This is a genomic window from Streptomyces flaveolus (assembly GCF_000716535.1).
In the GTDB taxonomy this organism is placed as follows: domain Bacteria; phylum Actinomycetota; class Actinomycetes; order Streptomycetales; family Streptomycetaceae; genus Streptomyces; species Streptomyces flaveolus_A.
Genome location: NZ_JNWV01000035.1, coordinates 57,489 through 115,159, shown reverse-complemented (window position 1 = coordinate 115,159; position 57,671 = coordinate 57,489). Strand labels below are relative to the sequence as shown.

Here is a 57,671-nt window from a genome sequence, read left to right as displayed (position 1 = left end):
CGTGCCCAACACCGCCGCCCGCGCCCTCGCGGCCAACCGCACCGACGCCATCGCGCTGGTCGTCCCCGAACCGGAGACCCGGTTCTTCGCGGAGCCGTACTTCTCCGACATGCTGCGCGGGGTCGGCGCCGAACTCTCCGACACCGAGATGCAGTTGCTGCTGATCTTCGCCGGCAGCGACCGCGAGCGGCAGCGCCTGGCCCAGTACCTGGCGGCCCACCGCGTGGACGGCGTCCTCCTGGTCTCCGTCCACGCCGACGACCCGCTGCCGGACCTGCTCGCCCAGCTGGAGATCCCGGCCGTGATCAGCGGCCCGCGCTCGGCGGCCGAGTCGCTGCCCTCGGTGGACTCCGACAACTACGGCGGCGCCCGCTCGGCCGTGGAGCACCTGCTGGGCCGGGGCCGCAGCCGGATCGCGCACATCACCGGCCGCCTGGACGTCTACGGCGCCCAGCGCCGCGTCGACGGCTACCGCGACGCCCTGCGCGAGGCGGGCCACCCGGTGGACGAACTCCTCATCGAGCAGGGTGACTTCACCGATGAGGGCGGGCGCCGGGCGATGACGACCCTGCTGTCCCGCCACCCCGACCTGGACGCCGTCTTCGCCGGCTCGGACGTGATGGCGGCCGGCGCCCGGCAGGTGCTGCGCGAGGCGGGCCGCCGCATCCCCGACGACGTCGCGCTGGTCGGGTACGACGACTCCGCCATCGCCCGGCACATGGACCCGCCGCTCACCAGCGTCCGCCAGCCCATCGAGGAGATGGGCCGCGCGATGATCGACCTCCTCCTCACGGAGATCGCGGACCGCCGCCCGGCGGCGTCCCGTGGCCTCGACCGGCATCAGGCGGTCCTGCCGACGGAACTGGTGGTCCGGGCGTCGTCGTGACGTCCCGCACCGGCCGGATCCGCACCCCCGGCCGGTGCGGGACGCCGGCGCGCGGGGGCCCGGACAACGAAACAGCCGGTGACCCGTCCTACGACGGAGTCACCGGCTGATTACTCAGGGTGAGTGACGGGACTCGAACCCGCGACATCCTGGACCACAACCAGGTGCTCTACCAGCTGAGCTACACCCACCACGACCGGCTGTTCGAGGAGTGCTCTCCCCGACCGGCCGAGAAGAAGTCTACAGGGTCCGAAGGGGTGCTCGCGCACAGGTTTTCGCGCGGCGCCCGTGGCGGCTAGCGGGCGGGCAGGACGTGCTTGGCGGCGATCGCCTTCGCGGTCTCGGAGTCCGGCCCGGGCTGCGGCACGAAGATGGCCTCGCGGTAGTAGCGCAGCTCGGCGATCGACTCGCGGATGTCGGCGAGGGCCCGGTGGTTGCCGTTCTTCTCCGGACTGTTGAAGTACGCCCGCGGGTACCAGCGGCGGGCCAGCTCCTTGATCGAGGAGACGTCGACGATCCGGTAGTGGAGGTAGTCCTCCAGGGTCGGCATGTCACGGAGGAGGAAGCCGCGGTCGGTGCCGACCGAGTTGCCGCACAGCGGGGCCTTGCCGGGCTCCTTCACGTGCTCCCGGACATAGGAGAGGACCTGCTCCTCGGCGTCCTCGAGGGTCGTGCCGCTCTCCAGCTCGGCGAGCAGCCCGGACGCGGTGTGCATCTGACGCACCACCTCCGGCATCGTCTCCAGCGCCCGGTCCGGCGGGCGGATGACGATGTCCACCCCCTCGCCGAGTACGTTCAGCTCGGAGTCGGTGACGAGGGCGGCCACCTCGATGAGAGCGTCGTCGGACAGCGAGAGGCCGGTCATCTCGCAGTCGATCCACACCATGCGATCGTTCATGCGACCACCCTAAAGCGGACCTGAGCTTTTGGATGCCCCCGTGCTGGTGCCGGGCTCGCCGGGCGCTGCCGTCCCGGACGTGAGCAGACGTGGGAAAGGGGGCGGGAGGAAACCGCCCCCTTTCCGTCGCGCTCAGTTACCGCTGCGCGGACCCGGCAGCAGGCCCACCGCGCCCGCCGCGGCTCGGCGGCTCTGCAGGGGCACCCCGCTGTCCCGGTGCTCGTGGAGCATCGGGGCCGGGTTCACCGGGCCGGGGCCGGGCAGGCCCGTGGGCGCGCCCTGCTGGCCGGCCTGCGGTACGGCCGCTTCCGCCTCACCCGGCTTGTCGCCCTGCGGCCGGCGGGCCCGGTAGGCGGCCCGGTAGGCGGCGGGGGAGGAGCCGAGCTGGCGGCGGAAGTGGCCGCGCAGGGCCACCGGCGAGCGGAACCCGCAGCGGCCCGCCACCTCGTCCACGGAGTAGTCCGACGTCTCCAGCAGGCGCTGGGCCTGGAGCACGCGCTGTGTGATCAGCCACTGCAGCGGCGCGCTGCCCGTCAGCGAGCGGAACCGGCGGTCGAACGTGCGGCGGCTCATGTAGGCGCGTGCCGCCAGTGTCTCCACGTCGAACTGCTCGTGGAGGTGTTCCAGCGCCCAGGCGACGACCTCGGCGAGCGGGTCGGCGCCGATCTCCTCGGGTAAAGACCGGTCGAGATAGCGCTCCTGGCCGCCCGACCGGCGCGGCGGGACCACCAGGCGCCGGGCGAGCGCGCCGGCCGCCTCGTTGCCGTGGTCCGTCCGCACGATGTGGAGACAGAGATCGATTCCGGCCGCCGTACCCGCGCTCGTCAGCACATCGCCGTCGTCGACGAACAGTTCGCGTGGATCGACGTGCACCGACGGATAGCGCTTGGCCAGTGTCGGTGCGTACATCCAGTGCGTGGTCGCCGGGCGGCCGTCCAGCAGTCCGGCCGCCGCGAGCACGAACGCGCCCGTGCACAGCCCGACGATGCGGGCGCCCTCCTCGTGTGCCCGGCGCAGCGCGTCCAGTGCTTCCTCCGGCGGCGGCGAGGTGATCGAACGCCAGGCCGGTACGACGACCGTCCCGGCGCGTGAGATCGCCTCCAGCCCATGCGGCGCGGTGAGTTCCAGGCCCCCTGTGGTCCGCAGCGGGCCTTCCTCGCCGGCACACACCAGAAGGCGGTAGCGCGGCACGCCGGCGTCCTGGCGGTCGATCCCGAACACCGACAGCGGAATGGAACTCTCGAAGATGGGGCCGCCGCTGAACAGCAGCACCGCGACGATCTCCTTGCGGCGTCGCCCGGACAGTTTCCGGGCTGCGGCGTCCGGCGAGGCAGTGGAGTCGTGGCTCATACTGCTAAGCCCCCCTCGGTGGTCGCGGCTCCTCGGTTGTGTCGCTCCTGCACGTTTCCCCTCGGTCCTGCACGAGTCCCCCGCCGTAAGACAGTCAAGATCGAATCTACTGGCTCCCGCGGTCGTGCGGTGACCAGTTCCACACGCGGCACATTGTCGACATGACAACTTGGCGTGAAGCATTCGATCACGAAGCGTTGCACTCGCGAGGCGTGCAGGGAAGTGCGCCTTGTCGCAGTGGCCAAACCGCGTAGGGTGCGCAGCGGCCCGTAGACCCTTTCCGTGCAGGTGGAACGGGGGTTGGGGGGTGGTGGGGACCCCTCCTGGTCGATATCCAGAAGTTGGCTGAAAAGCAGCGCTCGCAGGTGCGGAAACAGGTCAGTCGACCGGTGTCTGCTCCCGGGTGTGACGTCCGCCTCTTTGCGCGGCGCAACGCTCGGCACAGCGCTCGGAACGGCGCAGCAGCACCCGGCAGGCCGCCGTGACGGCGGCGAGGCCCGACGCGGTGCCCGCGGCGCCGGCCAGCGAGGTGCCGTACCAGAGGAGGACCACGGGCACGAGCACGCAGCTGAAGGCGGCCCAGCGGATCACATCGCCCGCGCTGTCCGGTGCGGGGCGAGGGTCGCGGCGGGGTCGGGCTCCGGGCATCTGGTACTCCCTGTGGCGGTGGCTCACCCCGGTTCAACGTCCGTCCGACCGGTCGGTCACCGAACGCGCATCTGTGAATCCTGTGCAAACCGCCTGTACGGGGCAGCAACCATTGCGTTACGGGCGCGGCTCGTGCATGCTCCGGTGAACCCCTACGGACGTCGGGGACCGCTCACGCAGCGTGCGCGGTATCTGGGCTCAGGAGGCGTGCCGCCGTACCCTTGGGGGTATGGGCTTGTGAAGATGTTTCCCGGACACAGCTCCGCAGCACGCTTCCGCCGCACACTGTCGTCCCATCCATAAAGGATCACAACGCCGAGACAGCCATGGCCGGTCACGAATTCTTCGAACCCGCGGACCGCAAGCGGCCGGTCGCCGACCCCACGGCGGCCGATCCCCTGGCGGCGGCAGAGTCACGCCCTTCCTGCGACCCCGCCTTCCGGCACGGAGTCGTCGTCGGCTTCGACGGCTCCACCTCCAGTGAGCGCGCCCTCGCCTACGCGATCGGCATGGCCCACCGTTCCCGTTCCGGCCTGATCATCGTGCATGTCGCCAACCGGCTGCCCACGACGGTGTGGGCCGGCTGCGAGCCGCCCGTCTTCGTGGACGTGCCGGACCACCGCACGGAGGTCCTGGGGCTGGAGCTGGCCTGCGCGGACTACCTGGCCGAGGTCCCCTGGATCCTGGTCGAGCGGGGCGGCGACATCTGCCACGAACTCGAAGAGGTCGGCCGTGAGTACGAGGCCGACGCGATCGTGGTCGGCTCCACGCACGGCATCGTCGGCCGGATCTTCGGCTCGGTCGCGGGGCGGCTCGCCAAGCGGGCGCAGCGGCCCGTGATCGTCATCCCGTAACCGCCTCGGGCGACCTCACGCCTCGTCACTTCCCTTTGTGCACGCGTGGATTACTCATGCGTAGAAGGTGTTTGTGCCCTTGTGAAGGGCATATACCGGTCACCGCACAACTGCACATGCATGAAGGGAGCCCGCCGTGGACAACGACGTCTCTGCGGGAAGCGTGAGCACCACCGTGGTCGGCCGACTGGCCCTGGCGATCACCTTGTTGGCATTCGGGCTGGGCACGACCGGTGTCATCGACGGCGTGGGTGCCGCCGACGCCGTGACCGTGGCCCACTACGTGGGCGGAGTCGCCCTGTTCCTGGTCGGTCTGCTGGCCCTGCGTGACGGCGCCTCCGGCGTGGGGTACGTCGCCCTCGGCGCCCTGTGGTTCACCTGGGCCGTGTCGGACCACGGCTCGGCCAACGCGGCCGGACTCCTCCTGCTGCTGTTCGCCCTGGTCGCCCTCACGCTGACCGTCGCCGGCGGGGACACCCTCGGCCAGCTCCTGCACGGGCTGCTGTTCCTGGCGATGGTGGTGCTGGCCGTGGCGGCCTTCGCCGACAGTTCCGCTCTCGCGAAGGCCGGGGGGTGGGTGGCCGTCGCCTCGGGGGCGGTGGCCTGGTACGCGGCGACGGCGGCGCTCGCCCACTGGCCGACGGCCCTTCCGGGGCGTGCTGCGGGCCGGGGGGTGACGGCCGCCGGCTGAAGTCGAGCAGCACGGAAAGGACCCCCACGTGAAAGGTGGCACACGTGGGGGTCCGTTCTGTCTTGCGTCCGCTACTCCACCGTCACCGACTTGGCGAGGTTGCGGGGCTTGTCTATGTCCCGGCCGAGGGCCTTCGCCGTGTGGTACGCGAGGAGTTGCAGGGGGATGCCCATCAGGATCGGGTCCAGTTCGTCCTCGTTCTTCGGGACGATGATCGTCTGGTCCGCCTTCTCCTGGTCCTGGTGGGCCACCGCGAGGATCTTGCCCTCGCGGGCCTTGATCTCCTCCAGGGCCGCGCGGTTCTTCTCCAGCAGGTCGTCGTCGGGGACGATCGCGACCGTGGGGAGGGCCGGCTCGATGAGGGCCAGGGGGCCGTGCTTCAGCTCGGAGGCGGGGTAGGCCTCGGCGTGGATGTAGGAGACCTCCTTGAGCTTCAGGGAGGCCTCGCGGGCCACCGGGTAGCCCCGGACGCGGCCGATGAAGAGCATCGAGCGGGCGTCGGCGTAGCTCTCCGCCAGCTTCTTGATCTCCTCCTCCTGGTCCAGGATCTCGGTGATCTGCTGCGGCAGCTTGCGCAGGCCCTCGATGATCCGCTTGCCGTCGCGGACCGAGAGGTCGCGGGTGCGGCCGAGGTGCAGGGCGAGCAGGGCGAAGGCGACCGTGGTGTTGGTGAAGCACTTGGTCGAGACGACGCAGACCTCGGGGCCGGCGTGCACGTAGATGCCGCCGTCGGCCTCGCGGGCGATCGCCGAGCCGACGACGTTGACCACGCCGAGGACCCGCGCGCCCTTGCGCTTCAGCTCCTGCACGGCGGCCAGCACGTCGTACGTCTCACCGGACTGGGAGACCGCGATGTACAGGGTGTCGGGGTCGACGACCGCGTTGCGGTAGCGGAACTCGGAGGCGGGCTCGGCGTCGGCGGGGATGCGGGCCAGCTCCTCGATCATCTGGGCGCCGATCATGCCCGCGTGGTACGAGGTGCCGCAGCCGAGGATCTTCACGCGGCGGATCTGCCGGGCCTCGCGGGCGTCCAGGTTGAGGCCGCCGAGGTGCACGGTGGAGAACCGGTCGTCGATGCGGCCGCGCAGTACGCGGTCCACGGCGTCGGCCTGCTCGTGGATCTCCTTGTGCATGTAGGTGTCGTGACCGCCCATGTCGTACGACGCCGCCTCCCACTCCACGGTGGTCGGCTCGGCCGAGGTACGGGTGCCCTCGGTGGTGTACGTGCGGAAGTCGTCGGCCTTGAGGGTGGCCATCTCGCCGTCGTCCAGCGTCACTATCTGCCGGGTGTGGGCGACCAGGGCGGCGATGTCCGATGCGACGAACATCTCCTTCTCGCCGATGCCGAGGACGACCGGGGAGCCGTTGCGGGCCACCACGATGCGGTCGGAGAAGTCGGCGTGCATGACCGCGATGCCGTACGTGCCCTCGACCACCCGCAGGGCCTCGCGGACCTTGTCCTCCAGCTTCCCGGCCTGCGAGCGGGCGATGAGGTGGGTGAGGACCTCGGTGTCGGTCTCGGAGAGGAACTCGACGCCGTCGGCCTCCAGCTTGCGGCGCAGGTCGGAGGCGTTGTCGATGATGCCGTTGTGGACGACGGCGACCTTGCTGTCGGCCGACATGTGCGGGTGGGCGTTCACGTCGGACGGGGCGCCGTGGGTGGCCCAGCGGGTGTGGGCGATACCGGTGGTGCCCTTGAAGCGCGCCGGGACCTTGGCCTCCAGGTCGCGCACCCGGCCCTTGGCCTTGACCATCTTCAGGCCGGGCGTCTTCGGGGAGGTGACGACGATGCCCGCGGAGTCGTAGCCGCGGTACTCCAGGCGCTGGAGGCCCTCCAGGAGGAGGGGGGCGACGTCACGCTTCCCGATGTATCCGACAATTCCGCACATATATAGAGGTATCCCTTGGCTGTCGCTGGGCCGGGCTGTCGCCGGCCGGGTTCCGGCTGGTTTCAGCCGTAGACCATGCGGCGCAGCTGCCTGAGCGTCAGCTCCGGCGGCGCCACCGCCCGGTACTTCAGGTCCGCCCCGATCCGTTCGAAGATCTCCGTGTTCACCAGGCCCTGGGCCTGGAGTTCACGGTGGCGGCGGCGGACGAACTCCTGGATCGTCTCGTCGAAGTAGGCGAGCACGTCCTGGACCACACGCAGCGCCTCGCCCCGGCTGAGGGGCGTGGACCGCGTCAGGTGATCAACAAGTTCGTCGTGCACCCGGTAGATCCTGGAGTACCGGCGCCTGTTTCGCAAGAATCGTGCCCGATTCCGGGCAAGCGGCTGTTGAAACTCTTATGGGGCTCTGTTCGTGAGCTGTCCATCCCGCGTCCTGCGACTCGTTGCCCGAACAGACGAGTTTCAGACGCCATGGACATTCCTCGTATGGGAGTACCCGAGAAGCTGGCCGCGCGCATGAGCATGGCCGAGCAGCATGAGTACCTGCGCGCCAGATTCTCGCGGCGCACCATGATCAGGGGCGGCGCGGTCACGCTGGGCGCCGTCGCGGGTGGCGCGTTCGTGCCGGGCGCCACCGCCCAGGCGGCCGTGCCGACCCAGGGGACCGCCCCCGCCACCGAGCACGTCGACGGGGCCCTCGTCGCCCCCTTCGGCCGCCACCTCGCCTACGGCAACGACCCGCGCACCGAGATCACCGTCTCCTGGCAGGTCCCGGTCGCCGTCAAGAAGCCGTTCATCCGCATCGGCGCCCACCCCTGGGACCTCTCGCGCAAGATCGAGGCCGAGGTCCGCACCCTCTACACCCCGGCCGGTGTCGGCGCGAGCGGCGACCACACCCAGTACTACCTGCACGCCAAGCTGACCCACCTGCGCCCCGGCAAGACCTACTACTACGGCGTCGGCCACGAGGGCTTCGACCCGGCCGAGCCGCACCTGCTGGGCACGGTGGGCACGTTCACCACCGCCCCCGCCCACAAGGCTCCGTTCACCTTCACCGCCTTCGGCGACGAGGGCGTCGGCTACCACGGCCTGGCCAACAACGCCCTGATCCTCGGCCAGAACCCGGCCTTCCACCTGCACGCCGGCGACATCGCCTACGGCGACCCGGCCGGCGCGGGCAAGACCAGCGACACCGGCTTCGACTCGCGCACCTGGGACCAGTTCCTGTACCAGACCGAGTCGGTCGCCAAGCAGGTCCCGTGGATGCCCGCGTACGGCAACCACGACATGGAGGCCTGGTACTCGCCCAACGGCTACGGCGGCGAGGAAGCCCGCTGGACCCTCCCGGACAACGGCCCCGACAAGAAGAACCTGCCGGGCGTCTACTCCTTCGTCTACGGCAACACGGCGGTCATCTCGCTCGACGCCAACGACGTCTCCTTCGAGATCCCGGCGAACCTCGGCATATCCGGCGGAACCCAGACCAAATGGCTGGAAGGCCAGCTGAAGAAGTTCCGCGCGTCGAAGGACGTCGACTTCATCGTCGTCTTCTTCCACCACTGCGCCTACTGCACCTCCACCGCGCACGCCTCGGAGGGCGGCGTGCGCCAGGAGTGGGTGCCGCTGTTCGAGAAGTACACGGTGGACCTGGTCATCAACGGCCACAACCACCAGTACGAGCGCACCGACGTCATCAAGGCGGGCAAGGTCACCAGGAAGCTGCCGATCGGCGGCACGGCCTACCCCGAGACCGACGGTGTGGTCTACGTCACCGCGGGCGCGGCCGGCCGCAGCCTGTACGCGTTCTCCGCCCCGGACTCCTACGAGGGGCACGAGCACGAGACCGACTCCGTGGCCTCGTTCGTCAACACCAAGGACGGCAAGGTCGACGAGACCGTCGCCTGGTCCCGGGTGCGTTACCTCAACTACTCCTTCCTGCGCGTGGACGTCGCGCCCGCGCCGAAGGGCCGGCAGACCACTCTGACGGTGTCGGGCATCGCCGAGACCGGCGACCGCATCGACCACTTCACGGTGTCCCGCAAGGCCCAGTAGGCCTCGGCCGAGCACGCGGTCCTCGAGCGCCTTCTCACAGGCGCTTGAGGACCGCCCCCTTGGCCAGGGCGAACTCCTCGTCCGTCAGCACCCCGTCACGGTGCAGCTCACCCAGCTCGCGCAGCCGGCGCAGCAGCACGTCGTGGTCGTCCCCGGCGGGCTCCGTGCCCGGCCGGGGCGCGTCCTGCCGTACGTCCGGCTCCGCCGCCGAAGGATGCGGCAGACGCGCCTGCACGGCCGCCGCGACCAGTGCCATCAGCGGATCCTTCTTGAAGCCCCACAGCTCGACCGCGTTCGGGTCGTACTTGGGCGGTGCGGTGACCGGGGCGCCACGCACGAGGAACCGCAGGTGCCCGTTCTCCAGGCCGGCCGCCGGCTGCCACTCGACGCCGGTGATGTCCGCGAGGGGGATCGTGCGCGGCCCGGCGGAGGCCTTGGCCTCCTCGGCCTTCCAGTTCCACTCCAGCCGCACCCGCTCCCCGTCGAAGCCCGCCGTGCCGTCCCCGGCCGAGGCGGACACCGGCAGGGACGGGCCCGGCAGCAGATACCCGTCGACCGGGTCCGGCGACACCCCGTCCAGCAGCAGGGCGTTGCGCACCTCGTCGGCGACGTACTCGGCGACGCCGTACCGGTCGGGCTCCACCATGAGCTGGTAGGGGTCGTGCGGCTCGGCGAGCCGGCCCCCGGTGGCGTGCAGCAGCGGGTCGGCGCCGTCGCGCAGCCGCAGCCTGAGCCGCCCCGACTTGCGGCCCTGTTCGAAGGAGACACCCGCCAAAGCGCCGAGCGGTACGATGAGTTCGCCCAGCTCGCGGCGGAGCAGGCCCACGTTCTTGTCCCGGCCCGGGGTGAGGCGCAGGGCGTCCCCGTCGAAGGCCCAAGTACCGTCCTTCTGGATGATTTCCGCCATGCGGGGATTGTTCCACCCGATCTGCGGGACAGTGGTCTCGACCATCTCTGACGGTCACCCCCTTCCGAAGGGAGCGCTTGTGAGACGGAACCACGGCACGACTCCCCGCCTGTCCCACGTCCTCGGTTCCCTGCTGCTGCTGCTCGCGGCGGCCGGCGTCGGCACCCTCGGCGCGGACCGCACGGCGCAGGCCGCCACCCCGACCCCCCTGAACCGCGTGGTCCCGGCCCCGGCCTCGGTCACCCCGGGCGGAACGCCGTACCGCATCACCCGGGACACCCGGGTCCGCGTCGACGGATCCGCCGAGGTCCGCCGCATCGGCGACTACCTGGCCGGCCTGCTGCGCCCGGCCACAGGCTATCCGCTGCCGGTCACCGACCACGGCACCGGCGGCATCCGACTCAGGCTGGGACAGGGCGACTTCGGCGCCGAGGGCTACCGGCTGCACAGCGGCGCGGGCGGTGTCACCCTCACCGCGCGCACCCCCGCCGGGCTCTTCCACGGCGTGCAGACCCTGCGCCAGCTCCTCCCGGCGGCCGTCGAGAGGAAGACCGTCCAGCCCGGCCCCTGGCTGATCGCCGGCGGCACCGTGCAGGACCGCCCCCGCTACGCCTACCGGGGCGCCATGCTCGACGTCTCCCGGCACTTCTTCACGGTCGCCCAGGTGAAGCGGTACATCGACCAGTTGGCGCTCTACAAGGTCAACGAGCTGCATCTGCACCTCAGCGACGACCAGGGCTGGCGCATCGCGATCGACTCCTGGCCGCGCCTGGCCTCCTACGGCGGCTCCACCCAGGTCGGCGGCGGCCCGGGCGGCCACTACACCAAGGCCGACTACCGGGAGATCGTGCGGTACGCGGCCTCCCGCTACCTGGAGGTCGTGCCCGAGATCGACATGCCCGGCCACACCAACGCGGCCCTCGCCTCCTACGCCCGGCTCAACTGCGACGGCGTGGCACCACCGCTGTACACCGGCACCGAGGTCGGCTTCAGCTCGCTGTGCGTGCCCAAGGAGGTCACCTACGACTTCGTGGACGACGTCGTCCGGGAGCTGGCCGCCCTCACCCCCGGCCGCTATCTGCACATCGGCGGCGACGAGGCGCACTCCACCAGCCACGCGGACTACGTGACGTTCATGGACCGGGCGCAGCCGGTCGTCGCCCGCTACGGCAAGACGGTCATCGGCTGGCACCAGCTCACCGGCGCGCACCCGGCGAAGGGCGCCCTCGCCCAGTACTGGGGCCTGGACGACACCAGCGCGGCGGAGAAGGCACAGGTCGCCCAGGCCGCCCGGAACGGCACGGGCCTGATCCTGTCCCCGGCCGACCGGACCTACCTCGACATGAAGTACACGCGGGACACCGGCCCCGGTCAGGACTGGGCGGGCCTGGTGGAGGTGAAGCGGTCGTACGACTGGGATCCGGGCGCCTATCTCGCCGGGGTGCCGGCCTCGGCGGTCCGGGGCGTCGAGGCACCCCTGTGGACGGAGAACGTGACGAACACCGCCGAGATCGAGTACATGGCGTTCCCCCGGCTCGCCGGCGCGGCCGAGCTGGGCTGGTCACCGGCGGCCACCCACGACTGGAACGCCTACCGGGTCCGGCTGGCGGCACAGGGCCCCCGCTGGGACGCCCTCGGCATCCACTACTACCGCTCACCGCAGGTGCCCTGGCCGGCACGCTGACCCGAAGGCCGACGGGCACCCCGGAGGACCGTACTCCGGGGTGCCCGTCAGGTCTGTGCGGTCGTCAGAAACCGGCGATCGGGTTCCTCAGGGTGCCGACCAGCTGGAGCGCGCCGGACGGGTCGGCGAGGTCCACCATCTGCTTGTTGTCGCGCAGCTGGAGACGGTTCAGGCAGGACAGCGCGAACTCGGGGGCGAACATGTCGTACTGGCGGAATTTGCCGGCCAGCTCCGGGTTCGCCTCCTGGTACTCGCGGGTGACCTCGGCGACCGTGCGCCAGAAGTCGTCCTCCTCCAGGACGCCCTCGGCGGCGAGGTGGGCGGCGAGGAAGCGGAAGAAGCAGTCGAAGACGTCCGTGAAGACGGACAGCAGCTTCTTGTCCTCGGGGACCTCCACGCGGATGCGCCGGACCTCCGGCGGCAGGGCCGCGTCCGGGTCCATGACGGCTATCTCCTCGGCGATGTCCTTGTAGACCGCCCGCTGCACGGCCCCGTCCCGCAGCACCAGGATCGTGTTCTCGCCGTGCGGCATGAACACCAGGTCGTAGGCGTAGAAGCTGTGCAGCAGCGGGGTGTAGTAGGCCCGCAGGTACTGCCGCAGCCACTCCACCGGGGCCAGGCCCGACCGCTCGATCAGCGCGCCCGCGAAGGAGGCGCCCTCGTGGTCCACGTGCAGCAGCGAGGCCATGGTGGCGAGGGTCTCGCCGTCCCGCAGCGAGGGCACCGGGCTCTCCCGCCACAGCGCGGCCAGCATCTTGCGGTACGGCGAGTGACGGTCGGTGGCCCGCTCGTACTCCAGGTGCCGGTAGCCGACGGCGGCCCGCTCCCGGATGATGGACAGACCCGTCGCCTTCAGCACCGGGTCGCTGTCGATCAGCGCGGCCAGCCAGTCGTTGATGGCCGGGGTCGCCTCCATGTAGGCGGCGGACAGGCCGCGCATGAAGCCCATGTTGAGGACCGACAGGGCGGTCTTCACATAGTGCTTGTGCGGGTCGCTGGAGTTGAAGAAGGTGCGGATCGACTGCTGGGCCAGATACTCGTCGTCGCCCTCGCCCAGGCAGACCAGGTGCCGGCGGGCCACCTCGGCGGCGAACGTGACGCTGAGCTTGTTCCACCACTGCCAGGGGTGGACCGGGATGAACAGGTAGTCGGCGGGGTCCAGGCCCCGGTCGGTGAGGACGGCGCGGAACCGCTCCACCGTCTTCTCGCCCAGCTCCTCCCGCAGGAAGGATTCGTACTCGATCCCGGCGCCGGCCGTGAACGCGGCCCGCGAGCGGTGCGCGGCCAGCCACACCAGCCGCACGGGGCTCGCCGTCTCCGGCGCGTACGACAGGTACTCGTGGACGCCGAAGCCGAGCCGCCCGTTGTTCGCGACGAAGCACGGGTGGCCCTCGGTCATCCCCGTCTCGATCGCCTGGAAGCCGCTCCGCGCCAGTTCCGCGGAGGTCACGCGGGGTTTGGTGAGCTTGTAGCAGGTGCCCGAGAGGGTGGAGGAGATCTCCTCCAGGTAGACCGGCAGGATCTCGTCGCTCAGCCCCAGCGACTCCTTCAGCTCGATGAAGAAGTCCAGTGCGGCCAGCGGGAGTTCGGTGCCGTCGCGGTGCCGGGTGAGGGAACCGGGGTCGATCTCCCAGTGGTCGAGGGCCCGCCGCACGGCGCTGAACCGGTAGGTGGTGTGCCCGTCGTCGCTGCGGACGACGTACCGGCCGCCGTCCTCCTCGGGCGTGATCAGCCGCTCGTGTGCGAACTCGGCGAGCGCCTTGCGCAGCAGCAGCCGGTTGGCGGTCGCCCAGCGTTCGGGGGACAGATGGGCCACGGCGTCGGCGAGGGTCATGCGGTCACCGCCTCCTCGAACTGCTCGCGGGTGCAGAAGCTCAGCAGCGCCCGCTTCTCCGGCTTGTCGATCTCCCGCTCGGGCACGAACCCGACGGCCGCGTTCAGGGCGTGCACCGCCTCGTTGCGGACGTCCGGCTCGACGACGACCCGCCGCACCGCCGGGTCCTCGAAGAGATGGGCCATGACCGCGGTGATGACGGCCCTGGTGAACCCGTGCACAGGGGTGTCGGTGGCCGGGGTCAGGAAGTGCATGCCGACATCGCCCGGCCGCGGCTCGTACAGCCCGGCCAGCTCCCGGTGCGCGGGGTCGTACTTCTCCATCAGGAAGACGGGCGTGCCGTCCCGCAGCCCGAGCAGCGCGTGGTGGTGCTCGTCCGCCGCGATCTCCCTGTAGGCGCGCTCGACGTCCTCCAGCCGTGCGTCCCGCATCATCCAGAACGCCGCCTTGGGATGGGTGACCCAGGAGTGCAGCAGCTCGGCGTCGGTCAGCGGGTCGACGGGACGGAACGTGAAGGTCGTGGTTGTGCCGGTCATACCGCGAACTCCTGGAAGGCGATGGTCTTCTCCACCGGGTAGTACTCCGTGCCGAGCAGCTCACGGACGATGTACGCGTTCCGGTACGCGCCCATGCCCAGGTCGGGACTGGTGATGCTGTGGGTGTGGACGCCGGCGTTCTGCAGGAAGACCCCGCGGCCGGTGACGTCGATGGAGTAGTTGCGGGCGACGTCGAAGCGGCCGTGGCCGTCGAAGCGGAGCCGGCCTAGGACCGGGGCGAGGAAGGCCGGCGGGGTGTAGTGGTAGCCGGTGGCCAGGACCAGGCCCTCGGTGCGGATCTCGAAGTCCTTGCCCTGCTCGTCCTGGTGGAAGCCGAGGGTGTACGTCCCGTCCTGGTACGTCGCCGTCCGCAGCGTGGAGTTGGTGAGCAGCCGGGTGGGGACCGGACGGTCGCCGCTCTCGACGTTCTTCTGGTACAGCAGGTCGAAGATCGCGTCGATGAGGTCCGAGTTGATGCCCTTGAACAGGCCCTTCTGCTGCTTCTCCAGCCGGTAGCGGGTCTCTTCGGGCAGCGCCCGGAAGTAGTCGACGTAGTCCGGGGAGGTCATCTCCAGGGTCAGCTTGGTGTACTCCAGCGGGAAGAACCGCGGGGAGCGGGTGACCCAGTTGAGCTGGTAGCCGTGGACGTCGACCCCGGCGAGCAGCTCGTGGTAGATCTCGGCCGCGCTCTGGCCGCTGCCGACGATCGTGATGGACCTCTTCTCCAGCAGCTCCGCCTTGCGGTGCATGTACCGGGAGGTGTGCAGGAAGTCGCCGCCCAGGCCCTGGCACGCTTCGGGCACGAAGGGGACCGTGCCGGTGCCGAGGACCAGGTGCCGGGCCCGGTAGGCGTCCCCGGCGTCGGTGCGGACGACGTACCGCCCGTCCTCGTACGTCACCTCGGTGACCGTGGTGCCGAAGCGGACGCTGCTCAGTTTGTTCGCGGCCCAGCGGCAGTAGTCGTCGTACTCGACCCGCAGCGGATAGAAGTTCTCACGGATGTAGAACGAGTACAGCCTGCCCTTCTCCTTCAGGTAGTTCAGGAAGGAGTACGGCGAGGTCGGGTCGGCCAGGGTGACCAGGTCCGACATGAACGGGGTCTGGAGGTGGGCGCCGTCCAGGAACATGCCGGCGTGCCACTCGAAGTCGGGCTTGGACTCCAGGAAGACGCCGTCCAGTTCGGCGATCGGCTCGGTGAGGCAGGCGAGACCGAGGTTGAAGGGGCCGAGCCCGATCCCCACGAAGTCGTGGGTCTCGCTGTGGGCTTCAGGACGCGCGGTCAAGGGACTCTCCCAGGTACTGCTCGGCGTGGCCGGCGATCAGATCGAGGACGGCGGCGATGTCGGCCGCCCGGGTCTCGGGGTTGAGCAGGGTGAACTTCAGGTAGTGGCGGCCGCCCACCTTGGTGCCCGCGACCACGGCGTCGCCGGAGGCGAACAGGGCCTTGCGGGCGTGGAGGTTGGCGCGGTCGATCTCGGCCGGGTCGGTGACGGCCGCCGGGACGTAGCGGAAGACGAGGGTGGAGAGGGCGGGCTCGACGACGACGTCGTAGCGGGGGTCGGCCGCGAGCAGCTTCCAGCCCTCCTGAGCCAGGTCGCACACCTCGTCGAAGAGCTGCCCGATGCCGTCGGCGCCCATCGTGCGCAGGGTGAGCCACAGCTTCAGGGCGTCGAAGCGGCGGGTGGTCTGGAGGGACTTGTCCACCTGGTTGGGAATGCGTTCCCGCACCATCCGGCGCGGGTTGAGGTACTCCGCGTGGTAGGTGGCGTGCCGCAGGGTGGCCGCGTCCCGGACCAGCACGGCGGACGAACTGACCGGCTGGAAGAAGGACTTGTGGTAGTCGACGGTGACCGAGTCGGCGCGTTCGATGCCGTCGATGCGGTCCCGGTACTTCAGGGAGGCGAGCAGTCCGCAGCCGTAGGCCGCGTCGACGTGCATCCAGACGCCGTACTGGGCGCACAGCTCGGCGATCTCCGGAAGCGGGTCGATGGAGCCGAAGTCGGTGGTGCCGGCGGTGGCGACGACGGCCATGGGGGTCAGGCCGTCCTGCCGGCAGCGCTCCAGCTCACGGGCGAGGGCGACCGTCTGCATGCGCTTGTCGTGGTCGACGGGGACGGCGACGACGGCGTCCGGCCCGAGCCCGAGCAGTCGCGCGGACTTCCTGACGCTGAAGTGGCCGGCCTCGGAGGCGAAGACGCGCAGGCGCCCGAGCGAGTCCCCCTCTTCCCGCCCTGGCTTGGCCTCCTCCCGGGCCAGCAGCAGCGCCTGGAGGTTGGACTGGGTGCCGCCGGAGGTGAAGACGCCGTCGGCGGCCGGGCCGAGGCCGATGCGCGCGGCCGTCCAGTCGACGAGCTTGCGCTCGATGAGGGTGCCGCCCGCCGACTGGTCCCAGGTGTCCAGCGAGGAGTTGACCGCGGAGAGCACGGCCTCGCCCAGCACCGCCGGGATGACGACCGGGCAGTTGAGGTGGGCGAGGTAGCGGGGGTGGTGGAAGTAGATCGCGTCCCGGAGGTAGACGTCCTCCAGTTCGTCGAGGGCGGCGGTGGTGTCGCCCAGCGGACGGTCGAGGTCGATCGCGTCGATGGCGGGGGAGAGGGCGTCCACGGTGACGCCGGTGAACGGACGGTCGGTGGTGGCGAGTTTGGCCGCCACCCGCTCGACTCCTTCGGTCACGGAGCGGCGGTAGTGCTCCGCGGTGAGGCCATTGAGCAGGTGCGAGCGCATGTGGGGGTCCTCCGAGGGGACGGTCCGTGCGAGATCAACTTAGGTAAGGCTAACCTAAATTTCACGGGTCGGGGCATGCCTTGACCCGTGACCGATGTCACGAAGGGTCAGGTTTGTTCCGCGGCCCGGAGCTGTTCCTCCGTCATCCCCTGCCGCCAGTAGCCGACGAAGGTGACACGCCGCCGGTCCACCCCGCGCTCACCCACGAAGTGCCGCCGGAGCGCCTTGACCTGGTTGCACTCCCCGGCGATCCACACGTACGCCCGCTCGGCGTCCGGCAGGGGAGCGGCTCGTACGGCGTCGACGGCCATGGGGGACCCGTCGTGCCGTACGAGCCACGTGATCTCCGCGTCCGCCTCCGTGCGCACGTCCTGGACGTCACCGGCGTGCGGCACCTCCAGCCAGGCCCGGGCCCGGGTGCCGGCGGGCAGTGCTTCGAGGATCGCGGTCGCGGCCGGTACGGCGGTCTCGTCGCCGCACAGCACGACGGGACCGGTGTCCTCGGGCGGGCGGAACCGGATCGCCCGGTTGTCGGCCACGGCCGGGCCGAGCAGCAGTACCCGGTCGCCGGCGGCGGCGCGGGCGGCCCAGCGGGACGCGGGGCCGGCGGGCGTGGCCGCGCCCGGCTCCACGCCGTGCAGGGCGAAGTCGATGTCGATCTCGTCGGGGTCACGGCGCAGCGCCCGCAGCGTGTACGAGCGCATCACCGCCCGTACGTCGTCCGGGAGTTCCCGCCACCCCTGCCACCAGCGCTCGCCCAGCTCCAGGGGGACGACGGGTTCGGCCTGTCCGGGATGCGGGAGGAAGAGCGACAGGGACTGGTCCCGGCCGTCCGAGTGGAAGGCGTGCAGATCGGTTCCGCCGAAGGTGACCCGGACCAGGGACGGACCGAGCCGCCTCGTCCGTACGACCTGCAGGGCGAAGAAACGGAACGGGGCGGCTACGGCCGTCGTCATGTGTGGCTCCTGAGAGTGGGGTTCAGGGCTTTGTCAGAGGTGCTTGGCGGTCAGCTGACCTTCTTGGCCTTCTCCAGGGCCTCCGCCAGGTTCGTCAGCAGCGGCACGCACTTGTCGTAGGACAGGATCGGCTCGGGGGACCGGGCGATGACCTGACCCGCCTTCACCGCGGGCAGCTTCTTCCAGGTGGCCTTGGTGATGTCGGCGGGCTGGATCGCCGAGGAGCGGTCGTCCATCATGATGATGTCGGCCTGGTACTTGTCGACGTTCTCCCAGCTCAGCGACTCGTACCAGCCACCGCCCTGCTTCTTGGCGCTCTCCGGCGGCTCCACGAAGTTCACGCCGAGGGCCTTGAAGTACTCCAGGTCGATGGAGAGGTTGGTGCCGGAGACGTAGAAGAGCTGGTCGCTGGCGCTGCCGGCCATCACCTTGATGCCGGGCTTGGCCTTGGCGGCGGCGCGCAGCCGGGCGGCGGCCTCCTCGAACCGCTTCTTGGCGTCGGTGACCTTCGCGGCCTTCATGTCCGCGCCGAGCGACTCGGCGAGGTCCCACATGCGCTGGAGCGGCGCGGTGAGCTGGCGGTCGTAGACGGAGATGCCGACGCTGGGGGCGAGCTGGGCGATCTTCTTCTTCGACTCCTCGGGGACGTACCAGAGGGTGCCGGCGTCGTCGAACATCGTGGAGATGAGCACGTCCGGGGCGAGGGAGGCGTACTTCTCGATGCTGAACTGGCCCCAGGTGTTGCCGAGGACCGTCACCTTGCTGATGTCCATGTCGCCGGCCTGGACGTCGGGCTTGCCCGCGGTGGTCCTCGTCGGGCCGAAGACGCCCTTCACCTGGATGCCGTAGTCGTACAGCGCGGCGCCGACACCGGTGAACGCGACGATGTTCGCGGGGACCTTGTCCAGCTTCACGGTCGTGCCGCGGTCGTCCTTGAACGACCAGGGCCCGGACTTGCCGGCCTTCGCCTCCGTGCCGGAGCCGCTGTCTTTGCCCTTGTCGTCCCCGCAGGCGGCGAGCGCGGCACCGAGTCCGAGGGCGCCGCCGGCGGCGAGCAGGCCACGGCGAGTGAGGTGGGTGACACGGGCATGGGGCATGGGTATGACTGCTTTCGAACGGGGCGAAGCGCCCGCCGGACAAGTTCGAAGGTAGGTTAGCCTAACCTCAGTAGATGTCCAGGGGGCGGGTTCACCCGGCGCGCGCGTCGTGGACGACTCCCGGCCGGCCCGGAGTTGGCGGTGCGCGTCCTGTGCGGCAGCCGCACACATGACACGGGACCGACAGCCGGGGGCTGTCGGTCCCGTGTGCGGCGGGGCGGGTGCCCGGTCAGCTCACCAGGCCCAGTTCACGGGCGATCAGCATGCGCTGGACCTCGCTCGTGCCCTCGCCGATCTCCAGGATCTTGGAGTCGCGCCACATGCGGGCCACCGGGTACTCGTTCATGAAGCCGTAGCCGCCGTGGATCTGGGTGGCCTCGCGGGCGTTGTCGACGGCGACCGTGGAGGAGTAGAGCTTGGCCAGGGCCGCCTCCTTCTTGAAGGGCTCGCCGGCCACCAGACGGCTGGCGGCGTCGCGCCAGGCGAGGCGGGCCGTGTGGGCCTTCATCTCCATGTCGGCGATCTTGAACTGGATCGCCTGGTTCGCGCCGATGGGCTTGCCGAAGGCGTGACGTTCCTTGGCGTACTTGACCGACTCGTCCACGCAGCCCTGGGCCAGGCCCGTCGCCAGGGCCGCGATGGCGATGCGGCCCTCGTCCAGGATGCGCAGGAACTGGGCGTAGCCACGGCCCTGTTCACCCAGCAGGTTGGCGGCCGGGACCCGGACGTCGGTGAACGACAGCTCGCGCGTGTCCGACGCGTTCCAGCCGACCTTCGAGTAGGGCGCCGCCACCGTGAAGCCCGGCGTGCCCGACGGGACGATGATCGCCGAGATCTCCGGCCGGCCGTCCGGCTTGCGCCCGGTGACGGCGGTGACGGTCACCAGCCCCGTGATGTCCGTGCCCGAGTTGGTGATGAAGCACTTCGTGCCGTTGATCACCCACTCGTCCGTGTCCGGATCGAGGCGGGCCGTCGTACGGGTCGCCCCCGCGTCGCTGCCGCCGTCCGGCTCCGTCAGACCGAACGCGCCCAGCATCTCGCCCGCGCAGAGCCGGGGCAGCCACTGGCGCTTCTGCTCCTGGGTGCCGAACAGGTGCAGCGGCATCGCGCCCAGCGAGACCCCCGCCTCCAGGGTGATGGCCACCGACGAGTCGACGCGGGCCAGCTCCTCCAGCGCGATGCCGAGCGCCAGGTAGTCGCCGCCCATGCCGCCGTACTCCTCCGGGAACGGCAGCCCGAACAGGCCCATGCGGCCCATCTCACGGACGATCTCGTACGGGAACTCGTGCCGCTCGTAGAAGTCGCCGATCTTCGGCGCCACGACATCGTGCGCGAACTCCTCCACCGTGCGGCGGAGGTCCTCCAGCTCGGGGCTGAGACGGTGGTCCATGCTGATCACTGGTCCTTGTGGGAGAGAGCGCGGACGGTACGGGACGGGCTGGGCCGGCCCAGCTGTTCGGCCATCCACACGCTGGTGGCGGTCAGACGGCCGAGGTCGACCCCCGTCTCGATGCCGAGTCCGTGCAGCATCCAGACGAGGTCTTCGGTGGCGAGGTTGCCGGTGGCGGACTTGGCGTACGGGCAGCCGCCGAGGCCGCCGGCGGACGCGTCGACCGTGGTGACGCCGTGCTGCAGCGCCGCCAGGGTGTTGGCGAGCGCCTGGCCGTAGGTGTCGTGGAAGTGCACGCCGATCACGTCCGTCGGCACCCCCCGCTCGTTCAGCAGGCCGAGCAGCTCCCGGACCTGACCGGCCGTGGCCACGCCGATCGTGTCGCCGAGGCTCAGCTCGTCGCAGCCCATGTCCCGCAGGGCCGTGCAGACCCGGGCCACCTGGTGCGCCGGCACCGCGCCCTCCCACGGGTCGCCGAAGCACATGGACACATAGCCGCGCACGTGCACGCCCCGGTCCTTGGCCTCCCGCACCACCGGCTCGAACACCGCCAGCGACTCGTCCAGCGTGCGGTTGAGGTTGGCCTTCGCGAACGACTCGGTGGCGCTGGCGAACACGGCGACGCGCTCGGCGCCGAGGGCCAGCGCCCGGTCCAGACCGCGCCGGTTGGGGACCAGCACCGGGAGGGCCACCCCGGGAACCTCGCTCACCAGCGGGAACAGCTCCTCGGCGTCGGCGAGTTGGGGCACCCACTTCGGGTGCACGAAGCTCGTCGCCTCGATCGTCGTCAGGCCCGCGCCGGCCAGCCGCCGGATGAACTCCGCCTTCACCGCCGTCGGCACGGCCGTCTTCTCGTTCTGCAACCCGTCCCGCGCGCCGACCTCGTGGATCCGCACCCGCGCGGGCAGGCCCGGGGCCGGTACGACCATGGGCAGACCGTCGACGCTCATTCCGCCGCCTCCTCGGGGGCGATGACGGCCAGCACCTGGTCCATGGCGACCGTCGTGCCCGGTGTCACGTCCAGTTCGGCGACCGTGCCCGCGTGCGGGGCGGAAATGACGTGCTCCATCTTCATCGCCTCCACCACCAGCAGGCTCTGCCCGGCGGCCACTTCGTCGCCGACGGCCACCTTGACCACCGTCACAGTGCCGGGCATGGGCGCGGTGAGCGAGTCGGCGCCCGCGTGGGCCGCGCGGTTCAGCGACGCGGCCACCGGGTCGTGGTCGCGCACCTGCCAGGCATCGCCGTCGCGGCCGATCCAGTCACCGGCCCGGTGGAAGGTGTGCCGGACGCCGTCGAGGGTGACGGTCACGCGGTCGCCGGTGACGGTGTGGGTGCCCCGGGGCGTGTACGCCACCGGGTCCTGCACCCGCACGTGGAAGGCGGGCGGCCTCGGGGTACCGCCCAGGCGCCAGCCGCTCGGCACCGAGAAGGGGTCGACCCAGCCCTCCGTACGCGGCTTCAGCCGCTCCAGGCGTACGGCCGCCGCCGCCTCGTACACCTCCTCGGGCACGTCCGTGGAGACCAGCTCGTCCACGACGCGCTCGACCAGGCCCGTGTCCAACTCGCCCGCGACGACCGCCGGGTGCGCGAGCAGCCGGCGCAGGAAGCCCGCGTTGGTCTGCACGCCCAGCGTGACCGTCTCCGCGAGCGCCGAACGGAGCTTGCGCAGCGCCGTCTCGCGGTCGGGGCCGTACGCGATCACCTTGGACAGCATCGGGTCGTACAGGCTGCCGACCTCGGTGCCCTCGGTGAGCCCGGAGTCGGTGCGCACGCCGTCGCCCTGCGGTTCGTTCAGCAGCAGGACCGTGCCACCGGACGGCAGAAACCCGCGCGCGGGGTCCTCCGCGCAGATCCGGGCCTCCACCGCGTGGCCGGTCAGCCGCAGGTCCTCCTGCGCGAACCCCAGCGGCTCCCCGGCGGCCACCCGCAGCTGCCACTCCACCAGGTCCAGCCCGGTGACGAGTTCGGTGACCGGGTGTTCCACCTGGAGACGGGTGTTCATCTCCATGAAGTAGTACTGCGAAGGGTCGCCGCCCGGGACGATGAACTCCACCGTGCCCGCGCCCCGGTACCCGCACGAACGGGCCGCCTGTACGGCCGCCTCGCCCATCGCGGCCCGGGTCCTCTCGTCGAGGAGCACGCTCGGCGCCTCCTCGATGATCTTCTGGTGGCGCCGCTGGAGGGAGCACTCGCGCTCGCCGAGGTGGACCACGTTGCCGTGGCCGTCGGCCAGCACCTGGATCTCGATGTGCCGGGGCCGGTCGACCCACCGCTCCACCAGCAGGGTGTCGTCGCCGAAGGAGGCGCGGGCCTCGCGGCGGGCGGCGGCGATCTCCTCCTCAAGCACGGTCATGTCCCGCACCAGCCGCATGCCCTTGCCGCCGCCCCCGGCGGAGGGCTTGAGCAGCACGGGCGCGCCCAGCGCGCGGGCCGCCTCGGCGAGCTCGGGGTCACGGCCGCCCGGCACCACCGGCACCCCGGCCGCCTGCACCGTCTCCTTGGCACGGATCTTGTCGCCCATGAGCGCGATGGCGTCCGCCGGCGGGCCGATGAACACCAGCCCCGCCTCCTCGCAGGCGCGGGCGAAGCCCGCGTTCTCCGCGAGGAAGCCGTAGCCGGGGTGGACGGCCTGGGCGCCGGTGCGGGCGGCAGCCTCAAGCAGCCGCTCCACCGACAGATAGCTCTCGGCGGCCGGCGCCGGACCGATCCGTACCGCCGTGTCGGCCTCCCGGACGTGCCGCGCGTCGGCGTCGGCGTCGGAGAAGACCGCCACCGAGCGCACGCCCAGCGAGCGGAGCGTTCGGATGACGCGTACGGCGATCTCGCCCCGGTTGGCCACCAGCACTGTGTCGAACACGGTTCCCCTCCTCACATCCGGAAGACGCCGAACTGGGGGTCTCCCAGAGGCGCGTTGGCGCAGGCCGTCAGGGCGAGGCCCAGCACCTGACGAGTCTCGAGCGGGTCGATGACGCCGTCGTCCCAGAGCCGGGCGGTGGCGTAGTAGGCGTTGCCCTGGCGTTCGTACTGCGCGCGGATGGGCGCCTTGAACGCCTCCTCGTCCTCGGCGGGCCAGGATTCCCCGCGCGCCTCCAGCTGGTCCCGCTTGACGGTCGCCAGCACGGACGCGGCCTGCTCGCCGCCCATGACGGAGATCTTGGCGCCCGGCCACATCCACAGGAAGCGGGGGGAGTAGGCCCGGCCGCACATCGAGTAGTTGCCCGCGCCGTACGAGCCGCCGACCACCACTGTCAGCTTCGGCACGCGCGTGCAGGCGACCGCGGTCACCATCTTGGCGCCGTGCTTGGCGATGCCACCGGCCTCGTAGTCCTTGCCGACCATGAAGCCGGAGATGTTCTGGAGGAACACCAGCGGGATGCCGCGCTGGTCGCACAGCTCGATGAAGTGGGCGCCCTTCTGGGCGGACTCGGAGAACAGGATGCCGTTGTTGGCGACGATCCCGACCGGGTGGCCGTGGATCCGGGCGAAGCCGGTGACCAGGGTCTGCCCGAACTCGCTCTTGAACTCGGCGAACCGGGAGCCGTCGACCACGCGGGCGATGATCTCGCGGACGTCGTAGGGGGTGCGGGAGTCGACGGGCACCGCGCCGTAGAGGCCGTACGGGTCGACCTTCGGCTCGGTGACGGGCGCGACTTCCCAGGGCGGGGACTGCCGGGCCGGGAGAGTGGCGACGATGTTCCGGACGATCCTGAGGGCGTGCGCGTCGTCCTCGGCGAGGTGGTCGGTGACCCCGGAGACCCGGGAGTGGACCTCTCCGCCGCCCAGCTCCTCCGCCGTCACGACCTCGCCGGTGGCCGCCTTCACCAGGGGCGGGCCGCCCAGGAAGATCGTGCCCTGGTTGCGGACGATCACGGCCTCGTCGCTCATCGCCGGGACGTACGCCCCGCCGGCCGTGCAGGAGCCGAGCACGGCCGCGATCTGCGGGATGCCCGCGCCGGACATCCGGGCCTGGTTGTAGAAGATCCGCCCGAAGTGGTCCCGGTCCGGGAACACCTCGTCCTGCATCGGCAGGAAGGCGCCGCCGGAGTCGACCAGATAGACGCAGGGCAGCCGGTTGTCGAGGGCCACCTCCTGGGCGCGCAGGTGCTTCTTCACCGTCATCGGGTAGTACGTGCCGCCCTTGACCGTGGCGTCGTTCGCGACGATCACGCACTCGCGCCCGCTGACCCGGCCGATGCCGGCGATCACCCCGGCGGCCGGGGCCTGTCTCTCGTACATCCCGTCGGCCGCGAGCGGGGCCAGCTCCAGGAAGGGCGAGCCCGGGTCGAGCAGTGTGTCCACCCTGTCCCTCGGCAGCAGCTTGCCGCGCGCGGTGTGCCGGGCCCGCGCCTTCTCGCCGCCGCCGAGGGCCGCCGCGGCCAGCTTGGCGCGCAGCTCCTCCACGAGGGCGAGATGCGCCTGTTCATTGGCCCGCCAGGCCTCCGACGCGGGATCTGCCGCGCTCTGGAGCTCCGGTGCCTCGTGCATCCTGCGGTTCCCCTCACCGGTGATCGAACCTGTTAATGAGCGTTAACCATCGCCACCAGGTTAACGACCGCTAACCTCGCTGTCTAGAATTGTCTGCATGGTCACCAGAACCGACGCCCCCACCCGCCGCGAGCAGATCCTCAAGGAGGCCGCCCGGCTGTTCGCCGAGCGCGGGTTCCACGGCGTCGGTGTCGACGAGATAGGCGCCGCGGTCGGCATCAGCGGCCCCGGCCTCTACCGGCACTTCCCGGGCAAGGACGCGATGCTCGCCGAGCTGCTGGTCGGCATCAGCGGACAGCTGCTGACCGGGGCCAAGCGCCGGCTGGCGGAGGCCGACGGGGTCCCCGCGACCCGCATCCTCGACTCCCTGATCGAGGGCCACATCGACTTCGCCCTGGACGACCGCCCCCTGATCACCCTGCACGACCGCGAGCTGGACCGCCTGCGGGACAGCGACCGCAAGCTGGTGCGGCAGCTCCAGCGGCAGTACGTGGAGCTGTGGGTGGAGGTGGTCCGCGCGGTGTACCCGGGCCTGACCGAACCGGCCGCCCGCTCGGCCGTCCACTCGGTCTTCGGCCTGCTCAACTCCACCCCCCACCTCGGCCGCGCCGGCACGCTCCCCGGCCGGGGCACGACGGCGTCCCTGCTGCACCGGATGGCGCGGGGGGCGTTCGAGGCGGCGGGCGAGGAGTAGCCGGCGGAGCCGTTCACACGGGTCGGCGGCAGGGGGAGTGCCGTCGGCCGGCCCGGCCGGGGGAGTGACGGGTTCGAGGGTGCTGGGGGCCGGTCGTTCCGCGTCGGACACGAGCACGCTCGGGTGGGCGCCGAGTACCGGGTGAGCACGCCGCTCCGCATCGGGTCGCCGACGATCTCCGTGTCGGGCCCGCCCGGCTGCTCGTGGTGCCGCCGCACGGCCAGGCCGGCGCCTGCTTCCACGTCCGCGTCAGGGTGACCGGGCCCGTGCGTGGCCCGCTCTCCGGCTGCCGCTTCCGCTCCTCGGGGGAGCGTGACGAGCGTTACGGCGGGACCCCCCTGGACGGGGTTCCGTACTCGCCGGTACGGTGAGTGAGCAAGCGCTTAGACATGCCGATGTCAGGTACGTGGAGGTGGCGGCGTGCGCCGTACGGTGTTCAACGAGGATCACGAGGCGTTCCGGGAGACCCTTCGCGCCTTCATCGAGGCCGAGGTCGTGCCGGTGTACGACGAGTGGTTCGCCGCCGGCCAGGCGCCGCGCGACTTCTACTACAAGCTCGGCGAGCTGGGCATCTTCGGCATCAGCGTGCCCGAGGAGTTCGGCGGCGCGGGCCTGGACACCCACAAGTTCGAGGCCGTCCTCTACGAGGAGACCGCCCGCGCCGGCGTGCAGTTCGGCGGCTCCGGCGTGCACGTACTGCTCGCCCTGCCCTACATCAAGATGCTCGCCACCGACGAGCAGAAGAAGCGCTACCTGCCGAAGTTCGTCACCGGCGAGGAGATGTGGGCCATCGCGATGACCGAGCCGGGCACCGGCTCCGACCTCGCGGGCATGAAGACCACCGCCAAGCTCTCCGAGGACGGCACGCACTACGTCCTCAACGGCGCCAAGACCTTCATCACCGGCGGTGTGCACGCCGACAAGGTGATCGTCTGCGCCCGCACGGCCGCGCCCACCGCCGAGGACCGCCGCCACGGCATCTCCCTGTTCGCCGTGGACACCAAGTCCGAGGGCTACTCCATCGGCCGCAAGCTGGACAAGCTGGGCCTGCGCACCTCCGACACCGCGGAGCTGGCCTTCGTCGACGTCAAGGTCCCGGTCGAGGACCTGCTCGGCGAGGAGAACAAGGGCTTCTCCTACCTCGGCCACAACCTGGCCTCCGAGCGCTGGGGCATCGCCTTCGGCGCCTACGCCCAGGCCAAGGCCGCCGTCCGGTTCGCCAAGAGTTACGTGCAGGAGCGCACCGTCTTCGGCAAGCCGGTCGCCCACTTCCAGAACACCAAGTTCGAGCTGGCCGCCTGCCAGGCCGAGGTGGACGCCGCCGAGGCGGTCGCCGACCGCGCCCTGGAGGCCCTGGACGCCGGCGAGCTGACCCCTGCCGAGGCCGCCTCCGCCAAGCTCTTCTGCACCGAGGTCGCCCACCGCGTGATCGACCGCTGCCTCCAGCTGCACGGCGGCTACGGCTACATGAACGAGTACCCGATCGCGCGCCTGTACGCGGACAACCGCGTCAACCGCATCTACGGCGGCACCAGCGAGATCATGAAGACGATCATCGCCAAGGACATGGGCCTGTAAGGCCCCGGACACCGACGAGCGATCACTGGCTGGTACAACCGCACACCATGAGCCAGGCACTCCAGGATCTCCTCGATCTGCTCGACCTGGAGCAGATCGAGGAGAACATCTTCCGCGGCCGGTCCCGCTCCGCCGTCGTCCCCCGCGTCTTCGGCGGACAGGTGGCGGCGCAGGCGCTGGTCGCCGCCGGGCGGACGGTCCCCGCGGACCGGCCCGCCCACTCCCTGCACGCGTACTTCCTGCGCCCAGGCGACCCGGGCGCGCCGATCGTGTACACCGTGGACCGCATCCGTGACGGCCGGTCCTTCACCACCCGCCGGGTGGTGGCCGTCCAGCACGGCAAGCCGATCTTCCACCTGTCCGCGTCCTTCCAGGCGTACGAGGACGGCCTGGAGCACCAGGCGCCCATGCCCGCCGCGCCCGACCCGGCGACCCTGCCGACCTCCCAGGAGCGGCTGCGCGGCTACGGCCACCTCGCCCCCGACGTCGTGGAACGGTTCCTTCAGGCGCGCGAGGCGATCGACCTCAGGTACGTGGACGAGCCGCCGTACGGTCGGTACGGCGAGCCGCGCGAACCCCACTCCCAGGTGTGGTTCCGCACCAACGGCAAGCTCGGCGGCGCCGTCGACGAACCCCTGCTGCACGTCGTCCTCGCCACCTACGTCTCCGACATGACCCTGCTCGACTCCGTGCTGCTCGCGCACGGGCGCGGCGGCTGGGCCGTCGGCGACGTGGTCGGGGCCTCCCTGGACCACGCGATGTGGTTCCACCGCCCCTTCCGGGCCGACGAATGGCTGCTGTACGACCAGGAGTCGCCGTCCGCGCACGGCGGCCGGGGCCTCGGCCAGGCGCGTATCTACACCCAGGACGGGCGGCTCGCCATCTCGGTCATCCAGGAGGGTGTCGTCCGCGTGCCGAGACAGGCGTGACAGGGGTTCTCCTCGAGATGACGCGTGACCTATGTGGGATTAGGCTCTCTGAGTGAAGGCCGCAGTGAACGGCATGCCCGGCAGACCCGCTATGCGAGGTGCCCAGCGCCGTTTCGGTTTCAACTGGCTGCGGTGACACCTGAAGACCGCGCCGCATTCTTCCCCTTTCGCAGCGGCGACGGCCATCCACCTCGCGCCTCCCCTTCGGGAGTCGTGAGAGACGATGGAGATGGAAGGTATTCCCATGCGATCACAGCGCGCGAGGCGTCTTGTCGCGATTTCCGCCAGTGGCCTGCTGCTGGCCGGCGGAGCCGCGATCGGCACGGCCGGAACCGCCTCAGCCTCGGACTACAACAGCCACAGTTCCTACAGCTGGAACTGGGGCGACGATGACGACGACGGCGGCTACGGCGGCGGCTACGGCGGCTACGGTGGCGACAACGGCGGCTACGGCGGCGACCACGGCGGCGGCGGTGACCACGGCGGCTACGGCGGCGACCACGGCGGTGGCGGAGGCCACGGCGGTGGCGGTCACGGCGGCGGTGGCGGTGGCCACGGCGGTGGCGGTCACGGCGGCGGTGGCGGCGGTCACGGCGGCGGTGGCGGCGGCGGCCACGGAGGAGGTGGCGGCGGCGGCCACTGAGCCGGCCAACGAATGACGATGTGCGGCCCCGCGCGCGCGGGGCCGCACATCGGTTTCACCGAGCGCCAGAAGAGACCGTGACGGGGAGTCAGGAAAGGCCCGCCGCGGCGAGGAGGTACGCCGTCATCGGGTCGTAGTGACGCGGGCTCACCACATGGTCGTCCAGCGGGACGACGACCTGCACGGTGCCCTCGGACTCGGCGAGGAACAGCGCCGGGTCGTTGCAGTCGGCGTACCCGACGGAGTCGACGCCGTGCTGTCCCGCGTACCCGGCCCAGCCGTGGTCGGCGACCACCAGGTCCGGCAGCGGGCGCCCCTCCCGCTCGAGTGCCGTGAGAATGGCCCGCATCGGCTCGCCGGAGTGGGTGTGCCACAGCGTCGCCCCGTGCTCCAGCACGGCCACGTCCGCGAACTGCATCACGTACCCCTCGTCCGTCCGCAGCCCGTCCGGGATGACCACGATCTCGCAGCCGGCGGCGCGCAGCGCGGCGGCCGTGGCCCGGTGGACGTCCAGCAGACCGCCCGGGTGCCCGGTCGCGAACAGCACGCGCTGCCGGTCCTCGGCCGCCTTGCGCAGCCGCGCCGCCATGCGGTCGAGGGCGTCCACGGTCAGCTCGGGGTCGATGGTGTCCTGCCCGTACCGGTACTCGGGGTCGTCGTTGACACCCACCCGCTCCGCCATGACCGCGAGCACGTCCTGCTCGTCCGTCCAGCGGTCACCCAGCTCCAGGCCGAGCCAGAAGTTGCGGACACCGTTGGCGAGCTGACGGTAGTGGGAGAGGTTGTTCTCGCGGGGCGTGGCGACGTCCCCCGCGATACGCGTGCGCACCAGGTGGTCGACGAGCTGGGCGCGGCTGGGTGTCCCGGATATCGGCATGCCTCCCATTGTGGGGCAGCGCACCGCGCGCGTCCTCGGCATATCGCCCGCTGGGACGGGGTTCACCCACGGTCGCCGTCAGTCACGGCGCAGCGCGAACCACAGCTCCATGCGCACGTCCGGATCGTCCAGATCGGCGGCCAACAGGGCGGCGCAGCGGGCGATCCGCTGCCGCACGGTGTTGCGGTGCACGTCCAGCGCCACCGCCGTGCGATCCCAACTGCCGTGCAGGGACAGCCAGGTGCGCAGGGTGTCGGCGAGCGCGGCCTGCCCCGCGAGGGGGGCGAGCAGCGTACGGGCGTGGGTCTCGGCGTCCGCCGACGGCACCAGGTCCGCCAGCGCCGGCCGGGCCGCGTGCCGGACCAGCGGGGTGCGGGTGGCGCGGGCCCGGGCGAGGGCGCGGGCGGCCTGGGTGTCGGCGGCCGGCCACTCCCGGGGTCCGGCCGCGGCGCTCACCCCGAGCGTCCAGCCGGGCTGCGGCTCCGGTTCCCGGTCCGCCGGCACCAGCACCCGTACGACATCACGGGCGAGGTCGACCAGCGGCGAGCCCAGGGCGGCGCCCAGCGCGGAGGCGGCGACCGCGTCCGGGGCCTGGGCCTCCGGCCGCGCGTGCACCACGAGCCACTGCCCGGTGCCGAGCAGTGGCGCCACCTCCTCGGGCGGGGCGCCGAGCAGCAGCCGGACGAGCGCGGAGGAGCGGGCCGCCCCGGCCCCGCTCTGGTGCTCACCGGTCAGCAGGGCCAGCAGGACGGCGGCGACGGAGGCGATGGTGTGGTCACCCGGGTCGCGCCGGGGAGCGGCCACCCCGAGCACGAACCCTTCCCCGGCCCCGAGGGCGTAGACCGCGAGGTGGGTGGCGCCGTGGGTGTCGGTGGCGGAGGTGGGGTGCGGGCGGGGGGCCGGTGCGGTCGGTGCGGAAGGGGTTGCGTGCGGCCGGCCGGGGGGAGCGCTCGGTAGGGAAGGGGCCGGGTGAGCGGCCGTCGCGGAGTGCGGCCGGCCGGGCGGAGCGGTCGGTCCGGAAGCGGTGGGGTGCCGGACCACCCCCGCCAGCTCCGCCAGTGCCGTCCGCGCGCCCTCCGGTGTCTCCCGGCCCGCCCCCGCGACCTCCGTGCCGTCGGGCCCGTAGAGCACCGCCCGGCCGCCCAGGCGCTGGGCGAGCTGACGCAGGACCGAGGGGACCGGATCCGGCCGGGAGGCGGCGGCCGCCAGACTCTGCTGGGCCTCGGTGACCCGGCGCAGTTCGGCCAGCCGGGCCTGTGCCATCAGCTGCCAGACCGCGCGGGCCACCCCGGAGAACGTGGTCTGCGGCGGGACCTCCAGCAGCGGCAGCCCGTACCGGTCGCAGGCGGCGACCAGGGCGCGCGGGACCGTGTCGTGCACCGGGGCCACCCCGAAGCCGAGGGCCGCGCCGCCCGCCGCCACGATCCGGGAGACGTAGTCGTCGAAGTAGGTGCCCGATCCGGCCGCCTCGGGGATGTGCACCCCGGCCGTGAGCAGCAGCTCGCCGCCCAGTAGATAGGGGTAGGGGTCGGCCATCTCCGAGGTGTGCGCCCAGTGGATCACGATCCCCGGGTCCGTCGGCCCGGCGATCTGCCGCAGCGCGAGGTCGTCGCGGGCCAGCAGGGCCTGGAGTGCGACCGGTGGGGTCGGTGGGACCGCTGGGGCGATCGTCTCCGGCATGGTGTGCGTTCCCTCCATCCCGCCCCGTCCATATGGATGAAACGTACACTTCGCAGTCGCTTTCCGGCCACCTAGCCTCAAGGGGCACGGCAGCCGCGGGTACGGGCGGATGTCCCCGCGAGCCGCTGCCGGCACATCCCCGAAGCACCTGCACGACACGCCACCGGACAGTGCGCGAAGGAGGGCCCCATGGCCGTCGACTACACAGTGATCGTCGTCTATCTCGCCGGCATGCTCGCCATGGGCTGGTGGGGCATGCGCCGCGCCAAGTCCAAGAGCGAGTTCCTGGTGGCCGGCCGCCGCCTCGGGCCCGCCATGTACTCCGGCACCATGGCGGCGATCGTCCTCGGCGGCGCCTCCACCATCGGCGGCGTGGGCCTCGGCTACCAGTACGGCCTCTCCGGCGCCTGGATGGTCTTCACCATCGGCCTCGGCCTGCTCGCCCTGTCGGTCTTCTTCTCGGCACGGATCGCCCGCCTGAAGGTGTACACGGTCTCCGAGATGCTCGACCTGCGCTACGGCGGGCGGGCCGGCGTGATCTCGGGCGTGGTCATGTGGGCGTACACCCTCATGCTCGCGGTGACCTCCACCATCGCCTACGCCACGATCTTCGACGTGCTCTTCGACATGAACCGCACGGTCGCGATCATCCTCGGCGGCTCGATCGTCGTCGCGTACTCGACCCTCGGCGGCATGTGGTCGATCACCCTGACGGACATGGTCCAGTTCGTCGTCAAGACCATCGGCGTGCTGCTCCTGCTCCTGCCGATCGCGGTCGTCAAGGCGGGCGGCTTCTCCGAGATGAAGGCCAAGCTGCCGACCGGGTACTTCGACCCGCTGGGCATCGGCGGCGAGACGATCTTCACCTACGTCCTCATCTACACGTTCGGCATGCTGATCGGCCAGGACATCTGGCAGCGCGTGTTCACCGCCCGCAGCGACAGGACCGCCAAGTGGGGCGGCACGGTGGCCGGAACCTACTGCCTGGCCTACGCCCTGGCCGGCGCGGTGATCGGTACGGCCGCCAAGGTGCTCTACCCCAAGCTGGGCAGCCCCGACGACGCCTTCGCCACCATCGTCAAGGACGAACTCCCGGTCGGCGTGCGCGGACTCGTCCTGGCCGCCGCCCTCGCCGCCGTGATGTCGACGTCATCCGGCGCCCTGATCGCCTGTGCCACGGTCGCCAACAACGACATCTGGTCCCGGCTGCGCGGGGTCGTACGACGTGACGGCGAGGACCACGACGAGGTCAAGGGCAACCGCGTGTTCATCCTGGTCATGGGCCTGGCGGTGATCGGCACGGCGATCGCGCTGAACAACGTGGTCGAGGCGCTCACCGTGGCGTACAACCTCCTCGTCGGCGGCCTGCTCGTGCCCATCCTGGGCGGCCTGCTGTGGAAGCGCGGCACCGTCCAGGGCGCGCTCGCCTCCGTGATCGTCGGCGGCCTCGCCGTCATCGGTCTGATGGCCGGCTACGGCATCCTCGCCAACGAGCCCGTCTACTACGGCCTGCTGGCCTCCCTCGCGGCCTACGTCGCCGTCTCCCTGGCCACGAGGCCCACCGACGAGACGGTCCTCGCCACCTGGCGCGAGCGCCTCGCCGGACGCTCCCCCGAACTCCCGTCCGAACCGGTCCCGGCTCACCAGTAGAGTCATAGGGAAAGCAGTACAAGCGCGATGAAGCGCTGGAAAGAAGGCATTTCACCATGAGCAGCAACGAGACGCCCCGCGGCCCCGTCGACTCCTCCCGCATCCCGCGGTACGCCGGCCCCGCGACCTTCGCCCGGCTGCCCCGCCTGGACGAGGTCGGCACCGCCGACGTCGCCGTCGTGGGCGTGCCGTTCGACTCCGGCGTCTCGTACCGGCCGGGCGCCCGCTTCGGCGGCAACGCCATCCGCGAGGCGTCCCGGCTGCTGCGCCCGTACAACCCGGCGCAGGACGCCTCCCCGTTCGCCCTCGCCCAGGTCGCGGACGGCGGCGACATCGCCGTGAACCCGTTCAACATCAACGAGGCCGTGGAGACCATCGAGGCGGCGGCGGACGAGCTGCTCGGCACGGGCGCCCGCCTGATGACCCTGGGCGGCGACCACACCATCGCGCTGCCGCTGCTGCGCTCGGTGGCGAAGAAGCACGGCCCGGTCGCCCTGCTGCACTTCGACGCCCACCTGGACACCTGGGACACCTACTTCGGCGCCGAGTACACGCACGGCACCCCGTTCCGCCGCGCGGTCGAGGAGGGCATCCTCGACACGTCCGCCCTGTCGCACGTCGGCACCCGTGGCCCGCTGTACGGCAAGCAGGACCTCACGGACGACGAGAAGATGGGCTTCGGCATCGTCACGTCCGCCGACATCTACCGCCGGGGCGCCGACGAGGTGGCCGACCAGCTGCGTCAGCGCATCGGCGACCGCCCGCTGTACATCTCCATCGACATCGACTGCCTCGACCCGGCCCACGCGCCCGGCACCGGCACGCCGGAGGCGGGCGGCATGACCTCCCGCGAGCTGCTGGAGATCCTGCGCGGGCTGGCCGGCTGCAACCTGGTGTCGGCGGACGTCGTCGAGGTGGCCCCGGCCTACGACCACGCCGAGATCACCTCGGTCGCGGCCTCCCACACGGCGTACGAACTGACCACCATCATGAGCCGCCAGATCGCGGCGGCCCGGAAGGACGCGGAAGCGAAGTGACTCACGACCACGACCTGGTACTCCGCCCGACGCCGGCGCAGATCACCGCCGCCCTGAACCCACCCCCGGGGCGCAACGGCGGAGACCTGGTCGTGGAGACGCTGGCCGGGCTGGGCGCGACGACCGTCTTCGGCCTCCCCGGCCAGCACGCCCTCGGCATGTTCGACGCGCTCCGCCGCTCCTCCCTGCGGTACGTGGGCCTGCGGGTGGAGAACAACGCGGGCTTCGCGGCGGACGCGTACGGCCGGATCACGGGTGAGGCGGCCCCGCTGCTGCTCTCGACGGGTCCGGGCGCGCTGACGTCACTGGCCGCGCTCCAGGAGGCGGCGGCGGCCAGCGCGCCGGTGCTGGCGATCAGCAGCCAGATCCCGACGGCGGGCCTGGGCGGCGGCCGGCACGGTTACCTCCACGAACTGCCGGACCAGGCGGCCTCGTTCCGGGGCGTGGTGAAGTCGGTGCACACGGTCCGCACCCCCTCCCAGATCCCCTCCGCCCTCGCGGCGGCCTGGAAGTCGGCCCTGACGGCCCCGCACGGCCCGGTGTGGGTGGAGATCCCGCAGGACGTCCTGCTGGCCGAGACCTCGCTGCCCGTGGTGACGGCGATGGACGCGACCCCGGACGACCTGGTCCCGCGCCCCGAGCTGACGGCGGTGGCGGCCGACCTGCTCTCCCGCGCCGCCCGACCCGCGATCATCGCGGGCGGCGGGGTCGTACGCGCGGACGCGTCGGGCAAGCTGCGCCGGCTGGCCGAGAAGCTCAAGGCACCCGTGGTGACGACCTTCGGCGGCAAGGGCGCGTTCCCGTGGCACCACCCCCTGTCGTTGCAGTCCTGGCTGGAGGACCGGCACACGACGGACTTCCTGGAGGACGCGGACGTCCTGCTGGTGGTCGGCTCGGGCCTCGGTGAACTGTCGTCCAACTACCACACGTTCAAGCCCCGGGGCCGCGTGATCCAGATCGAGGCGGACCTCGGCAAACTGGAGTCCAACCACCCGGCCCTCGGCATCCACGCGGACGCCCGGCCGGCCCTCCAGGCGCTGCTGGAGACGGTGGAGGAGCGCACGGACGACTCCGCGCCCGAGCGGGTGCGGGACCTCCTGGCCCGCGTGTCCGAGCGGATAGCCGCCCAGGAACTCACCCTGGAACAGGACGTGCTGGCGTCGGTCCGCCGCGCCCTGCCCGCCGACTCCCCGTCCTTCTGGGACATGACGATCCTGGCCTACTGGGCCTGGTCCGCCTTCGACCCGCAGGCCCCCAACACCATGCACTCCGCCCAGGGCGCGGGCGGCCTCGGGTACGGCTTCCCGGCGGCCCTGGGTGCGGCGGCGGCCGACCCGACGCGCCCGGTCCTGGCGGTGTCGGGCGACGGCGGGGCGCTCTACTCGATCGCCGAACTGGCGACGGCGAAGCAGTACGGCCTGAACGTCACCTGGCTGATCGTCGACGACGGCGGCTACGGCATCCTCCGCGAGTACATGACGGACGCCTTCGGTCAGGCGACGGCGACGGAACTCACCCGCCCCGACTACGTGGCCCTCGCCGAGTCCTTCGGCGTACCGGGGGTGCGCACGACCCCGGAAACCCTGGAGGTCGACCTGACCAAGGCCCTGGCGACCTCGGGCCCGTCGGTGGTGGTGCTCCCGGCCGTGCTGCGGATGTTCGCACCGACGCACCTGGGCCAGGCGGCCGGCTAGCCGGACAACTGCGCGCACAGGCACGTGACTTGATGGTCGGAAGGTGACCGGCCGGCCAGAGGGAGCCAGTATGCTCTGTGCCGCTGGTGCTTCGATCGCCGTCCAGTGCTCCGGTCCGCCAGGGCCGGATCCCGCAGCGCGGGACGCTACGGCGAGAGGAGCGCTGGCATGGCAAGGAGAAGGAGTGGCACCGCGGAACGCGAGCCGGAACCGCTTCCCCGGTGGGTGCGGGTCACGGTCGCGATCCTGACGCCACTGGCTCCCCTTGTCGCGGTGTGTGTGCAGACGTTCGCCAAGTAGGGCGACGACGTGAGGGGTTCGGGCCGAACGGGACGACTTCGCCGATGGCAAGGCGAGTCCGACCGGCCTCTGATCGGCCGGACCCACCCGGCGCATGCGCTGCGGTCCGGCTCCGGTTGCCGCCGGGGCCGGACCTCGCCGCGCTGACGGCGCTGACGAGTTCGCGCCCGTATCCCTGCGGCACGACGTCCGTACAGTGCACGTCACCCGCCACTGTAGGCCAAGCGCTGTACGGTTTTCCGATTCAGGCGAACAGCCCGGCCCTGCCGCCTCCCGTCAGCAGCCGCCCGGCCCCACCGCGTCCATCCGGCCGCCGAAGTCGCCGCGGTAGCGGGAGCGCCAGTCCCCGTTGAAGACGTCCCGCTTCTCCACCGGGCCCCAGTTGATGAAGCAGGCGCGGGTCGAGGCGACGAAGGAGCCCACGTGGTCGTGGAGGCTCGGCGGCAGGTCGCGGTAGCCGCTGCGGGCGGTCCACTCCCAGTAGTCACCGCCGAAGCCCTCGCCGCTCCAGAAACAGACGGAGCCGTCGGGGCAGGAGGGCTGGGCGGCACGGGCCGTCGCGGCTTCGGCGGGCACGAGCACGGCGGTCAGGGCGAGGGCGGCGGCGAGCGTCCAACTGCGGAGCTGCTGCTTCATGTGGCTCTCCAGGAAGGGGAGTCGGGATGCCCGGCAGCGCGCCGGGCACCGCCATGGTGGGCGCCGGCCCACGGGACACGCCCACCGGCGAGACCGCCTTCGCCGGTGTGAGGGAAGAAGTGGGACTAGTAGGACCGTAGACGCCGCATCCCGTCTACGCGTCACGCCCGTTGTCGCGAGGGGTGTTTCCGTGCGCGTGGCGGTTGAGGAGAAGCAGAACGGAGCAGACGGCGGAGCAGGCCAGCCCCGCGTACAGCAAAGGCGGGGCCCAGAACCACACCTCCTCGGTGTTGTGGCCGCTGGTCCAATGACAGGTGACGGACGGGGGGAAGCCGCCCACGCTCGCCGAAGTCAGGCCGTAGTCCCGTCCGGCATCCCGGTACACACCGTCGCCGCCCCTGTCCCCGCACAGGTCGAGCGGGTTCGTGAAGGCGAGCCCGTAGACGCTCGCCGCCCCATAGCCGGCGATCGCCGCCGCGACCCCGATCACGGCCCACCGGGCCGGCCGCGAGGGCTTCCTCCTGGACACCCACAGCGCGTACGGGACCGTCCCAACGGCGAAGAGGAGAAGTGTGATCGCGGGCGGGCCGAAGAACGCGAACAGAGACACCATGCGTCGTGACGCTACTTCGCCGGGACCGCCGCACGTCCGGGCGGCACCTGTGAGGAACCCCCCTTCCCCGAACGCGCGTACAACTATCGACCACCCCCGCGAGTCCAGTCATGCAGCGCACGGGTGCGCTCAACGGCGTTCAGGGGGACGCCCGTACGACGTCCAAGGGGGAACTTTCCATGACTTACCGGATATCCGGCCGGGCCGGCGCGCTCGCGGCCGCCGTCAGTGCCGCGCTGCTCGTACCGACGGTCGTCGCCGCCGCCCCGGCCGCCGCGGCCACGCCGACCGTGACCTGTACGTCCGCCAAGGCGGGCCTGGCCGCGAAGCTGAAGAAGGACATCACGGCCGCCCTCACGAACCGCAAGGGCACGGTCGCCGTCGGTCTGTACGACCGCAGCACCAACACCACCTGCACCCTGCGGGCCACCAGCGCCTACGACTCGGCCAGCACCGTCAAGGTCACCGTGCTCGCCACGCTGCTGTGGGACGCGAAGAAGCACAACCGGTACCTGACGAGCACCGAGCAGTCGCTCGCCAAGGCCATGATCACCCAGTCCGACAACAACGCGACCAGCAAGCTGTGGAAGCAGCTCGGCATGACGAAGATCAAGGGTTTCCTGGCCGCCGCCGGCATGACCAAGACCGTGCCGGGCGCGAACGGCTACTGGGGCCTGACCCAGGAGAACGTCACCGACGAGCAGAAGCTCCTCAAGCTCGTCACCGCCAAGAACAGCGTGCTGAGCGACAACTCCCGGGCCTACATCCTGAAGCTGATGGGCCAGGTCGTCTCCTCGCAGCGCTGGGGCACCCCGGCCGGCGCGCCGTCCTCCGTCTCCGTGCACGTCAAGAACGGCTGGCTGCAGCGCTCCACGCACGGCTGGCGGGTGCACAGCCTGGGCACCTTCAACGGCGCCGGCCGCGACTACATGATCACCGTGCTGACGCAGGACAACAGCACCATGAGCTACGGCGTCACCACCATCCAGAACGTCGCCAAGGCGATCCACAAGGACCTGGTGCCGACCACCACCGGCGTCACCCGCTACACCCCGACCAGCCAGCCGCGCGAGGCGTTCGTCGCCGTACCGCCGCGGGGCTGACGCTTCACGAGGCGGTCTCGCGCATGTCACCGACGGGTCCTACGGTGACGGTCATGCGCCTGAGAACCGTACTCGCCACCCTCACCGCCGGCCTGGCGGCGGCCACCTGTCTGACCGCCGCCGGGCCCGCCGCCGGGTCCACCGCCGGCACCGCAGAGCGTCACGCCTGTTCGGCCACCGTGTCGATCGACCGCTTCTCCGACGCGCTCGACAAGACCACGTACGACGGCACCTTCGTCGGCAACTTCTCCGCCCTCGCCGTGGACCGGGACGGCTCGCTCGCGGCCCTGGCCGACCGCTCGTCGCTGTTCCGCCTGGACGCCCGCACGCTCCAGCCGTGGGCGGCCGTCCGCCTCGCCGACGAGAAGGGCGCCGACCTCGACTCCGAGGGCCTCGTCATCGAGCGGGACGGCACCCGGCTGGTCTCCTCCGAGACCGAGCCGTCCGTCCGCCGCTACTCCCGCGACGGCAAGATCCTCGACCGCCTCCCGGTCCCGGGCGCCCTCCAGGTCGCCCCGGCCGGCCGCGCCACCGTCAACCAGACCTTCGAGGGCCTGACCCTGCTGCCCGGCGGCCACACCCTGCTGGCCTCCATGGAATACGCACTCTCCGGCGACTCCGCCGGCATCGTCCGCTTCCAGACGTGGACCCGCCACCACGGCCGCTTCACGCCCGGCGCCCAGTACGCCTACCGCACCGACGCCGGTCTCGGCGTCCCCGAGGTCCAGGCGACCCCCGACGGCCGCCTCCTCGTCCTGGAGCGCGGCTTCACCGCCGGCGTCGGCAACACGGTCCGCCTCTACCTGGCCGACCTCCGCCACGCCACGGACACGAGCGGCACCGAGAACCTCACCGGCCAGCCGGGCGTCCGCCTGATCAGGAAGACGCTTTTGACCGACATCGCCGCCTGCCCCTCCCTCGGCGCCACGGCGAAACAGCCCCAGCCGAATCCCCTCCTGGACAACATCGAGGGCATGACGATCACAGGCCGCGACCACACCGGCCGCCTGGAGGTCCTCCTGGTGAGCGACGACAACCAGAACGCGGCCCAGACGACCCGGTTGTACTACCTGCGGGTACGAATCTGACTCCGGAAGGGGGGCAGCCCCCCCGGGGCGCGGGGAACTGCGCGAGGAACCACGACGGCGCCGCACCCGCCGACGCACAGTTCCCGGCCCTCGTCGCGGCGGGATGAAATCGCCCCCCGAACGCGTTGACGTCTGGGGTAGAGGACGGCCAAAAGCAGGAGGCACCGGCGTGGCAGCGCAACGGGGATGGGCACGACGTCTGGCGGCGTACGCCTGGCGGTATCCGAAGGACGTCGTCCTCGCCCTCGGTTCCTCCCTCGCCGGTATGGCCGTCCTGGCCGTCGTCCCGCTGCTCACCAAGGTGATCATCGATGACGTGATCGGCGCCCACACCCGGGCCATGGCCCCCTGGGCCGGCGCCCTCATAGGCGCCGCCGTCCTCGTCTACGCCTCCACCTTCGTCCGTCGCTTCTACGGTGGCCGGCTCGCCCTCGACGTCCAGCACGACCTGCGGACGGAGATGTACGGCGCGATCACCCGGCTGGACGGCCGCCGCCAGGACGAGCTGTCCACCGGGCAGGTCGTCGGCCGCGCCACCAGCGACCTCCAGCTCATCCAGGGTCTGCTCTTCATGCTCCCGATGACCATCGGGAACATCCTGCTCTTCGTGATCTCCCTGGGGATCATGGCGTGGCTGTCGCTGCCGCTGACCCTGGTCGCCCTGGCCGTCGCGCCCGCCCTCGGCTGGATCGCCAAGCGCAGCCGCAGCAGGCTCCACCCGGCCACCTGGTACGCCCAGGCCCAGGCCGCCGCCGTGGCCGGCGTGGTGGACGGCGCGGTGAGCGGCGTCCGCGTGGTGAAGGGGTTCGGGCAGGAGGACCAGGAGACCGGCAAGCTGCGCGAGGTCGGCCGTCGGCTGTTCGCGGGGCGCCTGCGCACGATCCGCCTGAACAGCACGTACACCCCGGCCCTCCAGGCCGTGCCCGCGCTCGGCCAGGTCGCCATGCTGGCCCTCGGCGGCTGGCTCGCCGTACGCGGGCACATCACGCTCGGCACCTTCGTGGCCTTCTCCACCTACCTGGCCCAGCTCGTCGGCCCGGTCCGCATGCTCGCGGTGGTCCTCACCGTCGGCCAGCAGGCCCGCGCCGGCACCGAGCGCGTCCTGGAGCTGATCGACACCGAGCCGACCCTCGAGGACGGCACCAAGACCCTCCCCGCCGACGCGCCCGCGACCGTCGAGTTCGACGACGTGTCCTTCGGCTACGACCACGAGCGTCCCGTGCTGGAAGGGCTGAGCTTCGAGATCCGGCCCGGCGAGACCCTCGCCGTCGTCGGCTCCTCCGGCTCCGGCAAGTCCACCCTCTCCCTGCTCCTGCCGCGCTTCTACGACGTCACCCACGGCGCCGTCCTGGTCGGCGGCCACGACGTCCGCGAGCTGACCCTGGACTCGCTGCGGGCCGCGATCGGACTGGTCCCGGAAGATTCGTTCCTCTTCTCCGACACCGTCCGCAACAACATCGCCTACGGCCGCCCGGACGCCACCGACGAAGAGATCGAGGCCGCCGCCCGCGCCGCCCAGGCGGACCGCTTCATCAGGGAGCTGCCCCACGGCTACGACACCAAGGTCGGCGAACAGGGCCTCACGCTCTCCGGCGGCCAGCGCCAGCGCGTCGCCCTCGCCCGCGCCCTGCTCACCGACCCGCGCCTGCTGGTCCTGGACGACGCCACCTCGGCCGTGGACGCCCGCGTCGAGCACGAGATCCACGAGGCGCTCAAGCACGTGATGGAGGGCCGTACGACCCTGCTCATCGCCCACCGCCGCTCCACCCTCAACCTCGCCGACCGCATCGCCGTGCTCGACGGCGGCCGGCTCGCCGGCCTCGGCACCCACGAGGAGCTCCAGGAACGCTCGGCCCTCTACCGCCGTCTGCTCACCGACCCGGACGAGCTGGGCAGGACCTCCCCGGGCCGCGCCGTGCCGGCCGAGCCGCGGGAGGACACCTCCGTCCGCGACGAGCTGGAGGCCGAGTTCGACGCCGAGCGGGGTGTCACCCCGCGGCTGTGGACCGGCGACCGCGAGCCCAAGGACACGGCCCTGACCGGCACCCCGGCCACCCCGGAACTGCTCGCCCAGGTCGAGGCGCTGCCCCCGGCCACCGACACCCCCGACATCGACGAGGCCCGCGCCGTCCTGCCCGAGGACTCCTACGGCCTGCGCCGCCTCCTGCGCGGCTTCCGGCTGCCCCTGCTCGTCAGCCTGCTGCTGGTCGCCGTCGACGCGGGCGCCGGCCTGCTGCTGCCGGTGCTGATCCGGCACGGCATCGACTCGGGCGTCACGAAGATGGCGGTCGGCGCGGTCTGGGCGGCGGCCCTGCTCGGCCTGCTGACCGTGCTCGTCCAGTGGGCCGCGCAGATCGGCGAGACCCGGATGACCGGGCGTACCGGCGAACGCGTGCTGTACACGCTGCGGCTGAAGATCTTCGCCCAGCTCCAGCGGCTCGGCCTGGACTACTACGAGCGCGAGCTGACCGGCCGGATCATGACCCGGATGACCACGGACGTCGACGCGCTCTCCACCTTCCTGCAGACCGGCCTGGTCACCGCGTTCGTCTCGGTCGTCACCTTCTTCGGGATCATGGTCGCGCTGCTGGTGCTCGACCTCCAGCTCGCGCTCGTCGTCTTCGCCACCCTGCCCCCGCTGGTCGTGGCCACCTTCTTCTTCCGCCGGGCGAGCGTGAAGGCGTACGAACTCGCCCGCGAGCGGGTGTCGACGGTGAACGCCGACCTCCAGGAGACCGTCGCCGGGCTGCGGATCGTGCAGGCCTTCCGGCGGGAGCGGGACGGCGGGCGGCGGTTCGCCGAGCGCAGCGACGCCTACCGCGGCGCCCGCATCCACGGCCAGTGGCTGATATCCGTCTACTTCCCGTTCGTGCAGCTGCTGTCCTCGGTCGCCGCGGCCGCCGTGCTGATCGCGGGCGCGGGCCGGGTCGAGGCGGCCACGCTGACCACCGGCGCCCTGGTGGCGTACCTGCTCTACATCGACCTGTTCTTCGCGCCCGTCCAGCAGCTCTCCCAGGTCTTCGACGGCTACCAGCAGGCCACGGTCTCCCTGGGCCGCATCCAGGAGATGCTGCGCGAGCCGACGTCCACGCGGAGCGCCGACGAACCCCTCGACGTGCTGTCCCTGCGCGGTGACATCGCCTTCGAAGGCGTGCACTTCGCGTACGGCGGCGAGGAGGAGGCGCTGTCCGGCATCGACCTGACGATCCCGGCCGGGCAGACGGTCGCGTTCGTCGGTGAGACGGGCGCCGGCAAGTCGACGCTGGTCAAGCTGGTGGCCCGGTTCTACGACCCGACGCGGGGCCGGGTCACGGTCGACGGCACGGATCTGCGCGCCCTGGACCTCACGTCCTACCGCCACCGGCTCGGGGTCGTCCCGCAGGAGGCCTACCTCTTCCCGGGCACCGTCCGCGACGCCATCGCCTACGGCCGCCCCGACGCCACCGACGCCGAGGTGGAGGCGGCGGCCCGCGCGGTCGGCGCGCACGAGATGATCGCCACGCTGGAGGGCGGCTATCTGCACGAGGTCGCCGAGCGCGGCCGCAACCTCTCGGCGGGCCAGCGCCAGCTCATCGCCCTGGCCCGTGCGGAACTGGTCGACCCGGACATCCTGCTCCTGGACGAGGCCACGGCCGCCCTGGACCTCGCCACCGAGGCGCAGGTCAACCAGGCCACCGACCGCCTGGCGGGTCGCCGTACGACCCTGGTGGTCGCCCACCGGCTGACCACCGCCGCGCGGGCGGACCGGGTGGTGGTGATGGACCACGGCCGGGTCGCGGAGGACGGCACCCACGAGGAGCTGCTGGCCCGCGGCGGCCGGTACGCCGAGCTGTGGCGGACCTTCGTCGGCCAGTCCGAGCCGGAGGAGCCGGTCGGCGCCTCCCGCTGACGCCGCGCCCCGGGGCTCCGGGTCGGTTCGTCTCGCTGACGGTCGTGCAACCATCCGACACACCCGTGCGTCCGTACATCAGTACGGACACGGGGGTGCGTGACCGGGACGGGGAGGACGACAGTGGACAGTGGTGCGATACGCCGGCGACCGCGCAGGCGACTGGCGCTCGCTGCGGCCGTGCTGGCCGCGTCCGGGGTGCTCGGGCTCACGGCGACGGGTGCCGCGCAGGCCGAATCGGCGAGCGGCTGCGCCGGGCGCGAGGTGCGGACGCTGCCGTTCAAGTCCGGCGTCACCCACGTCTACAAGCGCGACGGCTACGTCTGCGCCGTCACCGTCGCCAGACAGCCCGGCCCCACCCGGACCATGTCGGTCAGCGTGCAGGCCCGCGGCAACCGGCCGGTCGTCGACAAGGGCCGGTACAAGCACCACGCCGGGCCGGTGACCGTGCACGCCGGCCACCGCTGCGTGTGGATCAAGGGCTCGGTGGGCAGGTACTCGGTCAGCTCGGGCTGGATCCTGTGCTGAACGCGGGCCGTATGCCCGGCCGTTGATTCGGAGCGTTCAATTCCCTCTGGTGGGACGGCTGTTGCTGGGATAGCTTCCGGCGCACATCTGTCTCACAGGGGAGAGTGCGCATGCGCAAGGCGCTCAGGTGGCTGCTGGCGCTCACGGTGTTCATAGGAACCCTGAGCACGGCGGCCGGCGCGGCCACCGCCGCCGAGTCCGAGCCCACCGACATCAAGGACCGGCTCCTGTCGATACCCGGCATGAGCCTCATCCAGGAGAAGCCGTACCCCGGCTACCGCTACTTCGTCCTGAACTACACCCAGCCGGTCGACCACCGCCACCCCGACCGGGGCACCTTCCAGCAGCGCATCACCGTGCTGCACAAGGACACCAGCCGCCCCACGGTCTTCTACACCAGCGGCTACAACGTCTCCACGACCCCCTCGCGCCGCGAGCCCACCCAGATCGTGGACGGCAACCAGGTCTCCCTGGAGTACCGCTTCTTCACCCCGTCCCGCCCGGCCCCGGCCGACTGGTCCAAGCTCGACATCTGGCAGGCGGCGAGCGACCAGCACCGCGTGTACGAGGCCCTGAAGCCGGTCTACTCCGCCAACTGGCTGGCCACCGGCGGCTCCAAGGGCGGCATGACGGCCACGTACTACGAGCGCTTCTACCCCCGTGACATGGACGGCGTGGTGGCCTACGTCGCCCCCAACGACGTGGTGAACAAGGAGGACTCGGCGTACGACCGCTTCTTCGAGCGGGTCGGCACCGAGGAGTGCCGGGACCGGCTGAACGCCGTCCAGCGGGAGGCGCTGGTGCGGCGCGAGCCGCTGGAGAAGAAGTACGCCGCGTACGCCGCCGAGAACGGCTACACCTTCACCACCGTCGGCAGCCTCGACAAGGCCTACGAGGCGGTCGTCCTCGACTACGTCTGGGGCTTTTGGCAGTACAGCCTCCTGAAGGACTGCGACACCGTCCCGGCGGACGCGGCGACCGCGACCGACGAGGAGATCTGGAACTCGGTCGACACGATCTCCGGCTTCTCCGCCTACACCGACCAGGGCCTGGAGACGTACACCCCGTACTACTACCAGGCGGGCACGCAGCTCGGCGCCCCGACGATCCACTTCCCCCACATCGAGCGGAAGCTGATCCGCTACGGCTACCAGCCCCCGCGCAACTTCGTCCCCCGCTCCGTCCCGATGCGCTTCCAGCCGGACGCGATGCGGGACGTGGACACGTGGGTCCGCCACCACGCCGACCACATGCTCTTCGTCTACGGCCAGAACGACCCCTGGGGCTCGGAACGCTTCCGTCTCGGCGCGGGCGCCCGTGACTCCTACGTCTTCACGGCACCCGGGGCGAACCACGGCGCGAACGTGGCGGGCCTGGTCCCGGAGCAGAAGTTGCTGGCCACGGCCCGCATCCTGAAGTGGGTAGGCGCGTCCCCGTCCACCGTGGCCCAGGCGAAGCCACTGGCCGGGCACGACGCGAAGCTGGACGCACGCGACACGGAGAGGGAGCCGGCCCTGCGGCCGTAGCCCTCGTCGAGGGAAGGACGGGCGGCGGGCCCGGGGTGGCCCGCCGTCAGTGCGACGGGCAGACGGGGCCGACCGATTGGCCGGGCAGGTACGAGGTGCGTTCCTGCGGGGTGAGGTCGCGGGCGACGGCACGACAGATCTTCCGGACCGCCGCGGCGGGCCGGGGGAGATCGACGTTCCACAGCCGCGCGGTGAAGTCGAGGCTGGCCGTGGCGAGAGTGTGGCCGCGAGGGCTGAACGCCACATCGGTCACCGTGTAGGTGTGTCCGGTCAGCGTGAAGAGGGCCTTGCCCGAGCCGGTGTCCCACAGCCGCGCCGTGTGGTCGCTGCTGCCCGTGGCGAGGGTTCCGCCATCGGGGCTGAAGGCCACGGCGTAGATCTCCTGCGTGTGTCCGAGCAGGGTGGCACGGGTCCTGCCGGTCGTGGCGTCCCACAATCGGGCCGTCTGGTCGCCGCTGCCGGTGGCGAGAGCCTTGCTGTCGGGGCTGAACGCCACCGAGTTGATCCGGCCGTTGTGTCCCCGCAGGATCCGGCGGAGCCGGCCCGTCCGCGCGTCCCACAGCCGGACGGTGTAGTCGTAGCCGCCGGTGGCGAGGGTCGTGCCGTCCGGGCTGTAGGCGACCGCGAGCACCTGATCCGTGTGACCGCTCAGGGTGTGGCGCAGCCTGCCGTCGGCGACGTCCCAGAGCCGCACGCTCTGATCGGCGCTGCCGGTGGCGAGCGTCCTGCCGTCCGGGCTGAAGGCCACCGCGTCCACCGAGTCCTTGTGCCCCCGAAGGGTGTGCAGGCGGGCACCGGTCGCCACGTCCCAGAGTCCCGCGGTGCCGTCGAAGCTGCCGGTGGCGAGGACCTTGCCGTCCGGCCTGAACGCCACCGAGCTGACCGTCATGGCGTGTCCCCGCAGGGGCGGCCGGGCCTTGCCGGTGGCCACGTCCCACAGGCGTGCGGTCGAGTCGACGCTGCCCGTGGCCACCATGCCGCCGTCGGGAGCGAACGCCACCGACGTCAGCGAGTCGGTGTGACCCGTCAGCGTGGTGCCGGTCCGCTCGGCGGACACGTTCCACAGCCGTACGGTGTGGTCCCGGCCGGCGCTGGCGAGCGTCCTGCCGTCCGGGGCGAACGCCGTCCCGAGCACATGGTCGCTGTGCCCCGACAGGGAGGAGACCGTCGCACCGGTGCTCACGTCCCACAGCTTGACGGCGTAGTCCCCCAGGTAGCTCGTGCCGCCGGTCGCGAGGGTCCTGCCGTCGGGACTGAAGCTCACCGAATCGGTGTCGGTGGACAGTTCCGTGCGCGCCCTGCGGGTGTCCACGTCCCAGATCAGCACGGTGGAGTCGGTGCCGCCGGTGGCGAGGTGCCGGCCGTCGCGGCTGAACGCCACCGACGTGACGGGTGCGGTGTGCCGCTTCAGGACGTGGGGTGTCCCGCCGGCGGTCGTGTCCCACAGCCGCACGGTCCGATCGGCGCTGCCGGTGGCGAGCGTCCTGCCGTCCGGGCTGAACGCCACGGAGGTGACCAGCTCGGTGTGTCCCCGCAGGACGTCACCCGCCTTGTGGGCGACCAGGTCCCACAACTGCACGGTGTCCTGGCGGGCGGTGGCGAGCGTCCTGCCGTCCGGGCTGAACGCCACGGACGTCACCTCGCCGTCGTGTCCCCCCAGCCTGGCCCGGGGCGCGCCGGTGGCCACGTCCCACAGCCACGTCGTTCCGTCGCGTCCGGTGGTCGCCAGCGTCGCGCCGTCGGGACTGAACGCCACGGCGTACACCTGGTCGGTATGTCCCTTCAGCACGTGGCGTGTCCGGCCGGTGGCCGGGTCCCACAGCCGTGTCGTGCGGTCGTAGCTGCCGGTGGCGAGCGTCCTGCCGTCCGGGCTGTACGCGACGGCGGCCACCGCTTCGGTGTGACCGGACAGGCGTCGCCGCAAGGGCAGCGAAGCGGCGGTGCGAAGGCTCTGGAGCGCCTCGGCCGTGGGGCTGGTGCGGTAGGCCTGGATGGCCAGCAGCGAGGCCAGTTCGGCGTTCGTTCCGCGGATGGTGTCGGACTGGGCGGCCAACTGCCGTGACAGCGCCGCCTGCCGCTCCTCGACCGCCGTTCGCCGCTGCCAGAACGCCACCCCGCCGGCCAGCAGCGCCAGCACCAGCAACGTCGCCAGCACGGTGATGACGTGGGTACGGCGCCGGGCCGCCGCCTCCTGGTGACGGCGGCTCGCGGTGAGGTACGCCGCGATGTCGTCCGGCAGTCCCCACCGCCCCGACCACTTGATGCCGTCCGCCAGTGCCGTGCCGGCGAGGAGGTCGCCGGGGTCGTGTTCCTCGGACCAGCGCTGCTCGCTCTCCCGGGTGCGCTCCAGCCACTCGTGGAAGGCGCGGTCCCAGTCGAGCCATTTCCGCAGGGAGTCCCAGTCACGGATCAGGGCGTCATGGATGAGTTCCGCCACCGGTACGCCCGGAGGGGCACCGGGCCGGTCGTGTTCCGGGAGCGTCTGCGTGGTGATGATGCGGTGGCGGGCGAGGGAGGCGATGACCGCGTCCACTTCGCCGTCGGGCACGTGGCCCGGCCCGGCCCCCAGGTCGCGCAGTTCGTCCAGCGGAACCTGCGCGCGGACGGCCGGGATACGCCGGCCCGGGTCGGCGGGACGCACCAGCGAGGTGAGGACGCTTCTCGCGATCTCCTCCTGGCGGGGCGACATCTCGTCCAGCGCCCTCTCGCACCACGTCGTCAGACTGCCGCTGACCTCCCCGATGTTCCGGTAGGCGTCATGGGTGAGGAACCCGTCCTGCCGGCGTTCCCACAGCTGCTCCAGGGTCAGCTCCAGCAGTGGCAGCACGGTGGCCGGCGCCTGCCGCTCCGTGGCGGTCCCGGGACTCGTGGCGAGGACGTCGGCGATGAGCCGCTCCGGCAGTCCCGGCTGGAAACGCAGCCCCACGTCGTCGGCGGGCAGTGTGATGATGGCGCGCAGGTCGTCCTCGCTCAGGGTGCCCGGCACGTTGAGCGGTCCCGGCATCGCCGCGTCCAGCAACGTGGGCGTCTGTGCGGCCAGTTGGGGATAGAAGTCGTCCCGCATGACCAGGATCACGCTGAGCGGGGCGTGCGAGCCGGCCAGCGCGGTGAGTTCCTCGGCGACGGCCGTGCGCTGCCGGCGCCGGTCCTCGGAGGACTCGGTGAGGAACTCCTCGAACTGGTCGACGACCAGCAGGACCCGCTCACCGGCCGGTTCGGCCGCGAGTCTGCGCCGGGCCGCGGCCACGATGCCGTCGCGTGCCGCACCCGGCAGCCCGGCCCGCTCGATCTCGGCCGCCAGATCCTGCCTCGGCCGGACCAGCACCGGCAGCCACCGGTCACTCCCCGGCACCGCCCCCTCGGCCAACGCCGGCAGCACACCCGCCTGGATCAGCGACGACTTGCCCGAGCCGGACGGCCCGAGGAGCAGGGTCAGGCGGCGCCCGCCCGCCAGGTTCGCCAGTACCTGCCGTACGGCCTCGCCCCGCCCCTGGAACCAGGGCGCGTGCTCCGCCGTGAACGGCTCCAGGCCCCGGTACGGGCACACCTGCCGTGCGGTCAGCCCCGGGTGGATCTCGCGCAGGACCTCGGTCGGGGTGGCGTAGGCGATGTTCTGTCCGCGAGCGAGCGCGTCGGGCGCCGTGATCGCGGTGAGCATGCCGATGACGAGGCCGGTCCTCAGATCGAGGACGGGCCCGCCGCTGAAGCCGGTGGTGAGGTCGTTGGCCTCGGTCAGCTGGAGGAGCCGGCCCCGGTTCGCGGTGGCCGTCAGCGGGTCGCCCGCCCGGCCGTAGCCGGAGTGCCCGGTCGGCGGTGCCTGCGCCGGGAAGCCGTACGACCGGACCTCGTGGCCCGCGCACCCCTCCGCGGAGCCCAGCGGCAGGACTCGCGTGCCGGGTGGCGCGGCCTGCAGGCGTATGAAGGCGACGTCGTCGTTCTCGGGCGCCCGCCAGTCCTCGACGCGTCCCTCCAGCCGGTCGGCCCCCGGCACGTTCGGGAACGTCAGCAGCACCGGTTCCCCGGGCCCCGCCCCGGCGGCCCGTACGACGTGTGCGCAGGTGACGAGGAGGTCCTCGGCGACGAGGAAACCCGCCCCGGCCACCCTCCCGTCCGGGGCGCGGAGCTCGGCCACCGCCCTCGGGAGGACCGAGGGCAGCCCTTCGTCCGCTCCTCCGGCGGCGCTAGCCATGCGCGTCCTGCCAGGACATCGTCACCTGGAGGTGGCAGGTGGCCCGGCCCTTGGTGATCACCGCCCCGGCCTCGACCGCGAGGTCCACCCCGAACTCGACGGTGATCCCGTCGGGCCGGGCCTTGCGCAACTGCGCCAGGGCGGTCTGCGCCGCTTCGGTGACCGGTTCCAGCGCCTCCTGGAGGGTCCGCGGCGCCTCGTGCAGGAACTCCCCGGCGCGCCCGGCCTTCACCGGCCCCTCCAGGCCGACCGGTGCCTCGACCAGGATGTAGCCCCCGTCCTCCAGCGGGATCCGGGTCAGGAGTGTCACGGCGCCTCCTCCGTCGCGTGGGGGCGTCGGCTCCCCGTCCCGGCCAGGATCGGTCATCCCTGGCATATGCCGCAGCCGGAAGGGGGCCGTACGGAGGAGACGCCGGACGGCGGGCGGGTGCCGCTAGTAGGTCAGCCCATGGCCGATCGGGTACAGCACCCGCTCCGGGTCGTCCGCCCGCTGCACCGGCACCGGCAGCTTCCCGCGCGGTCTCACCCGGCCGGCGATCACCCGTGCGGCGGCGCGCACTTCGACGTCCGTCCAGCAGTACGTGGCCAGGCAGGCCCGGACGGACGTGAGCTGCGCGATGTCGTACGGGTTGCGGACGGCCAGCGCGACCACCGGCCTGCCCGTGGCCAGCAGACGGTCCACCAGGGTGCGCTGGGTGCTGGACGCCGTCACGTTGTACGTGGCCACGATCACCGCGTCCGCGTCCCGCGCGGCGGCGACCGCCTGGTCGATGGCCGCCGCGGAGGGCGAGGTGCCGGTGGACAGGGCCGTCGCGGTGAAGCCCAGTTCGGTGAGGGCGGCGGCCAGCACGCCGGTGGGCGGGCCGGTGGTGCCGGACGGGGAGGCCGGGTCGGCGCCGACGACCAGGAGTTTGCGCTGCGTGCGGCGGTCGAGGGGCAGGGTGGCGTCCTCGTTGACCAGCAGGGTGGTGGTGCGTTCGGCGATGCGGTCGGCCGTGGCCAGGTGGGACTTCGTGCCCACCGTGCGGTCGACGGCCGCCGGATCGGCCCAGGGGCGGTCGAAGAGTCCGCGCCGGGCCTTCAGGCGCAGGATGCGCAGGATCGATTCGTCCAGGCGGGCCTCGGTCAGCTCGCCCTCCCGCACGGCCTTGAGCACCGCGTTCCAGGCCACGTCCAGCGACGGCGGGTTGAGCAACTGGTCCACCCCGGCCTTGAGCGCGAGCACCGGCACCCGGTCGTCGCCGTACTTGGTGCGCACGCCCTGCATGCCGAGCGAGTCGGTGATCACGACACCGTCGTAGCCGAGTTCTTCACGCAGGATGCCGGTCAGGATCGGGCGGGAGAGGGTCGCCGGGTCGCCGGAGTCGTCCAGGGCCGGGAACTGGATGTGCGCGGTCATGATCGAGTCGATGCCCGCCCGGATCGCGGCCCGGAAGGGCACGGCGTCCAGTTCCTCCCACAGTTCGCGGCTGTGGGTGATGACCGGGAAGCCGTAGTGGCTGTCGACGGCGGTGTCCCCGTGGCCCGGGAAGTGCTTGGCGGTGGCGGCGACCCCCGCGGCCTGATAGCCCTTCACCTCGGCGGCCACCAGCCCTGCCACGGCCTCCGGGTCGGCGCCGAAGGAGCGGACGCCGATGACCGGGTTGGCCGGGTTGACGTTCACGTCGGCGTCGGGGGAGTAGTCCTGGTTGACGCCCATCGCGCGCAGCTCGGCGCCGGAGATCCGGCCCAGGGCGCGCGCGTCGGAGCGGGAGCCGCCCGCGCCGATCGCCATGGCGCCGGGGAAGAGGGTGGCGGGCTTGCCGATCCGGCACACCGCGCCGTGCTCCTGGTCGGTGGCGATGAGCACCGGCAGGCCGCGCGGCTGGTCCAGGGAGGCCCGCTGGATGCCGTTGGACAGGTCGGCGATCTGGTGCGGGTCGCGGGTGTTGTGCGCCCAGGCGAAGTAGATGATGCCGCCGACCCGGTACTTGGCGATCAGTTCCGCGGCGGTGCGGACGCCGATCTCCGTGAGGTTGGCGTCGACGTCCGCCTGGTCCGGGGCGGTGGCGGAGTGGCCGTAGACCCGCATCACGAAGAGCTGGCCGACCTTCTCCTCCAGCGTCATGCCGGAGATCAGGGCGCGCAGCCGGCGGTCGTCGGGGGTGGCGGCGTGGGCGGTCGTCGGTACGGTCAGCGCGGCGGTGAGGCCCGCGGTCGCGGCGAGGACGGCGCGCCGGGACGGCCGCGCGGTGCGTCTGCCCGCACCCGCGGAGTTCTCCGTGCCTGCCGTGCCGGTGCCGCTTCCCGTGCCGGTGTCGCTACCCGTGCTGGTGTGGTGCACGTGCGCTCCTTCCAGAGGAGAACCGCTGAAGGAAACTTCCGAGGAGTCACCAATATCCGGGAAGTTTCTTTCCGTCAAGGGAATGCACAGTAACCACGAAGGGGCGGCCGGACGCGCATCAGCGGGGCGCGTCCGGACGCGCTGGACCGGTGGACCCCGGCCGTAGAGGATCACCGGCATGACCACACGCGCGTACCTGATCCTGCACGGCTGGCAGAACCACCGCCCGCCGGAGCACTGGCAGCACTGGCTCGCCGACCGGCTCACGGCCCTCGGCCACCGGGTCGGCTATCCGCAGCTGCCCGACGCCGACGACCCCGATCTGGACGTCTGGCTCGGCGAACTCGCCCGCCACCTGGAGGAGTTGCGCGACGGCCCCGGCGAGCGGGTCGTGGTGGCCCACAGCCTGTCCGCCGTGCTGTGGCTGCACGCCGCCGCCCGGGGCATGAAGCAGCAGCGGTACGCGGACCGGGTGCTGCTCGTCTCCCCGCCGTCCGGTTCCGTCCTGGCCCGGTACCCGGAGGTGGCCGCCTTCGTCCCGCCCGCGCTCGACTTCACCCTGCCCGGGCCGGCGCGGCTGGTCGCGGGCGACGACGACCCGTACTGCCCCGGGGGCGCGGACACGGTCTTCGCCGAGCCCCTCGGCATCCCCGCCGACATCCTGCCCGGCGCCGCCCACCTGGACCTGGACGCGGGGTACGGCCCCTGGCCGGCGGTCCTGGACTGGTGCGTCGGCGGCACCGCACCGCTCACGGCGCGTCCGGCACCGCGCTAGCCCCGTCCCGCAGTTCGGGCGTCGTCGTCGCGACCGCCGCCACCGCCAGCACGCACAGCAGGCCGCCGCTGATCAGGGCGGTCGTGCCCGAGGTCCAGCCGGCGAGCAGACCGCCGCGCGCGTTGCCGAGGCTGGGGCCGGCCTGGCCGACGATCTGCTCGGCCGCCGTCACCCGGCCGAGCAGCGCGTCCGGGGTGCGGGTCTGCACGATCGTGGAGCGGGAGACCACCGCCGTGGCGTCCGCCGCGCCGGCCAGCGCGAGCAGGGCCAGACCGGTCCAGGGGTCGCCGGCCAGGCCGAACAGCACCAGGGCCGCGCCCCAGGTGGCGGACGCGCACAGCATCACCGGACCGGGCCGGGCGAGCCGGGTCAGCGGGCCGGACAGCGCGGTCGCGGCCACCCCGCCCACCGCCAGCGCCGACAGGAACAGGCCGAGGGTGCGCGGATCGTCCCCGAACCGCTCCGCGTTGACCAGCGGGAACAGGCTCACCGGGAACGACAGCACGGTGGCGGCGAGGTCGGTGATCAGCGCACCCCGCACCACCCGGTGCCCGGCCAGGAACCGCAGCCCGTCCAGCACCCCGTGCAGCCCGGCCCGCGACGGCTCGCCCTGCGGCGGCAGCGCCGGCAGCCCGCGGGCGCCGTAGAAGGCGAGGCCGAAGCTGAGGGCGTCCAGCAGATAGCAGACGCCGATGCCGAACCAGCCCAGCAGCAGCCCGGCCAGGGCGGGGCCGAGCAGCATCATCGACTGACCGGTCACCTGCTGGAGCGCCAGGCCGGCGGCCACCTGTTCCTTGGGCAGCAGCCGTGGGACGAACACCCCGGCGGCCGGGGCGCCGAGCGCGCCGAAGCCCGACTGCACGGCGACGAGCAGCAGGACGGCCACCGGCGGCACATGCCCGGTGAAGCCCTGCACGGCCAGCAGCAGCGAGCAGACCGCCTGGCCGACGGTCGCCGCGAGGAAGACGCGGCGCCGGTCGGCGCGGTCCACCCACGCCCCGGCGAACAGCCCGAACACCACCAGCGGCAGCGCCTGGGCCAGCCCGACGGCGCCGGTCCACGCGGTGCTGTGGGTCTGGTCCCAGACCTGGTACATGACCGTCACCATGGTCATGAACCCGCCGAGCACGGACACGGTCCGGCCGATCAGCAGCCGCCGGAAGACGGGCGAGGTGCGCAGGGGCCGTACATCGACGAGCGAGCGGGTGAGGCTCATGAGCGGAAACGGGCGCACGGCCCCGGTGGCTGGATCACCGGGGGAGGGTAACCGGCCGCCGGCGCCCCGGCCAGCGAATTCCGCGCGGGCGGTGGCTCTCCGGGGGCGGACCGGCCGGCGGACTAGGCAGCCTCGCCCAGCATCCTCAACAGATGCTCGCGGCCGGCACCGAGCAGCCCCGGGAGCGGCGCGGCCCCCTCGTACCAGCGCTTCTCGTACTCCCAGCACAGCCAGCCGTCCCAGTGGTGCCGGGACAGCACGTCCACGCACTCGGTGAGCGGCAGCACTCCGGTGCCGAGCGGCAGCGGGGTGGTGTCCTCGGCGGAGGCGATGTCCTTGACCTGGACGTAGCCCAGGTGCGGGGCGAGGGCCGCGTAGGTGTCCGACGGCTGCTCACCGCCCAGCCAGGTGTGCATCACGTCCCACAGCGCGCCCACCTGCCGGTGCCCGACCGGGCCGAGGATCCGGATCGCGTCGGCGCCGGTGCGGTGCGAGTCGTGGGTCTCCAGCAGGATCCGCACGCCCAGCGCGGCGGCGTCCTCGGCGGCGGTGCCGAGCCGCCGGGCGGCGATCGCGTCCGACTCCTCGCGGGGCCGGTCCGGGTCGGCGCCGGGGAGGACCCGGACGAACGGCGCGCCCAGGTCGTGGGCCAGCCGAAGGAGGTCCCGGATCTCCGCGAGTACGGGCGCGTCCTCGCCCGGGGCGGCGACGCGCGCGTACCCGGCGAGGGCCAGCACCTCGACCCCGGAGTCCCGGAACAGGGCCGCGGTCCCGGCGCGTTCGGCGGGTGTCAGGCCCGGGTGCACCGGCTCCTCGGGATGGGCGCGCAACTCGACACCGTGGTAGCCGTGCGCGGTCGCGAGCGCGAGGACCTCCGGAACGGGCAGGCCGGGGACACCGAGAGTGGAGAACGCCAGCTTCATGGGCAGGGACCCTACTCGCCCCACCCGCCACTCGCCTGCTCCGCACGACGCGAGCCGTCGGCCTCGGCCGAACTGGTACCCGGCATCCCGCGCACCACTCACCTGATGCGGGGCGTGGGTGTGCCGGGTACTGGTCGGGGGGCGTGGTGGTGGGGGGCGCCAGTCCCGGCCGACTGGGACCCGGGCCCCGCGTGTCGCTGACCTGAGTGGGAGGTGTGCGCCCTGGTTCCGGCCGACGCGGCGGCGGGGCCATCAGCACGCGCGGCAACCACCGGCAGCGCTCGCCCGGTCCGTCCAGCTCCGTGGACCGCGGTGAGGAGGCCGCCGGTCTTGCGAGGTCCGGTCGAGGGGTTCGCGGTGAGGGAGCCACCGGTCTTGGCCGATCGAGGCTCTGGATTGTCGTGCGTCACTGGCTTGAAGCGGTGGAGGTGTCGGCGCTGTTCGGGGATTGACCCCGTGCCTCACTCGCCCGCCCCGCGCAGCGCCAGCCGCCAGTCCTGGCCGACCAGGTCCTTGCCGAAGGAGCGGTGGGACCGCTCGGCGACCAGGGCGAACCCGTGCCGCTGGTACAGCCGGCGGGCGCTGTCCAGCACGTCGTTGGTCCACAGCACCAGGTCCCGGTAACCGGCCCCGCGGGCGAAGTCGATCACGGCCCGTACCAGCCGGTCGCCGATGCCGTGCCCGCGCGCCTCGGGCTCCACGAGCAGCAGCCGCAGCCGCGCGGTGCCGGGCGCGTCGTCCCGTACGCACATCACACAGCCCACGGGCCGCCCGGCCAGCTCCGCGATCCACACCCGCTCCAGATGCGGATCGTGATCCTCCGCGTAGTCGGCGACGATCCGGGCGACAAGCCCCTCGTACTCGGCGTTCCACCCGTACTCGGCCGCGTACAGGGCGCCGTTGCGCTGCACGATCCATCCCAGCTCCCCGGCCCGCGGCTCCCGCACCACCACGTCCGCGGCCTGCTTCTCCCCGCTCAGGATGTCCCGGATGGTCCGCATGGCCTCGGCCAGCCGGGCCCGGTCCGCCGGAGCGACGCCGTCGAGCAGCGCCCCGACGGACTCCCGGGCCCGCTCGTCCAGCAGCGCGGCGGTCTCACGTCCGTGCGCGGTCAGCGTGATACGGCGCCGTCGCGGATCGTCCTGCGACGGCGCCCGTCCGATCAGCCCGCTTTCCTCGAACCGGTTCAGGATCCGGCTCAGGTACCCGGCGTCGAGCCCCAGCCCACCGCGCAGGTCGGCCGCGTCCAGATACGGCGCGTGCGCGAGTTCGTACAGCACGCGGGCCTCGGTCAGGGTGTACGGGGCGTACAGGTGGCGCTCGTAGTCGAGGGCGCCGATCACACCCGTGTAGAACCGGTTGAAGGCGCGGACGTCCTGGACGGTCATGATCGCCCCCGGATGCTTGACCCAGTCAGAGATCCTGCGCCTCCGAGCCTAGGCCGCCCGCGCGCCCCCGTCCACGCCTACGACCGCTCGGCCGGCCGGTACACGTTCACCTGCGCCCCGGTCTTCGCGGTGGCCGACGACACCAGCTCCCAGCTCCGCTGCCCCCCGTCGGCCGGGAAGATCGACTTCCCGCCGCCGAGCAGCACGGGCATGACGACGAGCTGCAACTCGTCCACGAGGCCCGCCGCGATCAGCGCCCGCACCAGCGTGGGGCTGCCCATCATCGCCAGATCCCCGCCCTCGGCGGCCCGCAGCTCCCGCACCTTGTCGAGGGCCTGCGCCCCCGGGATCCGCACGGTGTTCTCCCAGCTCAGCTCGTCCTCCGAGAGGCTGTCGGACACGACGTACTTCTTCATGGAGTTGAGCCGGTCGGCGAACGGGTCCCCCGCCCGCTCCGGCCACGCGGCGGCCATCGTCAGATACGTCCGCCGCCCGTACAGCAGCGCCTCGGCCTTCTCCAGCCCCGCGGCGAAGGCTCCGCCCACCACCTCCGGGTCGAAGAAGGGGTGCGACCACCCACCGTGCGCGAACCCCCCGTCGGTGTCCTCCTCGGGCCCGCCGGGGGCCTGCACGACCCCGTCCAGACTGATGAATTCGGTGACGACGACACGCATGGGGTCCGCTCCTCGGCAAGTGTCCGTTGCTTACGACGATGAAGACGCCCAGCACCTCGAAAACTCATCGGTGCTGTCGAGAAAAAGGCAGCCCGGCCAACCCGGGCACCCGGCACCCAACCACAAACCCCCGCCCTCCGGCACCACCCCGACGCCCCGAACCCTCATTCCCGCGGAGCCCCGGAGGACCCGCGCACCATCAACTCCCCCCGCACCGAGGCGATCCCCCCGGGCGGCGGCTCCTCCCGCCCCATCGCGATGCGGCCGGCCCGCGCTCCCGCCTCCGCCAGCGGCAGCCGGACCGTCGTGAGGGAGGGCACCGCGTCGATGCTGAACGGCAGGTCGTCGAAGCCGGCCACCGAGACGTCCTCGGGGATCCGCAGCCCGGACTCCCGCAGCGCGGCGCAGGCGCCGAGGGCGACGGAGTCGTTCGCGGCCACGATCGCCGTCAACGAGGGGTCGCGGCGCAGCAGTTCCAGCGTGGCCTCGTGACCGGACCGGCGGTCGTAGCGGCCGTGGACCGTCCAGCGCGGGTCCTCCTCGATGCCCGCCGCTTCGAGCGCCGCGCGGTGGCCCTCCAGGCGGTGCCGGGTGGTCGTGCGTTCCTCGGGGCCGGCGATGTAGCCGAGCCGGCGGTGGCCGAGGCCGATGAGGTGGTCGGTCAGCGCACGGGCGCCGCCCCGGTTGTCGAAGGTCAGCGCGACCGCCTGGGTGTCCGGCGCCGGCGGGCGCCCGCACAGCACCACCCGGGTCCCGGCGTCCGCCAGCTTCCGCAGCTTGGCCGCGACCGCCGCCGCGTGCGGCGCGTCCTCCACGGCCCCGCCGGTCAGCACGA

46 protein-coding genes and 1 tRNA gene (2 of these 47 cut by a window edge) are annotated in these 57,671 nt (G+C 71.9%); 18 read left to right on the top strand and 29 right to left on the bottom strand.

Translation table 11 applies throughout. From position 1 onward, the window contains the following. Positions 1–886: the 3' portion of a LacI family DNA-binding transcriptional regulator gene (locus OO52_RS33540; protein ID WP_030650851.1), read on the top strand. The gene continues 170 nt to the left of window position 1, outside the view; the window shows 886 of its 1,056 coding nt (coding positions 171–1,056); its start codon lies off the left edge, out of view; it ends in the stop codon at positions 884–886. A gap of 118 nt (positions 887–1,004) precedes the next feature. Here the strand turns inward: OO52_RS33540 and OO52_RS33535 are convergent. The 4 genes from OO52_RS33535 to OO52_RS33520 all read right to left on the bottom strand — a co-directional run bounded on the left by OO52_RS33535 (position 1,005) and on the right by OO52_RS33520 (position 3,782). Further along, positions 1,005–1,077, bottom strand: a tRNA-His gene (locus OO52_RS33535). A gap of 104 nt (positions 1,078–1,181) precedes the next feature. Continuing rightward, on the bottom strand, positions 1,182–1,784 hold the full coding sequence (orn, locus tag OO52_RS33530; protein ID WP_030650848.1) for an oligoribonuclease: 603 nt from the start codon (positions 1,782–1,784) through the stop codon (positions 1,182–1,184). 132 nt (positions 1,785–1,916) lie between these two features. Further along, positions 1,917–3,134 carry a helix-turn-helix domain-containing protein gene (locus OO52_RS33525; protein WP_030650845.1) on the bottom strand — a complete coding sequence of 406 codons (1,218 nt, stop codon included), beginning with the start codon at positions 3,132–3,134 and terminating at the stop codon, positions 1,917–1,919. Between the two features lie 378 nt (positions 3,135–3,512). Continuing rightward, the gene (locus OO52_RS33520) at positions 3,513–3,782 is read right to left on the bottom strand and encodes a hypothetical protein (RefSeq protein ID WP_196944953.1); all 270 of its coding nucleotides are present in this window, start codon (positions 3,780–3,782) and stop codon (positions 3,513–3,515) included. 326 nt (positions 3,783–4,108) lie between these two features. Here OO52_RS33520 and OO52_RS33515 point away from each other — a divergent pair, with 326 nt between their 5' ends. Together OO52_RS33515 and OO52_RS33510 are read left to right on the top strand one after the other, a co-directional pair. Further along, on the top strand, positions 4,109–4,636 hold the full coding sequence (locus tag OO52_RS33515; RefSeq protein WP_030650839.1) for a universal stress protein: 528 nt from the start codon (positions 4,109–4,111) through the stop codon (positions 4,634–4,636). Between the two features lie 136 nt (positions 4,637–4,772). Beyond that, the gene (locus OO52_RS33510; protein WP_030650836.1) at positions 4,773–5,327 is read left to right on the top strand and encodes a hypothetical protein; all 555 of its coding nucleotides are present in this window, start codon (positions 4,773–4,775) and stop codon (positions 5,325–5,327) included. A 71-nt stretch (positions 5,328–5,398) separates the two neighbouring features. On the opposite strand, the gene glmS is transcribed toward OO52_RS33510, so the two are convergent. Together glmS and OO52_RS33500 are read right to left on the bottom strand one after the other, a co-directional pair. Continuing rightward, positions 5,399–7,216, bottom strand: coding sequence for a glutamine--fructose-6-phosphate transaminase (isomerizing) (gene glmS / locus OO52_RS33505; RefSeq protein WP_030650833.1), 1,818 nt, complete (start codon positions 7,214–7,216; stop codon positions 5,399–5,401). Between the two features lie 62 nt (positions 7,217–7,278). After that, a complete protein-coding gene (locus tag OO52_RS33500; protein ID WP_030650829.1) occupies positions 7,279–7,536 on the bottom strand; it encodes a hypothetical protein in 258 nt (85 codons plus the stop codon). Between the two features lie 165 nt (positions 7,537–7,701). Here OO52_RS33500 and OO52_RS33495 point away from each other — a divergent pair, with 165 nt between their 5' ends. Beyond that, positions 7,702–9,267 (top strand): purple acid phosphatase family protein, encoded by a 1,566-nt coding sequence (locus OO52_RS33495; RefSeq protein ID WP_030650827.1) that lies wholly within the window; start codon positions 7,702–7,704, stop codon positions 9,265–9,267. A 34-nt stretch (positions 9,268–9,301) separates the two neighbouring features. On the opposite strand, the gene OO52_RS33490 is transcribed toward OO52_RS33495, so the two are convergent. Further along, positions 9,302–10,174, bottom strand: coding sequence for a DUF4429 domain-containing protein (locus tag OO52_RS33490; protein ID WP_030650824.1), 873 nt, complete (start codon positions 10,172–10,174; stop codon positions 9,302–9,304). A 79-nt stretch (positions 10,175–10,253) separates the two neighbouring features. Here OO52_RS33490 and OO52_RS33485 point away from each other — a divergent pair, with 79 nt between their 5' ends. Next, positions 10,254–11,858 carry a beta-N-acetylhexosaminidase gene (locus OO52_RS33485; protein WP_030650821.1) on the top strand — a complete coding sequence of 535 codons (1,605 nt, stop codon included), beginning with the start codon at positions 10,254–10,256 and terminating at the stop codon, positions 11,856–11,858. 64 nt (positions 11,859–11,922) lie between these two features. Here OO52_RS33485 and OO52_RS33480 read toward each other — a convergent pair whose 3' ends face one another. The 10 genes from OO52_RS33480 to OO52_RS33435 all read right to left on the bottom strand — a co-directional run bounded on the left by OO52_RS33480 (position 11,923) and on the right by OO52_RS33435 (position 24,883). Further along, the gene (locus tag OO52_RS33480) at positions 11,923–13,692 is read right to left on the bottom strand and encodes an IucA/IucC family protein (RefSeq protein ID WP_030650818.1); all 1,770 of its coding nucleotides are present in this window, start codon (positions 13,690–13,692) and stop codon (positions 11,923–11,925) included. Then, complete coding sequence (locus tag OO52_RS33475) at positions 13,689–14,228, bottom strand: GNAT family N-acetyltransferase (protein ID WP_030650814.1); 540 nt, start codon at positions 14,226–14,228, stop codon at positions 13,689–13,691. The genes OO52_RS33480 and OO52_RS33475 overlap by 4 nt, the downstream gene beginning before the upstream one ends. Continuing rightward, on the bottom strand, positions 14,225–15,511 hold the full coding sequence (locus tag OO52_RS33470) for a lysine N(6)-hydroxylase/L-ornithine N(5)-oxygenase family protein (RefSeq protein WP_030650813.1): 1,287 nt from the start codon (positions 15,509–15,511) through the stop codon (positions 14,225–14,227). The genes OO52_RS33475 and OO52_RS33470 overlap by 4 nt, the downstream gene beginning before the upstream one ends. Beyond that, on the bottom strand, positions 15,495–16,952 hold the full coding sequence (desA, locus tag OO52_RS33465) for a lysine decarboxylase DesA (protein WP_030650810.1): 1,458 nt from the start codon (positions 16,950–16,952) through the stop codon (positions 15,495–15,497). The genes OO52_RS33470 and desA overlap by 17 nt, the downstream gene beginning before the upstream one ends. Before the next feature lie 107 nt (positions 16,953–17,059). Further along, positions 17,060–17,908 carry a siderophore-interacting protein gene (locus OO52_RS33460; RefSeq protein ID WP_030650808.1) on the bottom strand — a complete coding sequence of 283 codons (849 nt, stop codon included), beginning with the start codon at positions 17,906–17,908 and terminating at the stop codon, positions 17,060–17,062. Between the two features lie 50 nt (positions 17,909–17,958). Further along, on the bottom strand, positions 17,959–19,005 hold the full coding sequence (locus OO52_RS33455) for an ABC transporter substrate-binding protein (RefSeq protein ID WP_030650806.1): 1,047 nt from the start codon (positions 19,003–19,005) through the stop codon (positions 17,959–17,961). Positions 19,006–19,234: 229 nt separating this feature from the next. Continuing rightward, positions 19,235–20,395 carry an acyl-CoA dehydrogenase family protein gene (locus OO52_RS33450; protein WP_030650804.1) on the bottom strand — a complete coding sequence of 387 codons (1,161 nt, stop codon included), beginning with the start codon at positions 20,393–20,395 and terminating at the stop codon, positions 19,235–19,237. A gap of 5 nt (positions 20,396–20,400) precedes the next feature. Continuing rightward, positions 20,401–21,345 (bottom strand): hydroxymethylglutaryl-CoA lyase, encoded by a 945-nt coding sequence (locus OO52_RS33445; protein WP_030650802.1) that lies wholly within the window; start codon positions 21,343–21,345, stop codon positions 20,401–20,403. Further along, complete coding sequence (locus tag OO52_RS33440; protein ID WP_030650800.1) at positions 21,342–23,255, bottom strand: acetyl/propionyl/methylcrotonyl-CoA carboxylase subunit alpha; 1,914 nt, start codon at positions 23,253–23,255, stop codon at positions 21,342–21,344. Before OO52_RS33440 ends, OO52_RS33445 begins: the two co-directional genes overlap by 4 nt. An 11-nt stretch (positions 23,256–23,266) precedes the next feature. Beyond that, on the bottom strand, positions 23,267–24,883 hold the full coding sequence (locus OO52_RS33435) for a carboxyl transferase domain-containing protein (RefSeq protein ID WP_030650798.1): 1,617 nt from the start codon (positions 24,881–24,883) through the stop codon (positions 23,267–23,269). Between the two features lie 97 nt (positions 24,884–24,980). Here OO52_RS33435 and OO52_RS33430 point away from each other — a divergent pair, with 97 nt between their 5' ends. From OO52_RS33430 to OO52_RS52225, 4 genes are all read left to right on the top strand, one after another. Continuing rightward, positions 24,981–25,577, top strand: a complete 597-nt coding sequence (locus OO52_RS33430) for an SACE_7040 family transcriptional regulator (RefSeq protein ID WP_030650796.1) — start codon at positions 24,981–24,983, stop codon at positions 25,575–25,577. A 420-nt stretch (positions 25,578–25,997) separates the two neighbouring features. After that, complete coding sequence (locus OO52_RS33425; RefSeq protein ID WP_014672877.1) at positions 25,998–27,155, top strand: acyl-CoA dehydrogenase family protein; 1,158 nt, start codon at positions 25,998–26,000, stop codon at positions 27,153–27,155. 47 nt (positions 27,156–27,202) lie between these two features. Then, complete coding sequence (locus tag OO52_RS33420; RefSeq protein WP_030650792.1) at positions 27,203–28,084, top strand: acyl-CoA thioesterase; 882 nt, start codon at positions 27,203–27,205, stop codon at positions 28,082–28,084. Positions 28,085–28,328: 244 nt separating this feature from the next. Further along, on the top strand, positions 28,329–28,727 hold the full coding sequence (locus OO52_RS52225) for a hypothetical protein (protein ID WP_199819964.1): 399 nt from the start codon (positions 28,329–28,331) through the stop codon (positions 28,725–28,727). An 88-nt stretch (positions 28,728–28,815) separates the two neighbouring features. On the opposite strand, the gene OO52_RS33410 is transcribed toward OO52_RS52225, so the two are convergent. After that, positions 28,816–29,604 (bottom strand): phosphatase, encoded by a 789-nt coding sequence (locus OO52_RS33410; protein ID WP_030650785.1) that lies wholly within the window; start codon positions 29,602–29,604, stop codon positions 28,816–28,818. 78 nt (positions 29,605–29,682) lie between these two features. After that, the gene (locus tag OO52_RS33405; RefSeq protein ID WP_199819961.1) at positions 29,683–31,284 is read right to left on the bottom strand and encodes a PucR family transcriptional regulator; all 1,602 of its coding nucleotides are present in this window, start codon (positions 31,282–31,284) and stop codon (positions 29,683–29,685) included. Between the two features lie 189 nt (positions 31,285–31,473). Here OO52_RS33405 and OO52_RS33400 point away from each other — a divergent pair, with 189 nt between their 5' ends. Genes OO52_RS33400 through OO52_RS33390 form a run of 3 tightly spaced genes read left to right on the top strand, consistent with a single transcriptional unit; the run spans position 31,474 to position 35,665 of the window. Continuing rightward, positions 31,474–32,934, top strand: a complete 1,461-nt coding sequence (locus OO52_RS33400) for a sodium:solute symporter (RefSeq protein ID WP_030650779.1) — start codon at positions 31,474–31,476, stop codon at positions 32,932–32,934. A gap of 56 nt (positions 32,935–32,990) precedes the next feature. Beyond that, positions 32,991–33,971 (top strand): agmatinase, encoded by a 981-nt coding sequence (gene speB, locus OO52_RS33395; RefSeq protein WP_030650776.1) that lies wholly within the window; start codon positions 32,991–32,993, stop codon positions 33,969–33,971. After that, positions 33,968–35,665, top strand: a complete 1,698-nt coding sequence (locus OO52_RS33390) for a thiamine pyrophosphate-binding protein (RefSeq protein ID WP_030650774.1) — start codon at positions 33,968–33,970, stop codon at positions 35,663–35,665. The genes speB and OO52_RS33390 overlap by 4 nt, the downstream gene beginning before the upstream one ends. A gap of 576 nt (positions 35,666–36,241) precedes the next feature. On the opposite strand, the gene OO52_RS33385 is transcribed toward OO52_RS33390, so the two are convergent. Next, positions 36,242–36,601, bottom strand: coding sequence for a peptidase inhibitor family I36 protein (locus tag OO52_RS33385; protein WP_030650772.1), 360 nt, complete (start codon positions 36,599–36,601; stop codon positions 36,242–36,244). 154 nt (positions 36,602–36,755) lie between these two features. Further along, positions 36,756–37,214: a hypothetical protein gene (locus OO52_RS33380; RefSeq protein WP_030650770.1), complete on the bottom strand. Its 459-nt coding sequence runs from the start codon at positions 37,212–37,214 to the stop codon at positions 36,756–36,758. 179 nt (positions 37,215–37,393) lie between these two features. Here OO52_RS33380 and OO52_RS33375 point away from each other — a divergent pair, with 179 nt between their 5' ends. The 5 genes from OO52_RS33375 to OO52_RS33355 all read left to right on the top strand — a co-directional run bounded on the left by OO52_RS33375 (position 37,394) and on the right by OO52_RS33355 (position 45,348). Then, on the top strand, positions 37,394–38,317 hold the full coding sequence (locus tag OO52_RS33375; protein ID WP_030650768.1) for a serine hydrolase: 924 nt from the start codon (positions 37,394–37,396) through the stop codon (positions 38,315–38,317). Positions 38,318–38,370: 53 nt separating this feature from the next. Next, positions 38,371–39,405: an esterase-like activity of phytase family protein gene (locus OO52_RS33370; RefSeq protein ID WP_030650766.1), complete on the top strand. Its 1,035-nt coding sequence runs from the start codon at positions 38,371–38,373 to the stop codon at positions 39,403–39,405. Between the two features lie 169 nt (positions 39,406–39,574). Then, positions 39,575–43,294, top strand: a complete 3,720-nt coding sequence (locus OO52_RS33365) for an ABC transporter ATP-binding protein (RefSeq protein WP_030650764.1) — start codon at positions 39,575–39,577, stop codon at positions 43,292–43,294. Between the two features lie 123 nt (positions 43,295–43,417). Then, complete coding sequence (locus OO52_RS33360; protein ID WP_030650762.1) at positions 43,418–43,822, top strand: hypothetical protein; 405 nt, start codon at positions 43,418–43,420, stop codon at positions 43,820–43,822. Positions 43,823–43,932: 110 nt separating this feature from the next. Continuing rightward, positions 43,933–45,348 carry a S28 family serine protease gene (locus OO52_RS33355; protein WP_030650759.1) on the top strand — a complete coding sequence of 472 codons (1,416 nt, stop codon included), beginning with the start codon at positions 43,933–43,935 and terminating at the stop codon, positions 45,346–45,348. Positions 45,349–45,394: 46 nt separating this feature from the next. On the opposite strand, the gene OO52_RS33350 is transcribed toward OO52_RS33355, so the two are convergent. From OO52_RS33350 to OO52_RS33340, 3 genes are all read right to left on the bottom strand, one after another. Beyond that, the gene (locus tag OO52_RS33350) at positions 45,395–49,537 is read right to left on the bottom strand and encodes a trypsin-like peptidase domain-containing protein (RefSeq protein ID WP_030650757.1); all 4,143 of its coding nucleotides are present in this window, start codon (positions 49,535–49,537) and stop codon (positions 45,395–45,397) included. After that, positions 49,530–49,847 (bottom strand): CU044_2847 family protein, encoded by a 318-nt coding sequence (locus OO52_RS33345; RefSeq protein WP_030650754.1) that lies wholly within the window; start codon positions 49,845–49,847, stop codon positions 49,530–49,532. Before OO52_RS33345 ends, OO52_RS33350 begins: the two co-directional genes overlap by 8 nt. Positions 49,848–49,970: 123 nt before the next feature. Continuing rightward, the gene (locus OO52_RS33340) at positions 49,971–51,860 is read right to left on the bottom strand and encodes a glycoside hydrolase family 3 protein (RefSeq protein ID WP_030650751.1); all 1,890 of its coding nucleotides are present in this window, start codon (positions 51,858–51,860) and stop codon (positions 49,971–49,973) included. Between the two features lie 178 nt (positions 51,861–52,038). Here OO52_RS33340 and OO52_RS33335 point away from each other — a divergent pair, with 178 nt between their 5' ends. Beyond that, complete coding sequence (locus OO52_RS33335) at positions 52,039–52,635, top strand: alpha/beta hydrolase (protein WP_030650748.1); 597 nt, start codon at positions 52,039–52,041, stop codon at positions 52,633–52,635. Here OO52_RS33335 and OO52_RS33330 read toward each other — a convergent pair. From OO52_RS33330 to OO52_RS33310, 5 genes are all read right to left on the bottom strand, one after another. Further along, positions 52,610–53,851, bottom strand: a complete 1,242-nt coding sequence (locus OO52_RS33330) for an MFS transporter (RefSeq protein WP_030650745.1) — start codon at positions 53,849–53,851, stop codon at positions 52,610–52,612. The two genes, OO52_RS33335 and OO52_RS33330, sit on opposite strands and share 26 nt — an antisense overlap. A gap of 122 nt (positions 53,852–53,973) precedes the next feature. Next, positions 53,974–54,774: a sugar phosphate isomerase/epimerase family protein gene (locus tag OO52_RS33325; protein WP_030650742.1), complete on the bottom strand. Its 801-nt coding sequence runs from the start codon at positions 54,772–54,774 to the stop codon at positions 53,974–53,976. Between the two features lie 461 nt (positions 54,775–55,235). After that, a complete protein-coding gene (locus OO52_RS33320) occupies positions 55,236–56,162 on the bottom strand; it encodes a bifunctional helix-turn-helix transcriptional regulator/GNAT family N-acetyltransferase (protein ID WP_030650738.1) in 927 nt (308 codons plus the stop codon). Positions 56,163–56,239: 77 nt separating this feature from the next. Next, positions 56,240–56,836: a dihydrofolate reductase family protein gene (locus tag OO52_RS33315; protein ID WP_030650737.1), complete on the bottom strand. Its 597-nt coding sequence runs from the start codon at positions 56,834–56,836 to the stop codon at positions 56,240–56,242. A 164-nt stretch (positions 56,837–57,000) separates the two neighbouring features. Continuing rightward, positions 57,001–57,671, bottom strand: the 3' portion of a protein-coding gene (locus tag OO52_RS33310; protein ID WP_030650734.1) for a LacI family DNA-binding transcriptional regulator. Its footprint extends 376 nt past the window's final position; the window shows 671 of its 1,047 coding nt (coding positions 377–1,047); its start codon lies beyond the right edge, outside the window; it ends in the stop codon at positions 57,001–57,003.

Excerpts from the sequence above, each read along its gene's own strand:
- orn (WP_030650848.1), bottom strand. The coding sequence starts at position 1,784 with ATGAACGATCGCATGGTGTGGATCGACTGCGAGATGACCGGCCTCTCG.
- OO52_RS33525 (WP_030650845.1), bottom strand. The coding sequence starts at position 3,134 with ATGAGCCACGACTCCACTGCCTCGCCGGACGCCGCAGCCCGGAAACTG.
- OO52_RS33520 (WP_196944953.1), bottom strand. The coding sequence starts at position 3,782 with ATGCCCGGAGCCCGACCCCGCCGCGACCCTCGCCCCGCACCGGACAGC.
- OO52_RS33515 (WP_030650839.1), top strand. The coding sequence starts at position 4,109 with ATGGCCGGTCACGAATTCTTCGAACCCGCGGACCGCAAGCGGCCGGTC.
- glmS (WP_030650833.1), bottom strand. The coding sequence starts at position 7,216 with ATGTGCGGAATTGTCGGATACATCGGGAAGCGTGACGTCGCCCCCCTC.
- OO52_RS33495 (WP_030650827.1), top strand. The coding sequence starts at position 7,702 with ATGGGAGTACCCGAGAAGCTGGCCGCGCGCATGAGCATGGCCGAGCAG.
- OO52_RS33490 (WP_030650824.1), bottom strand. The coding sequence starts at position 10,174 with ATGGCGGAAATCATCCAGAAGGACGGTACTTGGGCCTTCGACGGGGAC.
- OO52_RS33480 (WP_030650818.1), bottom strand. The coding sequence starts at position 13,692 with ATGACCCTCGCCGACGCCGTGGCCCATCTGTCCCCCGAACGCTGGGCG.
- OO52_RS33475 (WP_030650814.1), bottom strand. The coding sequence starts at position 14,228 with ATGACCGGCACAACCACGACCTTCACGTTCCGTCCCGTCGACCCGCTG.
- desA (WP_030650810.1), bottom strand. The coding sequence starts at position 16,952 with ATGCGCTCGCACCTGCTCAATGGCCTCACCGCGGAGCACTACCGCCGC.
- OO52_RS33460 (WP_030650808.1), bottom strand. The coding sequence starts at position 17,908 with ATGACGACGGCCGTAGCCGCCCCGTTCCGTTTCTTCGCCCTGCAGGTC.
- OO52_RS33455 (WP_030650806.1), bottom strand. The coding sequence starts at position 19,005 with ATGCCCCATGCCCGTGTCACCCACCTCACTCGCCGTGGCCTGCTCGCC.
- OO52_RS33450 (WP_030650804.1), bottom strand. The coding sequence starts at position 20,395 with ATGGACCACCGTCTCAGCCCCGAGCTGGAGGACCTCCGCCGCACGGTG.
- OO52_RS33445 (WP_030650802.1), bottom strand. The coding sequence starts at position 21,345 with ATGAGCGTCGACGGTCTGCCCATGGTCGTACCGGCCCCGGGCCTGCCC.
- OO52_RS33435 (WP_030650798.1), bottom strand. The coding sequence starts at position 24,883 with ATGCACGAGGCACCGGAGCTCCAGAGCGCGGCAGATCCCGCGTCGGAG.
- OO52_RS33430 (WP_030650796.1), top strand. The coding sequence starts at position 24,981 with ATGGTCACCAGAACCGACGCCCCCACCCGCCGCGAGCAGATCCTCAAG.
- OO52_RS33420 (WP_030650792.1), top strand. The coding sequence starts at position 27,203 with ATGAGCCAGGCACTCCAGGATCTCCTCGATCTGCTCGACCTGGAGCAG.
- OO52_RS52225 (WP_199819964.1), top strand. The coding sequence starts at position 28,329 with ATGCGATCACAGCGCGCGAGGCGTCTTGTCGCGATTTCCGCCAGTGGC.
- OO52_RS33410 (WP_030650785.1), bottom strand. The coding sequence starts at position 29,604 with ATGCCGATATCCGGGACACCCAGCCGCGCCCAGCTCGTCGACCACCTG.
- OO52_RS33405 (WP_199819961.1), bottom strand. The coding sequence starts at position 31,284 with ATGCCGGAGACGATCGCCCCAGCGGTCCCACCGACCCCACCGGTCGCA.
- OO52_RS33400 (WP_030650779.1), top strand. The coding sequence starts at position 31,474 with ATGGCCGTCGACTACACAGTGATCGTCGTCTATCTCGCCGGCATGCTC.
- speB (WP_030650776.1), top strand. The coding sequence starts at position 32,991 with ATGAGCAGCAACGAGACGCCCCGCGGCCCCGTCGACTCCTCCCGCATC.
- OO52_RS33385 (WP_030650772.1), bottom strand. The coding sequence starts at position 36,601 with ATGAAGCAGCAGCTCCGCAGTTGGACGCTCGCCGCCGCCCTCGCCCTG.
- OO52_RS33380 (WP_030650770.1), bottom strand. The coding sequence starts at position 37,214 with ATGGTGTCTCTGTTCGCGTTCTTCGGCCCGCCCGCGATCACACTTCTC.
- OO52_RS33375 (WP_030650768.1), top strand. The coding sequence starts at position 37,394 with ATGACTTACCGGATATCCGGCCGGGCCGGCGCGCTCGCGGCCGCCGTC.
- OO52_RS33370 (WP_030650766.1), top strand. The coding sequence starts at position 38,371 with ATGCGCCTGAGAACCGTACTCGCCACCCTCACCGCCGGCCTGGCGGCG.
- OO52_RS33355 (WP_030650759.1), top strand. The coding sequence starts at position 43,933 with ATGCGCAAGGCGCTCAGGTGGCTGCTGGCGCTCACGGTGTTCATAGGA.
- OO52_RS33350 (WP_030650757.1), bottom strand. The coding sequence starts at position 49,537 with ATGGCTAGCGCCGCCGGAGGAGCGGACGAAGGGCTGCCCTCGGTCCTC.
- OO52_RS33335 (WP_030650748.1), top strand. The coding sequence starts at position 52,039 with ATGACCACACGCGCGTACCTGATCCTGCACGGCTGGCAGAACCACCGC.
- OO52_RS33330 (WP_030650745.1), bottom strand. The coding sequence starts at position 53,851 with ATGAGCCTCACCCGCTCGCTCGTCGATGTACGGCCCCTGCGCACCTCG.
- OO52_RS33325 (WP_030650742.1), bottom strand. The coding sequence starts at position 54,774 with ATGAAGCTGGCGTTCTCCACTCTCGGTGTCCCCGGCCTGCCCGTTCCG.
- OO52_RS33320 (WP_030650738.1), bottom strand. The coding sequence starts at position 56,162 with ATGACCGTCCAGGACGTCCGCGCCTTCAACCGGTTCTACACGGGTGTG.
- OO52_RS33315 (WP_030650737.1), bottom strand. The coding sequence starts at position 56,836 with ATGCGTGTCGTCGTCACCGAATTCATCAGTCTGGACGGGGTCGTGCAG.